The 54,223-nt window shown below is 34.7% G+C and carries 49 protein-coding genes; 20 read left to right on the top strand and 29 right to left on the bottom strand.

Going from position 1 to position 54,223, the window contains the following annotated elements; all coding sequences use genetic code 11:
• Positions 1-186: 186 nt before the first annotated feature.
• Entirely contained in the window at positions 187-573 is a 387-nt protein-coding gene (locus tag AC6CHK_RS15550) for an immunity 22 family protein (RefSeq protein WP_498097697.1), read from the top strand.
• A 155-nt stretch (positions 574-728) separates the two neighbouring features.
• Here AC6CHK_RS15550 and polA read toward each other — a convergent pair whose 3' ends face one another.
• The 22 genes from polA to tssO (AC6CHK_RS15660) all read right to left on the bottom strand — a co-directional run bounded on the left by polA (position 729) and on the right by tssO (AC6CHK_RS15660) (position 29,940).
• A complete protein-coding gene (polA, locus tag AC6CHK_RS15555) occupies positions 729-3,599 on the bottom strand; it encodes a DNA polymerase I (RefSeq protein WP_498097699.1) in 2,871 nt (956 codons plus the stop codon).
• 90 nt (positions 3,600-3,689) lie between these two features.
• Positions 3,690-4,079 (bottom strand): hypothetical protein, encoded by a 390-nt coding sequence (locus AC6CHK_RS15560; RefSeq protein ID WP_498097701.1) that lies wholly within the window; start codon positions 4,077-4,079, stop codon positions 3,690-3,692.
• A gap of 13 nt (positions 4,080-4,092) precedes the next feature.
• Complete coding sequence (locus AC6CHK_RS15565; protein ID WP_498097703.1) at positions 4,093-4,548, bottom strand: tetratricopeptide repeat protein; 456 nt, start codon at positions 4,546-4,548, stop codon at positions 4,093-4,095.
• A 2-nt stretch (positions 4,549-4,550) separates the two neighbouring features.
• Positions 4,551-5,186 carry a hypothetical protein gene (locus AC6CHK_RS15570; protein WP_498097705.1) on the bottom strand — a complete coding sequence of 212 codons (636 nt, stop codon included), beginning with the start codon at positions 5,184-5,186 and terminating at the stop codon, positions 4,551-4,553.
• Between the two features lie 4 nt (positions 5,187-5,190).
• Positions 5,191-6,537, bottom strand: a complete 1,347-nt coding sequence (locus AC6CHK_RS15575; RefSeq protein ID WP_498097707.1) for a PAAR-like protein — start codon at positions 6,535-6,537, stop codon at positions 5,191-5,193.
• Positions 6,538-6,541: 4 nt separating this feature from the next.
• The gene (locus tag AC6CHK_RS15580; RefSeq protein ID WP_498097709.1) at positions 6,542-7,588 is read right to left on the bottom strand and encodes a hypothetical protein; all 1,047 of its coding nucleotides are present in this window, start codon (positions 7,586-7,588) and stop codon (positions 6,542-6,544) included.
• Positions 7,589-7,605: 17 nt separating this feature from the next.
• The gene (locus tag AC6CHK_RS15585; RefSeq protein ID WP_498097711.1) at positions 7,606-9,747 is read right to left on the bottom strand and encodes a type VI secretion system Vgr family protein; all 2,142 of its coding nucleotides are present in this window, start codon (positions 9,745-9,747) and stop codon (positions 7,606-7,608) included.
• 235 nt (positions 9,748-9,982) lie between these two features.
• Positions 9,983-10,387 (bottom strand): type VI secretion system tube protein TssD, encoded by a 405-nt coding sequence (tssD, locus tag AC6CHK_RS15590; RefSeq protein WP_498097713.1) that lies wholly within the window; start codon positions 10,385-10,387, stop codon positions 9,983-9,985.
• 206 nt (positions 10,388-10,593) lie between these two features.
• The gene (locus AC6CHK_RS15595) at positions 10,594-11,157 is read right to left on the bottom strand and encodes a hypothetical protein (RefSeq protein ID WP_498097715.1); all 564 of its coding nucleotides are present in this window, start codon (positions 11,155-11,157) and stop codon (positions 10,594-10,596) included.
• Between the two features lie 369 nt (positions 11,158-11,526).
• Positions 11,527-13,194, bottom strand: coding sequence for a lipase family protein (locus AC6CHK_RS15600; RefSeq protein WP_498097717.1), 1,668 nt, complete (start codon positions 13,192-13,194; stop codon positions 11,527-11,529).
• A gap of 6 nt (positions 13,195-13,200) precedes the next feature.
• Entirely contained in the window at positions 13,201-15,159 is a 1,959-nt protein-coding gene (locus AC6CHK_RS15605; RefSeq protein ID WP_498097719.1) for a type VI secretion system Vgr family protein, read from the bottom strand.
• Between the two features lie 320 nt (positions 15,160-15,479).
• A complete protein-coding gene (gene tssD / locus AC6CHK_RS15610) occupies positions 15,480-15,884 on the bottom strand; it encodes a type VI secretion system tube protein TssD (RefSeq protein ID WP_498097721.1) in 405 nt (134 codons plus the stop codon).
• A gap of 199 nt (positions 15,885-16,083) precedes the next feature.
• Complete coding sequence (locus AC6CHK_RS15615) at positions 16,084-16,950, bottom strand: lytic transglycosylase domain-containing protein (protein WP_498097723.1); 867 nt, start codon at positions 16,948-16,950, stop codon at positions 16,084-16,086.
• An 82-nt stretch (positions 16,951-17,032) separates the two neighbouring features.
• A complete protein-coding gene (locus AC6CHK_RS15620; RefSeq protein ID WP_498097725.1) occupies positions 17,033-19,531 on the bottom strand; it encodes an ATP-dependent Clp protease ATP-binding subunit in 2,499 nt (832 codons plus the stop codon).
• 178 nt (positions 19,532-19,709) lie between these two features.
• Positions 19,710-20,624, bottom strand: coding sequence for a hypothetical protein (locus tag AC6CHK_RS15625; protein WP_498097727.1), 915 nt, complete (start codon positions 20,622-20,624; stop codon positions 19,710-19,712).
• Positions 20,608-23,553: a glycoside hydrolase family protein gene (locus AC6CHK_RS15630; RefSeq protein ID WP_498097729.1), complete on the bottom strand. Its 2,946-nt coding sequence runs from the start codon at positions 23,551-23,553 to the stop codon at positions 20,608-20,610. Before AC6CHK_RS15630 ends, AC6CHK_RS15625 begins: the two co-directional genes overlap by 17 nt.
• A gap of 23 nt (positions 23,554-23,576) precedes the next feature.
• Positions 23,577-24,059: a DUF4280 domain-containing protein gene (locus AC6CHK_RS15635; RefSeq protein ID WP_498097731.1), complete on the bottom strand. Its 483-nt coding sequence runs from the start codon at positions 24,057-24,059 to the stop codon at positions 23,577-23,579.
• Positions 24,060-24,244: 185 nt separating this feature from the next.
• Complete coding sequence (locus tag AC6CHK_RS15640) at positions 24,245-25,216, bottom strand: hypothetical protein (RefSeq protein ID WP_498097733.1); 972 nt, start codon at positions 25,214-25,216, stop codon at positions 24,245-24,247.
• 255 nt (positions 25,217-25,471) lie between these two features.
• Positions 25,472-27,871 carry a type VI secretion system protein TssR domain-containing protein gene (gene tssR / locus AC6CHK_RS15645; RefSeq protein ID WP_498097735.1) on the bottom strand — a complete coding sequence of 800 codons (2,400 nt, stop codon included), beginning with the start codon at positions 27,869-27,871 and terminating at the stop codon, positions 25,472-25,474.
• A 53-nt stretch (positions 27,872-27,924) separates the two neighbouring features.
• On the bottom strand, positions 27,925-28,836 hold the full coding sequence (locus AC6CHK_RS15650; RefSeq protein WP_498097737.1) for a PKD domain-containing protein: 912 nt from the start codon (positions 28,834-28,836) through the stop codon (positions 27,925-27,927).
• A gap of 46 nt (positions 28,837-28,882) precedes the next feature.
• The gene (gene tssO / locus AC6CHK_RS15655; protein ID WP_498097739.1) at positions 28,883-29,392 is read right to left on the bottom strand and encodes a type VI secretion system TssO; all 510 of its coding nucleotides are present in this window, start codon (positions 29,390-29,392) and stop codon (positions 28,883-28,885) included.
• Positions 29,393-29,409: 17 nt separating this feature from the next.
• Positions 29,410-29,940, bottom strand: coding sequence for a type VI secretion system TssO (tssO, locus tag AC6CHK_RS15660; RefSeq protein ID WP_498097741.1), 531 nt, complete (start codon positions 29,938-29,940; stop codon positions 29,410-29,412).
• A gap of 178 nt (positions 29,941-30,118) precedes the next feature.
• On the opposite strand from tssO (AC6CHK_RS15660), the gene AC6CHK_RS15665 reads away from it, so the two are divergent.
• The 8 genes from AC6CHK_RS15665 to AC6CHK_RS15700 all read left to right on the top strand — a co-directional run bounded on the left by AC6CHK_RS15665 (position 30,119) and on the right by AC6CHK_RS15700 (position 37,029).
• A complete protein-coding gene (locus tag AC6CHK_RS15665) occupies positions 30,119-30,790 on the top strand; it encodes a LuxR C-terminal-related transcriptional regulator (protein ID WP_498097743.1) in 672 nt (223 codons plus the stop codon).
• A gap of 139 nt (positions 30,791-30,929) precedes the next feature.
• The gene (locus AC6CHK_RS15670; RefSeq protein WP_034674127.1) at positions 30,930-31,220 is read left to right on the top strand and encodes an HU family DNA-binding protein; all 291 of its coding nucleotides are present in this window, start codon (positions 30,930-30,932) and stop codon (positions 31,218-31,220) included.
• Positions 31,221-31,564: 344 nt separating this feature from the next.
• The gene (locus tag AC6CHK_RS15675) at positions 31,565-33,124 is read left to right on the top strand and encodes an Rne/Rng family ribonuclease (protein ID WP_498097745.1); all 1,560 of its coding nucleotides are present in this window, start codon (positions 31,565-31,567) and stop codon (positions 33,122-33,124) included.
• A gap of 130 nt (positions 33,125-33,254) precedes the next feature.
• Positions 33,255-33,701, top strand: coding sequence for an ankyrin repeat domain-containing protein (locus tag AC6CHK_RS15680; RefSeq protein WP_498097747.1), 447 nt, complete (start codon positions 33,255-33,257; stop codon positions 33,699-33,701).
• Between the two features lie 75 nt (positions 33,702-33,776).
• Positions 33,777-34,406, top strand: coding sequence for an NUDIX hydrolase (locus tag AC6CHK_RS15685; RefSeq protein WP_498097749.1), 630 nt, complete (start codon positions 33,777-33,779; stop codon positions 34,404-34,406).
• Positions 34,407-34,434: 28 nt separating this feature from the next.
• Positions 34,435-35,241, top strand: a complete 807-nt coding sequence (locus tag AC6CHK_RS15690; RefSeq protein WP_498097751.1) for a lysophospholipid acyltransferase family protein — start codon at positions 34,435-34,437, stop codon at positions 35,239-35,241.
• 7 nt (positions 35,242-35,248) lie between these two features.
• Positions 35,249-35,689 (top strand): hypothetical protein, encoded by a 441-nt coding sequence (locus tag AC6CHK_RS15695; protein WP_498097753.1) that lies wholly within the window; start codon positions 35,249-35,251, stop codon positions 35,687-35,689.
• A gap of 2 nt (positions 35,690-35,691) precedes the next feature.
• Positions 35,692-37,029 carry a UDP-N-acetylmuramate--L-alanine ligase gene (locus AC6CHK_RS15700; RefSeq protein WP_498097755.1) on the top strand — a complete coding sequence of 446 codons (1,338 nt, stop codon included), beginning with the start codon at positions 35,692-35,694 and terminating at the stop codon, positions 37,027-37,029.
• Positions 37,030-37,067: 38 nt separating this feature from the next.
• On the opposite strand, the gene AC6CHK_RS15705 is transcribed toward AC6CHK_RS15700, so the two are convergent.
• The 3 genes from AC6CHK_RS15705 to AC6CHK_RS15715 form a co-directional block, all read right to left on the bottom strand.
• Positions 37,068-38,123 carry an NAD(P)H-dependent flavin oxidoreductase gene (locus tag AC6CHK_RS15705; protein WP_498097757.1) on the bottom strand — a complete coding sequence of 352 codons (1,056 nt, stop codon included), beginning with the start codon at positions 38,121-38,123 and terminating at the stop codon, positions 37,068-37,070.
• 66 nt (positions 38,124-38,189) lie between these two features.
• Positions 38,190-39,062 (bottom strand): aldo/keto reductase, encoded by an 873-nt coding sequence (locus tag AC6CHK_RS15710; RefSeq protein ID WP_498097759.1) that lies wholly within the window; start codon positions 39,060-39,062, stop codon positions 38,190-38,192.
• Positions 39,063-39,128: 66 nt separating this feature from the next.
• The gene (locus tag AC6CHK_RS15715) at positions 39,129-40,037 is read right to left on the bottom strand and encodes a LysR family transcriptional regulator (protein ID WP_498097761.1); all 909 of its coding nucleotides are present in this window, start codon (positions 40,035-40,037) and stop codon (positions 39,129-39,131) included.
• Positions 40,038-40,246: 209 nt separating this feature from the next.
• Between AC6CHK_RS15715 and AC6CHK_RS15720 the strand changes: the two genes are divergently transcribed.
• The 3 genes from AC6CHK_RS15720 (at position 40,247) to AC6CHK_RS15730 (ending at position 42,041) form a co-directional block, all read left to right on the top strand.
• Entirely contained in the window at positions 40,247-40,864 is a 618-nt protein-coding gene (locus tag AC6CHK_RS15720; RefSeq protein WP_498097763.1) for an NAD(P)H-dependent oxidoreductase, read from the top strand.
• Entirely contained in the window at positions 40,861-41,148 is a 288-nt protein-coding gene (locus AC6CHK_RS15725; RefSeq protein ID WP_498097765.1) for a putative quinol monooxygenase, read from the top strand. The genes AC6CHK_RS15720 and AC6CHK_RS15725 overlap by 4 nt, the downstream gene beginning before the upstream one ends.
• A gap of 143 nt (positions 41,149-41,291) precedes the next feature.
• Positions 41,292-42,041, top strand: coding sequence for a type 1 glutamine amidotransferase domain-containing protein (locus tag AC6CHK_RS15730; protein WP_498097767.1), 750 nt, complete (start codon positions 41,292-41,294; stop codon positions 42,039-42,041).
• A gap of 72 nt (positions 42,042-42,113) precedes the next feature.
• Here AC6CHK_RS15730 and AC6CHK_RS15735 read toward each other — a convergent pair whose 3' ends face one another.
• Positions 42,114-42,557 carry a carboxymuconolactone decarboxylase family protein gene (locus tag AC6CHK_RS15735; protein ID WP_498097769.1) on the bottom strand — a complete coding sequence of 148 codons (444 nt, stop codon included), beginning with the start codon at positions 42,555-42,557 and terminating at the stop codon, positions 42,114-42,116.
• Positions 42,558-42,622: 65 nt separating this feature from the next.
• The gene (locus tag AC6CHK_RS15740) at positions 42,623-43,195 is read right to left on the bottom strand and encodes a Crp/Fnr family transcriptional regulator (RefSeq protein ID WP_498097771.1); all 573 of its coding nucleotides are present in this window, start codon (positions 43,193-43,195) and stop codon (positions 42,623-42,625) included.
• 64 nt (positions 43,196-43,259) lie between these two features.
• Here AC6CHK_RS15740 and AC6CHK_RS15745 point away from each other — a divergent pair, with 64 nt between their 5' ends.
• Positions 43,260-43,625 carry a DUF1304 domain-containing protein gene (locus AC6CHK_RS15745; RefSeq protein ID WP_498097773.1) on the top strand — a complete coding sequence of 122 codons (366 nt, stop codon included), beginning with the start codon at positions 43,260-43,262 and terminating at the stop codon, positions 43,623-43,625.
• A 110-nt stretch (positions 43,626-43,735) separates the two neighbouring features.
• Here AC6CHK_RS15745 and AC6CHK_RS15750 read toward each other — a convergent pair whose 3' ends face one another.
• Both AC6CHK_RS15750 and AC6CHK_RS15755 read right to left on the bottom strand, forming a co-directional pair.
• Positions 43,736-44,203 carry a thioredoxin family protein gene (locus AC6CHK_RS15750; RefSeq protein ID WP_498097775.1) on the bottom strand — a complete coding sequence of 156 codons (468 nt, stop codon included), beginning with the start codon at positions 44,201-44,203 and terminating at the stop codon, positions 43,736-43,738.
• A complete protein-coding gene (locus tag AC6CHK_RS15755; RefSeq protein WP_498097777.1) occupies positions 44,200-46,272 on the bottom strand; it encodes a TonB-dependent receptor plug domain-containing protein in 2,073 nt (690 codons plus the stop codon). The genes AC6CHK_RS15750 and AC6CHK_RS15755 overlap by 4 nt, the downstream gene beginning before the upstream one ends.
• Before the next feature lie 121 nt (positions 46,273-46,393).
• On the opposite strand from AC6CHK_RS15755, the gene AC6CHK_RS15760 reads away from it, so the two are divergent.
• The 7 genes from AC6CHK_RS15760 to AC6CHK_RS15790 all read left to right on the top strand — a co-directional run bounded on the left by AC6CHK_RS15760 (position 46,394) and on the right by AC6CHK_RS15790 (position 54,131).
• Entirely contained in the window at positions 46,394-47,581 is a 1,188-nt protein-coding gene (locus AC6CHK_RS15760; protein ID WP_498097779.1) for a homogentisate 1,2-dioxygenase, read from the top strand.
• A gap of 175 nt (positions 47,582-47,756) precedes the next feature.
• Positions 47,757-49,031, top strand: coding sequence for an acetyl-CoA hydrolase/transferase family protein (locus AC6CHK_RS15765; RefSeq protein ID WP_498097781.1), 1,275 nt, complete (start codon positions 47,757-47,759; stop codon positions 49,029-49,031).
• A gap of 103 nt (positions 49,032-49,134) precedes the next feature.
• A complete protein-coding gene (locus AC6CHK_RS15770; RefSeq protein ID WP_498097783.1) occupies positions 49,135-49,911 on the top strand; it encodes a hypothetical protein in 777 nt (258 codons plus the stop codon).
• Between the two features lie 236 nt (positions 49,912-50,147).
• Positions 50,148-51,278, top strand: a complete 1,131-nt coding sequence (gene hppD, locus AC6CHK_RS15775) for a 4-hydroxyphenylpyruvate dioxygenase (protein WP_498097785.1) — start codon at positions 50,148-50,150, stop codon at positions 51,276-51,278.
• Between the two features lie 71 nt (positions 51,279-51,349).
• Positions 51,350-51,808 (top strand): hypothetical protein, encoded by a 459-nt coding sequence (locus AC6CHK_RS15780; protein ID WP_498097787.1) that lies wholly within the window; start codon positions 51,350-51,352, stop codon positions 51,806-51,808.
• A 53-nt stretch (positions 51,809-51,861) separates the two neighbouring features.
• Positions 51,862-53,109 carry a fumarylacetoacetase gene (gene fahA, locus AC6CHK_RS15785; protein WP_498097789.1) on the top strand — a complete coding sequence of 416 codons (1,248 nt, stop codon included), beginning with the start codon at positions 51,862-51,864 and terminating at the stop codon, positions 53,107-53,109.
• 200 nt (positions 53,110-53,309) lie between these two features.
• The gene (locus AC6CHK_RS15790; protein ID WP_498097791.1) at positions 53,310-54,131 is read left to right on the top strand and encodes a flavin reductase family protein; all 822 of its coding nucleotides are present in this window, start codon (positions 53,310-53,312) and stop codon (positions 54,129-54,131) included.
• Positions 54,132-54,223 lie beyond the last annotated feature (92 nt).

The raw sequence follows: 54,223 nt of genomic DNA on the forward strand, positions 1-54,223 counted from the left end.
AAATAAAAAGAAATATATCGAGAACTTTAATCAATAATTTCTCGACGTTTCACTTTGTTTTGCTACTCAAATTGACGAATTCAAGATCGACTTAACTTCTTTTTTCAATGAAATTACAACCTACAATACACTCAAAACTTTCAGCACAAAAAGTATTGTTATACCTTTGATCTTTGAATATAATATATGAATAAGCAGATTTTAGATTTTTGGGCAGGAAATTTTAAAACAGAAGATGATTTTTACGAATTTGTAGAGGACAACGACAATTATTATCTCGAGGAAGAAGATGATAATAACTATATTTCAAAATTTGCAGAATCACAAAAAACCGTTTGGTTCGATTATGATTTTGCAGAATATGGTTTTGAAGAAAGTATTCAGCATTTCTCAGAATACTCTTTCGCAGAGCAATGGTTGCCTATTCTATTCAACAGAATCAACGAAATGAACCTTAAATTTGAAATCAATTCTTTAATATTTGTAAGTCAAGGACAAATTCCACAACCAAAATCTGTGGAAAGCGATGATTTATCTTTGGTTTATTTAGGCGGAATTGAATTTGAATATTGATCGATTCTTTAATAAATATTAAATTATCACACCATTATTTGATTCATAAAAGATGCTTCGACTACGCTCAGCATGACATTCCCAATACTACGTTTATTTTTCACAGTATTGATTTATTTTGAGCAAAGTCGAAGTATCTTCTAAAATATAATTTTTTAATGCGCTTCCAGCCAGTTTTTCCCAACTCCAACCTCAACCAATAGCGGAACCTGCGTTTCGATGGCACCTTCCATTTCTTTTTTGATGAGTTTTGTAGCGGCTTCTACTTCATCGTCCGGAGATTCAAACAATAATTCGTCATGTACCTGAAGCAGCATTTTGGTTTTAAGATTTTGAGATTCCAGTTCTTTATCAATTTTAATCATTGCCATTTTTACAACATCGGCAGCACTTCCCTGAACAGGCGCATTCACGGCGTTTCTTTCCGCATGCCCTCTCACTACAAAGTTTCCTGAATTAACATCTTTTAAATGACGTTTTCTTCCTAAAATAGTTTCCACATAACCTAGTTCACGGGCTTTACGCACCTGTTCGGCCATATATTCTTTCAGTTTCGGATATGTTTCAAAATAGGCTTCGATCATTTGTTTGGCTTCGGTTCTTGACAAACCGGTCTGTTCTGCCAAAGCGAAAGCTCCTTGTCCGTAAATAATCCCGAAGTTGACGGTTTTTGCTTGTCCACGCTGTGTTTTTGAAACTTCTTCTAAAGGAATTTTAAATAATTTCGCAGCGGTGGAAGCATGAATATCTTCTCCATTCTGAAAAGCTTTAATCATATTTTCTTCACCGGAAATCTCGGCAATTAAACGCAATTCAATTTGTGAATAATCGGCGGAAATAATCTTTTTTCCTTCACCAGAAACAAAAGCACCACGGATTTGCTGGCCCCTCAAAGTACGAATCGGAATATTCTGCAAATTCGGATTTACACTTGCCAAACGGCCTGTTGCAGCCGTTGTTTGTGAGAAATTGGTATGAACACGATTATCATCTTTATCAATCTGAGACGGCAAAGCATCCACATAAGTCGATTTTAATTTTTGATATGTTCTGTATTCAAGAATATGCTTGATGATTTCGTGCTTTGAAGCAAGTTTTTGAAGAACATCTTCAGAAGTTGCGTATTGCCCTGTCTTGGTTTTTTTAGCTTTCGGATCAAGCTGCATTTTATCAAACAAAATATCTCCCAACTGCTTTGGTGAGTTCATATTAAACTCTTCGCCGGAAATTTCAAAAATCTTGGATTCAAGTTGTCTTAAATCATTTTCAAGATCGATGCTTTCCTGAGCAAGCCACTTTTTGTCTAAAGAAATTCCTTCCAATTCCATTTTGGCTAAAACTTCCATAAGCGGCATTTCTATTTTGTAGAAAAGATCTTCAAGGCTTTCTTTCTTCAATTGCGGCGCAAACAATTCATACAACTGAAAAGTTACGTCTGCATCTTCCGCAGCATAATCCGTTTGAGTCCTTAAATCTGCATCCCTGAAATTGCCTTGTTTTTTACCTTTTTTACCAATAATTGTTTCTATCGAAACAGGTTTATAATTAAGATAAACTTCTGAAAGATAATCCATTCCGTGTCTTCCGTCCGGATTCAAAAGGTAATGAGCGATCATTGTGTCGAACATGGATCCTTTTACGGTAATGTTATATTGTTTGAGGATTTTATAATCGAATTTTAAGTTATGAGCAACTTTCAGCAAATCTTCTTTTTCAAAAAACGGCCTGAAAATCTCAAGCGTCTGCAAAACTTCGCCCTGATCTTCCGACAAAGGAACATAATAGGCCAAGCCTTTTTTGTATGAAAAACTCATCCCGACCAACTCGGCTTCCAACTCGTTCAGGGAAGTGGTTTCTGTATCAAAACACACCACTTTTTGCTTTAATAAATTCTGAACTAAAATTTTCTGGGCTTTAGGATTATCAACAAATTGATATAAATGATCATTCTGCTCAATCGTTTCTTTTGTGGAAGTTGCCTGATCCAATTCTTCGAAATTAGCAAAAAGATCGAGCTGCCCGACATTTCTCGCTACTTTCTGTTGCGGTGTTTCGGGTATTTGAGACGCTTCAACTTCGGTGATTGTGACTCCGTCTTTTGAAACAACCGTTGTTGTAACCACTACAGTTTCTGCGGAAGCAAAAGCACGGTAAAGGTTTTCGTATAATCTTCTGAACTCGATTTCGTCGAAAACTTCCTTAACTTTTTCAAAATCAGGCGTTTCGAGATCATATTGTTCCTGATGAAATTCTATCGGAGCATCACAAATAATCGTTGCCAACTTTTTAGATAAAATTCCGCGTTCTGCCGAAGCTTCCACTTTTTCTTTAAGCTTACCTTTTAATTTGTCGGTATTGGCTAAAAGATTTTCAATACTTCCGAATTCTTTCAGGAATTTCATGGCCGTTTTTTCTCCAACTCCTTCAAGACCCGGAATATTGTCAACCGCATCGCCCATCATTGCAAGGAAATCGATCACCTGTTTTGGATCTTCAATTTCGTACTTTGCTTTGACTTCTTCAACGCCTAAAATCTCAATATCTCCGCCTTTTAAACCGGGTTTATAGATTTTAATTTTATCCGTAACCAATTGCGCAAAATCTTTATCCGGCGTTACCATAAACGTCGTGTAACCTTCTTTTTCGGCTTTGCAGGCAATGGTTCCGATCACGTCATCGGCTTCATAGCCTTCAACTCCTAAAATAGGCACATGCATAGCTTCCAAGATTCTGTGAATGTAAGGAATTGCTGCTTTGATGGCTTCGGGCGTTTCACTTCGATTGGCTTTATAAGCTGCAAAATCATCTGTTCTCACACTTGCCTGCCCGACATCAAAAACGACTGCCAAATGTGTAGGTCTTTCTCTCCTGATCAGCTCGATCAAAGAATTTGTAAAACCAAAAATCGCAGAAGTATCTAATCCTTTACTGGTAAGCCTCGGATTTCTGATCAATGCATAATATCCCCTGAAGATCATCGCATAAGCATCAACCAGAAACAGTCTTTTATCTTGAGTTGCGTCCATATTTTGTATAATGAACAAATATAAGAAAATAGGAATATTTCTGTTCCGGTTTTTGGGATTTAAATTTAGAAATATCGGCGCGTAAAATATTTAATTTTTCACCGGAATAAGCTCAAGCCGATCTTCATTAATCTTGAAATTATAAGTTCCGATAAAGGTTTTTGGTTCTTTGCATTCGCTTGACATATCTGCTGTACCTTCAGACATTTCTACTTGATTATCTCCGTAAACACTGTACATTCCCATCATATGAAAACACGAATTTCCTGTGTGATACCTTTTGTCACCTTCAAATTGAAGGAAAAAGAATTGAGGCTGTTCTTCCGGAAAATTAATTGATTTTGCTTTTTTGAAAACGGCACTTCCATCTGAATTCACTTTTTCTACCTGCCAAGTTGTTTTTGCAAGCGAATTGGTTTGAGCTTGTATGGCTGTAAGGGAAAATGCTGTTAAAATGAATATAAAAAGGAGTTTTTTCATATTTGAAATTTTATTATATTTCAGTTTTGTTTTGCTTAAGTGAATCAAGAATTCTGAAATTATAATTTGTGTCATATCCTGATTTCCTAGCTTTTTCCAAATAAAATTCTGCTTTATTTAAATCTCCGGAATACATATAACTCATCCCTAATGAGACTAAAAGCTTATTATAATCTTCTGTGCCTTCTTTATATTTTAAATCATACGCTTTTTGTAAATGCTGAATAGCATTGGTATAATCGCCAGTCTTTAAATATGATGACCCTAATGCTACCCACACATCAGGATGTTTTTCTTTGTCGACATGATTGAGATGAAAAATAGCCAGTTCAAATTGACTTTTTTCATACGCATCCCAACCCTCGTTATATGATTTCGTATCAGCAGAAATAAAGAAATTACTTTTAATAATGACAATTAAAAAACCAAGAGCAATAATGCCGATAATAATCTGGAGAACTTTTTTCATATTTAAACAATTAAATTAATTATAAGAAGAACAAAAAAGAAAATCATATAACCACCGATTTTACTTTCTAATTTTTTATTGTTATTTTTTTCTAAATGTATTTTAAACACATTTTTTATTATAAAAATTATAAGATATGGTAAAATAAGCAAAATAAATGCTGCTAAGATTGAGTAATTATATTTCCAAATATCTAATATGAGCAAGAGTTTGCCGGATTTTGAAGGTATTTTTCTCAATCCAAAAAACGGTATTGGTTTTATTTCATTAAGTTTATTTCCTAAAATATCTTGTCTGTGTTTTATTTGATTATTTTTAATTTTAATATCATCTTTTTCGCGAAGGTAAAATGATATATTTTGCAGAGTAGCATTCTTATCTATTCCCCACATCCATGTATTAATACCTTCTAAAATACCTGGATATTTACGACTGATTCTTACATTGTCTTTTATAAAATTATAGGTAACAGTGGTACTTCTTCTGCTTGAATACACCGTACTTTGATTTTCAGCATTTTCCCAATTTTGCTGCTTTAGATTTGCAAAATCACAAATGCTAATTGTTATTGAATATATAAAATAGAGTAAACAAAGAAATAAAGAAATTAAAAAAAGTTTAGATTCATTTATCTTCATAAAATTAATCTTTTCCTGCCAATACTGTTATTTTAGCTCTAGCTGCAGCTTCTTCGTTTTGTAACGCCTGTATTAGATCTTCGGATTGTCCTTTTAGAACAAAATTACTCACGCCTTTGTAAGCATCCTGTAATAATCCCATTACCAAACCTCCTCCTTTTGGACCTTCAGTCCTTGAGAATGTAGGAAGTCCTTTTTGATCTAAATAAGTATTTCTCATCGCACTTCCCACAGTAGACGGAACATCTGATCTTGTTAACGGAGAATATTGAGAATTTGTAGTTGTTGATGTTCTTTCCACTTCCTGATACCTTCCTCCAAAATCCTGATCAACGACATTTGTTCCCTGCGTATTGGTAGGATTTCTTCCTTCAATGGCGCCTTGTACCCTTCCTGATTCATTATAAGTCGTAGGACCATGTTCTTCAATATCATCAAGTCTGACGGCAGAGGATCTTTCTGTTGTACTGTATTGAGAGGTTCTGTCACCAATGGTCTCTCTACCAGGTCCATTTGCTCCTCCTACGTCATTTGTATGTTCATAAATAGCTTTGTCTCCATCGCCGTTTGCTAATCTTTGATTTTCAACAAGCTTTTCAGGATCAGATTCAAAGCCGTCGACATAGTTTTTTAATGTTGTACCATTTCCTGTAGGAACTTGAGAATAAAGCCATCCTTTTCCCTGATCAACCCCAAAACCTATTCCATAAGCAATACCTGTAGTTAATGTAACACCTCCTAGATAATTCATTCCGGCTCCCCATCCGAAGGTAGCTATTGTAGCTTTTGCAGTAACAGCCGTAGTGCCGATCGCAGCTAAAGCCGGGTATAAAATATATGATAATGCTATCACACCCACTACATTGAAAGCCGTTTTACCAATGGTAAGATCTGTAAATTCATCAGCTGCTTTTTCAGAATAAAGGATCATGACATTCCCTCCCAACATACAAGGAATTTGAGAATTTTCTAATAATGGATGCTTTCCTACCGTAAGAACATTCGTATCAAAAGGCGTCCAATTTTTTAATAACATTCCACAAATGGACGGTATCATTGAAACACCTGCTCCAACGGCGGCTCCTGCAGCGGCAACCGCTGCTACAGCCAATGCTCCTCCTGTTAAAATAGAGCCTGCAACAAGAGCAATGCCTATAACGGCTCCTGCAATAGCACCAATCAGCATCATTTTCCCGCAAACAAAATTTCCTCCGGGACGATCGTCAATTGTTGCTTTCAGATATCCTCCTGCAATAGTTACAGTGCTTTGACTCGTAACTTTAATCTGCTGTTTTTTCATTCCGTTGGAACACACTAGCCATGCTCCGTCAGGTACATATAACTTTGCCATAATTTTAGTTTTTTTTCAATTCTATGGTATGTTCCAAAACGTGACTGTAATTAGGACCAGTTTGTTCTTTAATTTTAGAATTACATAAAATTAATTTTCCCGTTTCTATATTAAAATTATATTCTACTGCCCAAGTAAGCGAGTAATTGTAATTTTCCTGTAAAAAGGGTTTTAATTTTTCATCATAAATATTTCTTAAATGATTATTTTGAGATGTATCGGCTTCTGAGTATAGTTTAATTTTTACTATATTATTTTCTTTTTCTACTTTCTTTTTTGTTGTAATATTTACTTTTTCATTACTGAAAATCTGGGATAAATATATTTGTTTTTCATGCTCTTCAAACGTATCTGATATTTTATGTTCCTGGTAAGCATTTATAAAAAAAAGATTATATAAAGTATTATTTTTAATTAAAGGAAGGCTTTCTGAAAAATCTTTATCGCCGCTTTCAATCATATGCTGTTCTTCCAATGTGTTTCCCAATTGAGGGATAAGGTCTCTTTTAAGATCAATCCATTGATCATTTATTTGCTGCTGATTAGCAATCTCTTCAACATTTCCTTTAGCTGATAATTTTAAAACCAATTTCTCCAGAGGTTTATTAAATTTTTGCATGTATTCCGCCAATGCACGGTATATAGATTTTATATATTTTACCGTATGAGATTCCTGGTCGAGATAGGCAAAAAAATGGTTTTCATTTTTCTCTTTTTTATAATTCCAGACAATTTCAGTTTCAGATTCTATCATACTGTTACCAGAAACCTGCATATCAATTTTTTGAGTTATTAAATACTTTGAAGGCTCAATTTCTTTTTGTAAAATAATTGTATTGGAAGCCTGTTTCTTTTCTTTAATAGCTTTAAGATTTTCGATAGAATCCGAAATGATGATATAATCAGACCATTGAGGCAAATCACTATTTTTAATCTGCTCGTGCAATTTGGAATTACTGTTATGATAATTGATTAATTCACTAATATTTAAGCCTAATTCCTTGGCTATTGATTCTAAAGAATCTTCATTTTTTATAAAATACTTTTCCAAGCTTTAAACAATTATAATTAATTTTCAATTACTTTATCTCCTGTAATAGTTGTATTTCCTTTAAAAACAGCTTTTGCACTTCCTGAACCTTTTATTGTAGAAGATGTTTTTCCTAAAACCTCAATTTCATTACTTGATATGACAATTTTGCTTCCTGTGATTTCAATATAACTATCGCCAACTTTTAAAGTAACTTTTGTCGCTCCATTCAGATCGATTACGCCATCCTTTCCCATGGTGAGAACGCTTTGTCCTTTTCCTACGTCAGTACAGTGTTTTGCACCGGCTTTTACGGTATTATTTTGTCCGACGGTAACGGTTTTATCGTTGTTGGCATTCGTTGTAGCATTTCCGGCACCATCAAATTTCATATTCGCACCGCCCTGATCGGTAAGAAAAACTGAGCCTTCGCCGTCATTTAATTCCAATTTATTTCCGCTTCGGCTGCTTAAGCTTTTGATATTATTTCCTGAGCCTCCGCCTGCGCCGATTGCACCATGAAACATTCCTCCCATCACAAAAGGACGATCGGGATGCTGATGCACAAAATTAACAATCACCTGATCTCCAACTTCGGGAACCGCCATAAAACCTCGGTTTTTATTGACTTTATCACTGCTTCCGGCGTCAGGAGTCATTACTCTGATAAATTCTGTAGTCGATGATCCGTTTTGCCAGTCAAACTGCACCTGAACTCTTCCCTGATTTAAAGGATCTGTATTGGAAATCACTTTTCCAAACTGTGAATCTGCTTTCGGAGTTTCAAATTCAGGACGCGGAATATAGCCGCAATCTGCAGCTATTGCCTCAAAAGTTCCTGTATAATAACCTCTTGCATCTACTTCATGCGTCACTTCGGTCATCATTAGTTTTGTAAAATAGGAAGTTTGATTGGTATCTGATTTTCGCATTTCGATATCCGCTGCACATCCTGGATATAAGAACGGAACCGTTGTAGTGCCTGAAGTAATAAAAACATTTGACGCTTTGCTGCCGGCGGTACCTTTTTGAGACGCGTAAATATCCATAAACGACGAAGCTTTTATCGGAGCAACCCGTAAAGAAGGTGTCGTAAAGGTTTTTTCTGATATTTCATAAGCCCTTTTAGCAATATCTGAAGTATGATTTATTTTTGAGCTTCCGGTCGTGAGTTTTTCATTTTTACTGCTGTTGTAGCCGTAAAAAGTTGGATTTACGTGTTGTGCTTTCATTTTAATTTTAACATCATTCACGCTGCTTCCATAAGTTAATTTTACAGGCTGCTCCTGAGGCGGAAGCTTCCCGAAATGAAGAACTTCGCCGTCATAAAAAAACTGCTCGCCATATGCTTCTGCAATTCTTGCCAGATAATTGTAATGAGTTTCCTCATATTGTGAGCTGTAAGACACATTTCCATGTTTTGCATCGACTCTGTAATCAAATTTGCTTCCTCCAAGCCCTTCTTTTATCACATGATCTGCGATACTGTTTAAGCTTATTTCCTGTGCGCCTCCAAAACTCTGAATGTGTGGCGCGGCATCCAAAAGCACAGTCGGACTGGAACCCGACAAAACGATATTTCCCAGACTGCCTTTTTCCTGACTGAAACCTACTTCTGTGATAACGCCAACAAAATTCCTTTCGGGGCCGTCAATTACATCTTTATATTTAAAAATTACAGTAATTCTTTTTCCTAAGAAATTTTGAGCTTCTTCTAAATTATGATTTTCGGCATTTCCTAAGGTATCATGCGCAAGAATCAAACTAAAATTATGATGTTTAAGCGCACTTTGATTCAGTTTAAAATGCTTAAAATGCTGAATAATTTTTCCTTCAATAATAATCTCAAGCTTCACAACTCTATTAATTCCTAAAATCTGACTTGTAGGAATAGCCGTCGCATTATGTATTTTTGAGGTAGGTTGTTTTGCCCATGTTTTTCCCTGCGTGGTAATAGGATTGTTTTGCTGAAAATTCTGATTCATAAACATTACCGAAGAACTTTCAACAGTTTTCGAATATGCCTGAACCCGATTCAGGCCCGAACCTATTTTCTGAATTTTTTCACCTGCCTTGTCGGCTACTTTTGCAGCTGCTTCTTCTTGTAAACCCTGAACATTTAAAGAATTTTTCAAATTTTTAGAGTTTGGCAGTTTTGTAGATTTATTATCCTGAAACATAGCATTTTATTTAATATTTGTGAAGTGAACCTTCTTACTTATCTGATAGCAGATATTGCACCAAAAATCATAATTTTTTAGAAAAAAAATTAAATTTCCGTAATATCTGCATATTATCATCAAAAATATAGTTGATTAAAATATTTACTTTAACAATGACCGAACAAGAAAACAGAATAGCCTACTTTAAAGCACGCTATTCTGTAACAAGTTTATTTCACTAAGATGAAAAGGTTTATGCTCCCGGCCAAACACCTTCAAAAGCAGCATTTCCGTAGTTGATTTTCTCTGCACTTACGATAAAGCTTATCAGCATAGAATTTTGATCAACAGCGTCAAAGTCTACTTCATGCTGAATAACGTATCCGTTTTCCCAGTTTAAGGTAATCAAAGTACCTTCTTCGTGTGATTTGTTGAAAGTAATTTCTCCGGTTGTCGGCTTGTATTTACCATTTAACAAACTTTCCAGAATCTCAGATTTCTCCGTAGCTTCGATTGTAAGTTTGATAATCGCATTGGAAGGATCTGATGCTACACGTCCTGAAACGTCTGTAGATCTTGATACGCTGTAGTTCAGCTTTAGTAATTTTTGTCCTTCGCTTCCGTTGAATTTTAAGATTCCTCTTGAATTGTCTGCCATAATGTAAATTTTAATCAGTTAAATATTTTGTGATTGATGTTATTTTCTAAAGCGAAGATAGAGCCAAAGATTGGTTGCAAAAAGTATTTCCATCCTTAATTGATATTTTGTAGTAATACTACGATTCTGTGTAGTACTTCTACGATAATTGTTTTATAATTGAAAATACCTCAATCATTCTATTCTTATCTTGACTTTGCTTATTCTTATTTTTCATTATATAAAGCCAAACATTTTGCTTCATAATCAAAACATAAAGAATCGCTGAATGTTTCAAGATATGTTTTCGGAAAAATCATTGTCGTTTTGATAGTTGGTATTTTTTGTAATTTACCATTCGCAACCTTATAAAAATCTCCTGTATATTGATTTGTAAGAAGATTAACGCTTGATTTTCCTTTAGCTTTCTCTCCATAATCATAGCTCAAAATATCATCAATTCGCCTCATTTGTACAAGCTGCATTTTCTTTGATTTCAGGTCGTATTCAAAAACACATCTGAAGCCGGATCTGTCAAAGTCATTCCAAAATTCAAAGCCTTTTTTTGTTGAAACCAACGTGTTTCCAAAATTGAGTTTCCAGATTTTTCCGCTTTGTATTTTTTTATATTTTTGGGTAGATAATAAACAAACTAAGGTTTTAGAATCACTGTCAATACGAACCGTATCTTTTTTTGAATCACCGTCAAAATCTTTAACAATCTTCTGAACAGACTGCCCAAAACCCGAAATAGATAAGCTTATAAAGAGTAAAAAAGTTATTTTTTTCATATAAATTAATTGTACAGATTACAGCTCCATTAATGACTTTAGAAATGAATGAGGACTATCTGTATGATAAAATACTATGTTTAAAGTAAGATGGTAAACGAAAACAATAAAAAGAATAATTAAAATAACAATCAAAAAAGTTCGCAAACCTTTATCCCTTACTTTTCTTATACACAGATTAATTAATAAAAATATAAATGTAGTAAAGAATCCGCCGACTAATCCTACTTGTGTAACGATCGTTGAAAGATTCTTCAAGTCACGTTCTCTGTAATAATGCAATGAAATATACCAATAAGACGTTGCTATTGTTGCTAAAATAAAGATGAGAAGACTTATTATTATTAGCTTTTTATTATTTCTCATAGATTATTTTTTCATATATCCCGGATTTTTGCCGGAGCTGAAGGAGCTTTTTAATCCCGCCTCTACTTGAGGCCAAAACTGAGTATGGCTCAAACTATGCGATGCCATTGACAGATAAGGAATCGTTCCTGGCCTTTTTATTAAATCTTTGATATCTTCTTCATCCTTGGCGGTTACAAGATCGGCATAATATTGCTCAACTAATGTATGATATCTTTCAAAATTTCCTCTTAAAATTTTAAGCTCTTTATCCAGATTTCCTGTTAAAATATATTCTGCATTGTTGATATTGTCGATGTATTTTTCCAGCTCAGCAGGTTTAATGAACTGGCTCAACAGTCTCATCAAAACTTCTTCCAAATTATTGTTGTGTACAGCAGCCGATGCTCCTGCAATGAAGTTTTTGCACTGTGTTCTTTTATTTCTGCTGTGATACGGATCTTTATCAAAAATCGGGACATGCAAAATAGGTAAACCTTTAGTTTGTTTTGACGGATTCCATGAGGTAACTTCTATCGAATCTGTAATTCCGGCATTTGCTCTAAACAGTTTTGCCAGTAATTTTAAAATATAGCTGTCTTTAACACCACTTTTAATGTCAAAAAGAATATTTAAAACTTTCATTCCTTGAGTAAGGTTTAAGTTTTTTACCCAGGTTATTTTATCATAATTCTCTCCGTTTGTATAATTTTTATGTACATCATAAGTCCATTGCAAAAAATGATTTAAAAGACTGATAAACGAATTTTTTTCCGCCGTTAAATTGGCATTATCAAGTTTTATAGAATTGATATAACTAATAAATTCTGACGCGATGATATTGATTCCTAAAAACGCTTTTGCCATCTCCGCCCATGCTGCAACCGCTTTATTCTTAGTGGGAAAACCTTTAAGATATTTTGCAATAGCTTCTGTATTTACACCTTTCAAGATTTTTATTCCTTTGTCAAATTTATCCATTTGGAAAGCTTTTATTAATCCTTCCAAATTCACCAGACTGAAATCAGCAATCAATTGCTGTGTCAAATCATATTCATTATGAACATTAATGATCTGACATTTCTTATGAAGTTTAGAATGATTAAGCTGATGCTTATGCTGAAAAAACGGAGTAGATAAATACGTGATACTTTTTACTTTCCAAGCTTTGGGATATTTGGAATCTGTTGCGATAAGCTCTGTAAACTGATTAATCACATTTCCTCCATGCGAATGTCCTATCAGATGAATATGAACCTCCTGATTCTTCCAAAATTTGTAAACTCTTAACAATAAATCCAATAACCTGGTTGCAGCAAGATTTCTTTCTTTTGTATCATTGTCTCCAGACCAGCTGAAGAAGCTTCCTTCAATATGGAGGTTGAGAAACTGCGGTTTTAATTCCTTTATTTTGTTCCAGAAATTATCTTTGCTTGCTTGCCAGTAATCTGTATTGGCCTGATGTTTTAGTCCGGTTGTATTCACCGGATCGGTCGTTCCGGCCACAAACATGACAACATCATAAACCCTGTCATTTTTTGGCGGAGCTCCCTGTTTTCCGTATGTTACACCACTACTTTTGCCTTGCTGAATAACCTGGCTTCCGACATTTTCAATAACATCTTTTGCGTAAGAAAGGTTACTGCCTCCGGTTGTTTCTATGATATCTCCACCTACGAATGTCTGTTTCATAATTCATCAATGGTTTTTAGATTTCTCTCCGGAATTATTTTGTACTTCTTTATCAGAGTGTTGCTCATGATTCCCTGAACTTTGGGTAGTAATTTTTCCGTTGCTTGTTCTTATACGGTCTTTTTCGGTGTGTGATTCTTTATTTCCTGTAATAAATTCCATCATTTTGCCTGTAACATTGGTTATAAAATCTGTTCCAACAGAAAGCATATTCAATAAGCCGACGGTAGAAGTTCTATTCATTCCTGCGCTTTCAAAAATATTCATTCCTACCGTATTATTCTGGTTCATGCCAACGGTAGTATTCATGCTTTCAATTACATTGATATTCATGTTTTTACAGTTCAAAGTCATTGTTTCAGGTGCCGTGATATTAATATTACTTCCTGTCGTATCAAGATGAATTTCATTGCCGGATTTATCGGTGATGATAATGCTTTCATCTTCCGTGAAAACCACACGGTGCCCACTTCTGGTCTGGATAGATTTTACACGGTTGTCCATACCTCCACCCAGTCCCACTTGTCCGTGAAACATACCTCCCATCACAAACGGTCGGTCGGGATGATTATGAACAAAATTAACCATTACCTGGTCACCAACTTCAGGAATCGCCACATAACCTCTGTTTTGCGTGATCTGATCCGTACCTCCCGCATCCGGACTCATCATCCGAATAAAATGTGTGGTATCATTATTTTGCCAGTCAAATCTTACCTGGACCCTGCCTTGACCTTCAGGATCGGCATTGGAAATAACCGTTGCCAGTTGAGGCTCAGCTTTTGGAAGCGTAAATTCAGGTTTGGGTAAAAAACCCGTGTCTGATGCGATACCTTCAAAGCTTCCTGTGTAATGACCGATCGTATCAATCTCATGCTCGGATTCCGTAATCATGATTCTGGTGAAATACGATGTTTCATTCGTATCCGGCTTGCGCATTTCGATGTCTACCGCACAGCCCGGATGTAAAAAAGGTACCGTCGTTGAGCCTGAAACATTAAACACATTCACCGCCTCACTTCCTGCCGTACTTTTCTGGGAATATTCTACATCGAGATGAGTGGATGCCTTGATCGGTGCCACTCTTAAAGATGGGGTTTTATAAATCTTATCGTTGTGCTCGTAAGCTGTTTTTGCCAGATCTCCGACATGCTGGATCGGCGTGGCTCCTGAGGTCAACTTTTCATGTCTGCTGCTGTTGTAGCCGTAAAATTGAGGCTTGGTATGAACGGCTTTCAGCTCTACTTTTATATCGTTTGCACTGCTTCCGTACGTCAGTCTGATCGGCTTATTCTGTGGTGGAAGCTTTCCAAAGTGTAAAACTTCACCATCATAATAAAACTGTTCGCCATACGCCTCTGCCATTCTTGACAGATAATTGTAATGCGTTTCGTCATACTGGCTGCTGTAAATAATTTGAGAATGATCATTCGTATCGATCCTGATATCAAAACGGCTTTTATCCAAACCTTGTTTTATCACTTCTTCAGCAATGATACCCATATTCACAGGCTGGCTGCCTCCAAAGCTTTGAATATGCGGTGCTCCGTCCAACAAAATAGTAGGACTGTAACCCGTAAGCACAATATTGCCCAAGCTCATTTTTTCCTGGCTGAAGCCAACTCCTGTAATGACGCCGACAAAGGTGCGTTCGGGACTCTTTTCAATATCTTTATAGGAAATAACAGCCGTTAAGCGTTTGCCTAAAAACTTATTAGCCTCCTCCAAAGTATGCGTCTGACGATCGCCTAGCGTATCGTGAGCCAGCGTTAAGCTAAACTCATGGTGGCGACGGGTACTTTGCTTAAGCTTAAAATGCTTGTAATACCTGATCACTTTACCTTCTATGACCAAAGATAATTTTACCAAACGGTTGATACCGGTATGATGATTCTCTGAAACACCTTCCGCGTTCTGAGACGGACGGAAAGAGCTCAACGATGAAGTCTCTGGATTTGTTGTCATAATTTGTAATTGTGGTGTGGTTTAAAGTTATTAATTTTTAAGCACTTTAAAGGATTTTGAATTTTAAATTTTAGACTTAAATGACAAATCTAATCTGAATTGCTTTTTATCTCGAAAAAGCAGATAATTAAAGTAGCAAAATTAGCCTGCCAGATTAATGTTTACATTAAATTTAATAGATATATTCAAGCTTAAAAAAGACATTAAAAATTAATCAAAAAAATATTTTCAGGAAATTAAAACCTGAAATTCAGGCAAAAAAGACCGTCTTTCTTGGGACAGTCTTTGGTATATCTTCATATATAAATGATGGATCGGGTTTAGCTTGTTGGCCAAAGACCTTCGAAAGCTGCATTCCCATAATTGATCTTTTCTGCACTTACCACAAAGCTGATCAGCATAGAGTTTTCATCTACCGCGTCAAAGTCTACTTCGTGCTGAATCACGTATCCGTTTTCCCAGTTTAGGGTAATCAAAGTACCTTCTTCGTGTGATTTGTTGAAAGTAACTTCTCCGCTTGTCGGCTTGTATTTGCCGTTCAGTAAGCTTTCCAGAATATCAGACTTTTCTGTCGCTTCGACCGTTAATTTAATAATTGCATTTGAAGGATCAGATGCAACACGTCCTGAAACGTCTGTAGATCTTGATACGCTGTAGTTCAGCTTTAATAATTTTTGGCCTTCGCCGCCGTTGAATTTTAAGATTCCTCTTGAATTTGCTGCCATGATAAATAAATTTTAATCGTTATAATTTGATGATTTGTAATTCTATACTCAAAGATAACAACACCAAAAATATTACTCAAAAATTTTAAACATTTTCTATGATTTTGTAGTAATTCTACGATTTAATGTAGTAATTGTACGATATGAAAACTTATTTGCATTTAAAAACATAAATACATTATACTTTACAATACTGCAATTATCTGAGAATTGAATTACTTCCTTCTTTCACAGAACGCGAAAGTATTTTATTTTTCTTTAATAAAAAGTCGGGCATCAGATCTGTCGGAAGATAAAAAGGGCTTTCGCCGTTATTTTGGAGTTCTTCTTCAATTCCGGGATTCCAAACTAAAATTTCTTTAAGATCAACTTTAAGTTCTTCAGCAATAATCTGTAAATTGAATCCGGCATTAATTTCGGTTTCGGATAATGATGAGCCTTCTTTTTCTCCTGTTCTTGCATCAAAAACAGCCTTCAGTCTTGAAGAATTATAATTTACCAAAACAGCATTCAGTTCTCCGGTGGCGTAGCATGCATTCAAATATTTTTTTACATGATTTATTGTTTCCGCAGGTAAATATTTGGAAAAAACATGATATTGTGTCGAGTTTGCAGCATTCATTGCTTTGGCAATATTACCTTCTCCGCAATTGTAAGCCGCCACCACCGTAATCCAATTGTTGTATTTTTTATAAAGATTGGCAAGCGAAACAGCAGCTACTTTTGTGCTTCTGTACAGATCCGAACGGCGATCTTCTGTAAGCCCATATTGGTTGGCATGAGCTGTCATAAACTGCCAAACACCAACCGCTCCGGCGTGTGAAGTGATATTTCTGTCGAAGTGAGATTCTATCAGCGCTAGGTTTCTTAAATGTTTAGGCAAACCTTTTTTTACTAAAGAATATTCTATAAACGCAACGATTTCTTTATTTGAATTAATGATGCTGTTATATTTTCTCACACTGCCTTCTGACGTATCCGAAGCCGAAAGAAACTGAGCATCCGCAAAGTCAAAAGAGGCAAAAAATACGGCTGCAAATATTATTTTGCTGAAATACGTTTTCATTTTAAATGAATCTTAAAAATTATAATTTTTGAAAAACCAAAAACTCAACTATTAAAGCATTCGGCTTGATTTCAATTACCATTTATTCGACTTTCCAGATAAGCTTTTCTTCGGATTGATTCCAGTCTACGATGATCGTTTGCCCGGATTTCACCTCTTCTCTTACAATCATTTTAGAAATCGGCCTTGCAAGCTGAGCTCTTATCACTCCGGAAATCTGTCTTGCTCCGTATTTGCTGCTAAAACCGCCTAATGCGAGATTTTTTACTGCTTCATCTGTGATCGAAAGTGTCATTCCCAAACGGTGAAGCGATTTGTGAAGTGATTTTAGCTGAATATTGAAAATTCTTTCTGCAATAGATTCTGTGATCGGCGCAAAAGGAATGATTTCCGTAATTCTTGCCAAAAATTCAGGCCTGAAACGTCCGGAATTTGACATAATCTGCATTAAAGAATTTGACTGCGGAATTCTTCCTTCTTCAAACTGTTTTACAATTTCTTCACTTCCGATATTTGATGTAAATAAAATTATAGCATTGCTAAAATCTCCTTCCTTACCCAACTTGTCATGCACTTTACCTTCATCCATGATTTGTAAAAAGACATCAAAAACAGAATGATGCGCTTTCTCAATTTCATCAAATAAAACAACGGTGTAAGGCTGCTGACGAATTTTGTTTACCAGCATTCCTCCTTCTTCGTAACCAACATATCCGGGAGGCGCACCGTATAATAAAGCTGCAGAATGTTCTTCTTTAAATTCGGACATATCAAAACGAACCATTGCTTTTTCGTCATTAAAAAGCAATTCGGCCATTGATTTTGCCAGTTCGGTTTTTCCTGTTCCGGTTGGGCCAAGAAGGAAAAATGAACCAATTGGCTGTCCGGGTTTATTTAATCCGCTTCGGTTTTCAACAATTGCATCGGAAAGTACTTTTAAAGCATGATCCTGACCAACGACTCTGTTCATCAAAAGAGATTCCATGTTCAAAAGTTTCTCTTTTTCCTGTGCCTGAATTTTACCAATCGGAATATTGGTTTTTGCTGCCATTACCGCTGCCAATTCAAGTCGGTCAACTTTTTCTCTTTTTTTCGCAGCATGCTGCAAAAGTTCTGTAAAAGTATCGTCAATTGTTTTTTTAATGTGCTCAACAGACATAGAATTGTCTATCTGAGGCTGCTCACTTAATGAACCCCACAAAATCGGGCTGATTTTATCTCTCAACAAATTGTAATTCCAGATCAATTCGTCTGCCTGATCTTTTTCACTTAAATATTCTTCCTTTAAAATGTTTTCATAGCTTTCTTTCCAGCTTTCAAGCTCTTTTTCCGAAAGCTCATCAAGCATTTTTATTGCGGCCATTGTTCTGTCTAGCAAATCAATCGCTGCATCGGGTAATTTTTTACCTTTTGAATATCTTTTTGCCAATCGTACACATTCGGGAAGTGATGTTTTTTCTACTTCTATATTGTGATGTTTTTTGTAACCTTCCAAAAGGACATCAATCATTTTCACGCAAGTCTGCTCGTCGGGCTCATTAACGGTAAGTACTTCAAAACGTCGGTTGAAAGCTTGTTCCGGCTCAATAATCTTTCTGTATTCTTCCTGTGTTGTGGCTCCGATTACGGTAATTTCGCCTCTCGCCAGTTCAGGTTTCAGAAGATTGGCTACATTTCCGATGCTTCCTTTCGGGTCTAAAAGCGTATGAATTTCATCAATAAACAAAATAGCTTTTTCTATTTTTTTGCATTCATTGATTATTTTTTTGAGACGGTCTTCAATTTCACCTTTATAAGAAGTCCCCGCGAGTAAAGCTCCCGTATCAAGCTCCAAAAGAGTTGCGTTTTTAAGCATTTCAGGTACGTTTCCTTTGGTAATTTCGGTGGCAAAACCTTCAACTAAAGCTGTTTTACCAACTCCGGGTTCACCAATAATAATTACATTTGGTTTGCTTCTTCGGCAAAGGATTTCAACAAGAGTTCGAAGTTCTTTATCTCTTCCGATAATATTTTCGAGGCTTCCCTGTCTGGCCTGCAAAGTTCTGTCTACACAATAATTTTTAATGGAAGGAAAGGAAGAATCTGAAAAATCTGATCCGTTATTTGAAAATAATGATGAAATTCCACTGTCTTCAGATGTTGCAAAAGGTGTATCTTTTCGGTATAAATTAAATATTTCATGCTCTCTGAGCGGCAAAGATTTAAGCTGCTGTAAAGTAAATGCCACCTGCGGTTTTACAAGAGCGGTCAAAATACAGATCGGAGTAATCTCGTCTAAGCCCAGTTTTAATCTAATATCATCGGCTTCTTCCAAAATCTGATCTACAAATTGGCCTTCGCCAACTTCATCGGGAAGATGAGTCGTTTTTGGATAATCTTCAATGCGCACATCTGCCCATTCGTAAAAATATCCCGGATCTTTATCTATATTTTTCAGAAATTCGTTGAGCCCGATATCTTTATGCATTAAAGCCTGTAAAATATGCGGCCCGTCATAAGTAGCATTGTAATTCTCTTTTGCTATCGACTGCGCTATGTGAAAAAGCTGTTTAACTGTTTCGTTGGTTACAAGTACTCCCATTTTTGATATTAATATGTATGTTATTTTGGTGTAACTAAAATAATGATTTTATCCTTATGTAAAATGAATTTATTAAACATTATTTTTATTTTGCAATCAACGTTGAGAAATTTTTATTATTAGATTATTAAAAGTATTTTTTAATTCTATTTATCTGTCATAAACAATGTCCTAAATTTTAACCATCGTAATCTCCACAACTTGTTTTTTGAAATTTTTCAGGCTGGGAAGTATAAAAAGTTTTCAAATCATTACCTACAAAATCATTCGGAAACTTACCTTTCAATACTTTCATTTGATAGATTTTTCCATCTTCTAATTTTTGAAAACTAAGTTCCAAATCATCATTTGACACAATCATTTTATTATCAACAACTTCTAATTTATCAATCTTAAAAAGGTATTTGTTTTTTATATCTTTAAAAGGTTTTTCTTTATCACAATAATTAAAAATTATTAATTCCTTAGATTCTTTATTTAAATATATTGACGGTGAATTGCAGTTACAAAGAGTTGAAAAATCTAATCCATATTTTTTATAAATATCCTGTTCTTTTGAATTAACATCTGATAATCCTGTAAGCTGAACATTAAATAACGGAGTAAAATCTTGTTGATTTTTACTTTTTTTCTGTGCTGATGCGTTGGTTTCTTTTAAAATGAAAATGAAAAAATAACCATCACGGGAAACAATTACATATTTGTCGTCTAGCAGCACCAATTTTTCAAATGGAAAATCGTCTTTAGTTTTAATTATTTTAATATTATTATTTTGCTTCAGATTCAGGTTTTCATTTAAACATTTCCATTTTTCTTCGTCAAAAACTGAAGTAGCATCAGACTTTATTTCATCCTTTTTATCAATTGTAATAATTTTATCATTGTATAAATCATCAGCTTCCTGTTGCGAAAAATACCCTACTTGGCTGTTGCAAAATCCGAAACTTTTATAAAATACAAAATTTCGAATTTGCTTCTCGATATTTTTATGATTCTCAGGCTCAATTTCCTGTGATGGTTTTGAACTTTGCTGGCATGAAAGTGATATAAATACCAACAAAGGAATTATAAAATACTTAATGTGTTGAATCATAAACATTGTTTTTAAATATATTTGTTTCTTGAGATCTTCTTGTTACTAAGCCGGGAGCAACAACACCTCCTGCCATTCTCCAGTTTTTAAATTCATTGGCTGCACCTTCATAATCTTCGGCATTTAATTTTCTCAATAATGTAGATTCAGAACCAACTGCGGCTTCAACATTAAAAGCTAAACTTACTAAAGCATCAAACTCATGTTGATATAAATTTACAGTAACTTTAGACTTTACTAGATTCGATATCCTTTGTACATCTATAGATAATAAGGCATTAGCCTGTGCGTCAGTTAAACCATTGACAAATTCTGTAGGCAACGTTATATTGCTGCAACTTTGCTTTCCGGCAATGAGATGTCCATAACCGATTGTACAAAATCCATAATCATCATCAAAAGCAACGTGCATTCCATTTTCTTTTATCTCTTTTTCATAACCTTTTAAAAAGTCTAACCCGTTTTGTGAAAAAGTTAATGTATTAGGATCTACTCTATCACCAGCAGTACCGCTTTCAAATGTATTTCGATATCCTTCTTGCAAAATTTCTAAGGAATCAACTAAATCTGTTCTTCTTAAAAATGGTACATCATCAGTCGTCAAAGGTGTTGTTAAATCAAAACCTTTTTCACCGGTATAATGTTCAAAATGCAACATGTAAACCGTTTGTCCACTAATAACCGTTATACCTACTAAATGACCAGTAACTCCTAGTTGGTCTCCTTGAGCCACAGGATCTCCTTTTTTAAGGCTTATACTATTCGGCGCTAATTCTCCGTATCTGATAATAAATTTTCTGCCGTCATTCGTTTCATGCAAAACAGTCACTTGATCTGTTTGAGCATAAAAGCTTTTAACTTCTAAAACTTCACCTTTGCAAATAGCAACAACCGGTGTTTCGGGATTAGTATAAAGGTCTCTTCCGGCATGTTTTCTAGTTCCGCCTCCTCTGTTTGAGTTGAAAGTGGCCTGATTTGCTCCTTGTGATCCTGCCCAGTAATAACTTTCCCATTTATAATCCGGATCGTTTTCCGGCTTAACACGTAAAGGAAATATAATTTCTTTTGATTTTCCAATCTCAAAATATGCACCTTCTTTCTTCAAAAACTCTTCTTTATAAGACGCCAGATCTCCGTCACAAGAGACATCAAGCCAAAGCATTTCAGTTACTTTTTTGTAAAGTGGGAAAATGATGGTTTCTCCTTTTGTATAGATTTTACTTTCTAATTTCCCTTCTACATCTTCTGCATATGCTGTTTTACCGTCTTCTATTTTAGGATTTCCTAATTTTCCTTTTTTAGCATTCTCAAGAATAATTCCCGCAAGTTCTTTTTTATTGCTGTCATTTATCGTTGTTCCATTTTCATTGCTGAATGTGTAGGTATACTCGCCTTCTTCTTTTCCTTTTGCAATCTTTTCTTTCCATTGCGCCAATTCTTCATCAGATTTGGGGCGAAGCTGAATCGGGATTTTTACAATATCATCTTTGAATGTTCCTGTGAATTCCGACTTTTCATTTCTTTCCTCTTCTTTTAGAGGTTCGCTTTGTTCCATTTGTGCTTCGGTAAGTTCCAAAACAGGAAATGCTGCATCAGCAGAACCTTTAATAATACCGTCTTTTTCTTTTATGATAATTTTAGCTTCTTTACCTTCAAGCAAATAAGAAGTTGTTACCAAATATACTTTATCTTCTAACGGCGCACTGGTTATTTTTTTAAATTCTTCACCAAGCTTAAAGGTTGTTATTGTAATTTTATCTCCGTTATTATAGACCTCTTTTGTTAATTTTTCTTTAATGGCTTCTACAGTTGTATATTCTTTCTTTTCTGTAAGCGCCTTTACTGCAGGCTTATCAAAGATAATTTTAGCAATTTTTTCTTTTTCGGCATCGGTTGATGTTTTATTTCCATTACTTTTCACTTCATATTCCAATGTTCCGGCTTCTTCTCCAGTCTTTTTGGTATATTCTTTCTTTGCAAAATAAGCATCAATAAGCCCTTCTACTTTTTGTTCGTTGACTGTAGTAGCTGTTCTTCCACTTCCCTCAACCGGATTTGGGGCAGGCTGATTTTCAACTCTTAGTGGCTCTTGTATTTCGTTGTTTCCTGTTGCAGGTTGACTTCCGTTATTTGGGGTTTGTGGACGTGGCTGCGGTCTTGATGAGACTGGAGGCTGGTTATTTGTTGAACTTGGTTGAGATGATGTCGGTGTAGAATTCCCTGTTGACGGTTGTTGGGGCACTTCTTTATCTTCCACATTTTGCTGCACAGAATATTTTGTTGTTGCTCCGTCTCCTCTTACTAAAAGATAAAACTCGTGCTCTCCTCCTTCAAAAAGGCTTTTATTAGCTTGAACTGCCCAACTGGGGTTCAGCATTATATCAAAAACAACTTTACCCGTGTTGAAATCTACAACATATTCTCTTTCACCCCAAAGATTGGTGTTGTCTTCCGGATCATGCCCCGAATCGCTCATTGTATCTCTTTCCCAAAGACTTACATGTAAAGTCTCGGCAAACATATTGATAGTTTCGATGACTACTTTTAATGTCTGTCCGTATTTTGGAGTTTGTGTAAGTCTGTTGCCGTTTACATCCAGAAATGAGATTCTGCTGATACTTCTTTCGCCGGCTTGCGGACGGATTTCTATTGCGGTTGACATTTCAGGTTGATAAAGATAACCTACGAGTTTGAACCTTTTATTAATTGCAGACCATTTAAAAGTAAAGCCCTGCTCTCCTTTTACTAAAAAGTTTACTTTATCAAAACCACCGTTACTATTTTCTTTATAAAGCTGCCAATTTACATTCGCAGGATTTCTTTCACTTTGTGATGTTCCCGAATGCCATTCTGCAACGTGATAAGTGAGTTTTGTGCCAACTTTCGGAGCAGTTTCTCCAATTATTCTTGCTACGCCTTTCTTTGCCATACCTTTTTTAATTAAAAAATATTCTAATAGACGTCAATCTGATTTTCATCAAATCTTTCTTTAAACTCTTCCGAATCCACCAAAGGATTGGCATGCTGAACGGTTTTAGGCTCCGCATTCTTTACATTACTCTTTCCCATCTGTGCTTTTTGCCCGTGATCCATTACCGTAATTTTGCCTCCCGTACTGCACATTAATTCCGAAATCTCAGTAACGCACTTTTTATCCATTACTTTTACTTTTTCATAAGTTTTTGTCCATTTTCCGGCTGCTGCAAATGCACAAGGATTTCCGTTTTTCAAAGAACAATTTCCAAAAGGCGTTGCAGCAGGATTAAACATCACATCGTCTTCGGTTACTGCCAAATAATCTGCCTGACCTTCTTTATCATTCCAAAAATGCTTCTGGTGGCTGGTTACCTTAAAGGCGGGAAACTTGCTTCCTTTATCGCACATTGCTTTTCCGCATTGAACAACAAAATGTTTGCTTTCGTGGGGTGTGCTCATTTTTTATGGTTTTAAAATTAGGTTTCGGCTCTCAATTAAAGCTCCGTTTCTATCAAAGATACTGAGGGTGAGCGAATAATCATCTTCGTTTTTAATGAAAAGTGAAAATTGTAGTAGAACTGCGACTCGGCAAAAAGCATTTCCTGAATTTTAAGTATTCTTGCTTTTCTTAATCAGCTTTCCTTCTATACTTTCTTTATATTTATTTTTGTTTCTTGTTCCAACAGGCGAAACTTTTGTTGAAAAATAACATTACATTCTTCAATTAAAAAAGTTTGTGAATTAAATAAGTATTGACCTTCATAATGTCTGAATTTTTCATCTTCCGGAAACGGTACTTTTCCCAAATTTTGTAAAATTTTCAGTTTTTCTTCTGTATTTCCTTCTACTTTTTGCTCTATTTCCCATTCTTCTTTTTCTGTAAAGGCAAGCTTGATAATTGATTTTCCATGGTCAAATTTTTTTCTGATTGGCGCAAAATAAGTTTTGATAAAAAGATCTTTTTTCATTTTTTTATCGAAAAGAGCATCATTTTTTATGACATATTCAAAATTTTCCAGATAAGAATCTGCAATTTCCCCAATGAAATAATCAGAAATTTCTTTTTTAATTTTATCAAAATTCTCTTTAATTTCTTTTTTCACCTCAACTTTTACGACGACGCCATTTTCGTTCAGGAATATCAATAAAGGACTGATTTTTTCAAAAGACTTTAAGGCTAAATCAGACAACATTCCTTCATGAGTTCCTTGGAATTTACTTCTCGAATATTCTACGATGTGCAATCCATCTTGGGTTTCTGTGTATTTTAAGTGGGCATCATAAATAATTTTTACAATTTCTTTTTTATTGTTGGCATTAATTGAGCTTTCCAAAATAATTGTTTTGAAACTTCCGCCAATTGACTCTGGAAAGAACTTTATTTTTGGATTGTATTGAGGTTTTGAGAGCTCCTCAAAAACTTCAATGTTCACCTTTTCTACCAAATCCTTTCCGGGAATATGTAATTTTTTCCAGGGAATCAATTTGTCTTTTATCAGATCTTCTTTTGCACATTTCGAGTTGTGAAACTGCAAAATAAATTCCGGCTTTTCCAAATTTATTTCTCTGGCTATACTTTCCAAAGTATCATCGGGTAAAATTATTCTGTTAAACATTAATTTTTTAAATTCTATACAAAAGAAAACTTCAGTGTCTGATATTTCAATTCCTGTTTTTAAACAGTTTTGTTGCAATCTTAATTTGCGGTTCCTTAATTTATTTTATACTGATTTTTTGTGCGACAAAGTGTTTGTCATCATGAGATTGATCTGACATAGTTTGTGATATTTTGGTACTCAAATATAATAAAAACCGAACTAAGAATAAAAAAAACGGAAGGTAATTTCCGTTTTAATTTATTGTATAACTATTTAATGTTGAGTATATTCCGGCACTTCGACCGGTAACATGGTCGGCATAAAATATTCGTTGAGCCAGTAAAATTCCTGTCCGTTTTGTTTTATTTTTACAGCAGGATTATTTCTGTGGATCAGCATTCTTTCTGCAAGATCTTTGTAATGTTTAAAATACGTTCTCGCCTGCTCATTGGTAATAATTTTAGACTTTTTCCAGCCTTTAAGCTTATAGTTTGACATTAATTCTTCTTCGGAATTATCAAAACCTGTGCTTACTCCTACCGCGTAAGACATTGGCTGCTCATACAACTCACCTTTATCCAGGAATTTCACTGTCGGATTGTATTTTTTTAAAAGTTTAATATATTCTTTTAAAGCTCTTGCCTGCTTGAAATCAGCTCTTTCTGCTCCTGTTTTATTATAAACTTCGGTATAAAAAGCTTTAAGATTATCGTATTCTGTTTCTGAAATTAAGATTCCTTTTTCCATTCCGGATTTTAAATCTTTTAAATCTTTAGGAATGTAGCCTTTCACCAAAAATGGATTTCCATAATTGATTAATTGTGCTGCAATACCAAAAGGAACAGGGTTTGTCAATCCCGGATACATATATTTATATTTGAAATCGACGTGAGTTCTGCCAGCTCCTACCGATGAATGGAATTTCTCGTTGAGCGAATTATCAATCATTATATTGTCTGCAGTTACCTGAACAATCAAACTGTCTACGGCTTTTTTCAAAAATCCAGGAGTTCCAATATCTCCTTTTTTAGGAAAAATAACAAATCCGGGAGCCATACTTTGTTTTGGGAAGTCTAGCGAATAGAACCCTGCATCACCTTCAATCAGATTGAAATTATTCTTGATCAAAACATCACTTTGATTGATGATTTTCTGTTTTTTGAGTTCAGCAACGTTTTTAGCAGTATTGGTCACAATGTTTTCTGCCATCAAAACAAAATCATTGTATGTGTCCGCAGACCTGGCACTGGTCTGGAACATGATCAATTTTGCCTGCGCCTGCGTCAAAGAGTTGATTACACCATACATATTTCCACTTCTATTGGCAGAAGTACCTATAGTGATCACAATATTGGTCTCGTCCGGAACTTCAGACAGCAAGTTTCCAGCTGCAATCAGACCTTCATTAACTGGCTGGTTTCCTCCTGTACTCTGGCAGTTCATTTCGTTAATCTTATCATCAATAAATGCCGTTATTTTGCTGTAATCTTTACTTAATGGCGACGGTACTACATTTTCTCCACAAGGATTATTTTTGTAAAGTACCACGCCATATTTAATTGAATTAAAATAAGACGGTTTTTCAAATTTCAACTGAAGATCCTGAAGCAATGACTTTACTATAGGCGTATAAGGAGCATTTGCGGCACTCACGTCCAAAACAAAAACAATATTTGCTTTTTTGTTTTTTTCAATAATTTCTCTATAACGATCGAAGTAAATCTCGTCACCTAAAACATTGGAAACATAATTTTTGCTGTAATCTAAAACATTTGTAAAATATTTCGTTTTGGTATCCCCAGCAATGGTATCATTTAGGGATAAATTGACCGGAAAAATATTCTCAAGTGGTGTTCTTTTATCAACATCAGTAAGGAAAATTGCTGTTCTTTTATCTGCATCAGTACCTCCTGGCGATCCTTCATGAATTCCCAATGCAGTTTCTTTGATACCGGTTGGATTTTTCATTTTTACTGCTGAACGTTCGCCCCAAGGAGAAATCACATCAGAGCTCACCCAGCCATAAATACCAGTGCTGATACTATCCATATCAACAGATGGTTTTTTACCTACCAAAAATCTTTTATTGTTTTCTGCCATTTTATAAACGTACACCATCTGTCCGTTTGGAATCTTCACCTTCGCATTTTCTATTAAGCTAGGAGAATTAAAAACCATGATTGAATCATTTTTGTAATATCTCTCAGCGCTTTTGATAACTTCAGGATGATTTGGCACAACTGCTACTCTTACAGGATATCCGGTTTTTTCGTTTCTTAAAGAATTATTCCAGAGAAGAAGATCCGATTCCGGAATCCAGCCGTATGTTTTCACAGATTTTGAAGACACTTTTTTCATTAAAGCATCAGGAATATATTCTGCTACTTTTACCATTCCGTCTCTGTTTTTGAGAACCATCAAAGGCTCTAAAAATTTAACTTCCTTATATGATTTTTCATCACTTTTATCAAGATAAGCGGTATTTCTTGACCTGTCTGAAATAGCAATCCACGGAACTGATTTTTTGGAAAAACCATCAATAACCGGCGAATTATCGATTTGCCCATATTGTTTGGGTTCAGGAGTTTTTTTTGAGGGTAACTTTACCTGGCAGCCGGTAAGCAATACCGACAAGCCTATATAATAAGCAGCTAAAGGTAATTTATTCTTCATCTTATTTTACTTTATGATTGGTGTTGTGTCCGGATGAATGTTTGGACGATAATTTATTTGCTTTGGTTGATGTCGACTTTTGTCACGCAAGTCTGAGTATCATTAAAATTCAATTTTACTGTTTGAATGACAACATTTTTATCAAACTGCAATCCTGCGCAATACAGATAAAAATTGTTTACTTTACTGTCTTTCACATCCACGATTGCATTTTCGTTATTGCATAAATACTTGTTCAGCAAATAATTGTAATGCATATTAAAACTATTGCCGTTGGCTATCTGCTGCAAATGATATTTAAAATCATTATCCATTTTCTCGTACGTGTCATCTACTTTAAGCTCTTCATCATCCAGATTATCATATCCCGGACGTATTGTTATACTATGCAAAACAGGCGGTTCGTTTTTATCAGTATATAATGTCACAACATAATTACCGGGTTTCTGATAAGAGTAGGTTGCCATTTTTTCTTTAGAATCTATCCTTCCGGACTCTCCAAACTTCCAGCTAAATTGTGTAGCATCAGAAATTGCTCTGAACTGAACAGTTTCAAACTGATTGGCCTGTGTTTGCGCATCAATAGTGGTAGCGATTTCTAAACTGTCTTTAGGCCTGGTAATATTTCTTGCCGAAACCAGAATCGGAAAAGATTTTGAATATTTATTATCAATAATAAGAGTTACATTATAATAACCCGGCTTATTGTAAAAGTGAAATCCTTTGTTCTGTTCTGATGTGGTACCGTCTCCAAAATCCCACTTTTTTTGTTTTGCGAACGGAGTTTGGTCCTTAAAATTAAGAGTATCACCTACCCTTATAGATGCCGGATATACAACTCCTACAATATCATCAGAAGAATGAATAACTTTTTTTTGAAGCCACAATGCAACCAGTGCAGCAATAAGCAATGTAGCGATAACACCAATGATGATGTTTTTCCTGTTCTTTTGAAAATAATTCATAGTTAATTTTTGTGATGTTTTGTGATGTGTTTTATTTACATAAATATTAATTCATTTTTCGTTGCAGCAGGTTTTGCTTTTTTTCTCTATAGCCTATTGTACATTCTTCATACTGTTTTTCAAACTTTTTTATGTCTTCGGATATTTTGGAAACATTTTTTTTATCATAAAAATGCATCATATAAAACATAGCGATCTGCGGATATCCTTCTTTCCTTAAATCATTGGTATTGAGATTCTGAAAAGCACTGTTGATATCATTAATATTGTATTTGATATCATTTTCTTCCACAGGCTGCGGCATTTCGGCGGTAAGGTTTTCGATCTTGCTGAAAGTAGAATCTACAATCACCTGCATTACTTTCTGACGCTCATCAAACTTCGCTTTCTGATCTAAAGTCTCCAACGATATAAATTCTGAAGAAGATGAAAAAGGAGATGCAAAATTGTTTAGAAAAAGTATACTGAAAAAAATCAATGCCGTAATAAGCATCAATATCAGATAAACAAACTGATATCGTTTTTCGTTCTTTGATAATGTAACTTGTCCCTGCATAATATTTCTGTTTTAGGTTACCTTCTTCTTCCTGTAAATTTTCTTGTAGGATCTACTCTCCACTGGTTGTTGATATGATCGACTTTACCCATGCACTGGTTCAGATTGCGTATGGCGATCTGTTGTTTATTGGTTACTTCGATAATTTTACTTTTTAAGGAGAGCATAGGCCCGATTTTATTTAAGAGAACAGCGTAATGCTTGAGATTTTTCGCACTGTCTTCACGCATTAAGCTTTTCGCATCGCGCACATTATCAAAAATTTGATTTCTGAGAAAAATATCATTATCTACATCATTTCTGTCCAATAAAGACATCTTGTAGTAAATACTGTCAACCTGAATTTTCAGCGTAGCACTTCGGCGGAGCAAGTCCCTGTAATCTTCAACTTCCTTTTCTATTCCTTTTCGCTGAATATCATAACTCTTGAAAAAGAAAAAAACTGAGCAAAAGGAAATTAAAGATAATACGACGAAAGACAGGATAAATTTCCAAATACCTATTCTGACGTCGGATTTATTCAATTTTTTCTCCCTATTTGTAGACATAATTGTGATTTGGTTTGGGTTGTGAAAATATGAAAAAAAATACTTACGCACAAAATTAAATTTACACTTATAATACTTTACAATTATTTAATTATAAGTTTAATTTTCCATTTCGAAAGATTTTCATACTTTAGTGAACAAAATTTTATTTTAGCCATACCAAATCACAAAAAATAAAATGAGTAAAATATTGACCAATATGGTTAGGTTTTCTATAGCCGACAGCGATTTTTATTTTAAAAAAATAATGATTAAAACGCTGCTGGAAAACCCTTTTAATATGCTCCTTAATGACTGCAACAATGGGCACGAGCTCATCAACAGGATCTACCGAAGACAGGAGGATGTTTTTATTATAGAACTTTTCATGCCGGTTTTGAGCGGAATAGAAGCTATAAAGTTTATCCGGAAAAACAACACAGAAACGCCAATCATTACCTATTCCGGTACTTATCAGGAAGATATGGCCGATATTTTAGCAAAAATTCCTAATATCTATTATTGTCAAAAAAACAGTAATATTATTAAAGATATCATTAAAGGCAGGATAACTTCACAAGATTTTGATTATCAACAATATTCCGAAAACTGGAAACAGCAGCCATTGGCCGTACAGGAATATATGAACAGACAAAAAAAGAGCCAGGAAGGGCTTTCGCCAACAGAAATACAGCTCATGAAATTCTGCTATGAAGGCTTCAGTAACAAGGAGATAGGAGAAAAACTGAATCTTAGCCCACGAACGATTGACACCTACATCAACAGGCTTACTGAAAAGCTTGGCTTAAAGACAAAACTTCACCTGATCCGCTTCTGCGTAGAAAACGGATACTATAATTCCAGCATGTAAAAAGCGGTTTTTGTGTCATAATATTACACTAATCACAAAATTGTCAGCCGTTTACCCGAAATATTTTCGCTACTAATTTGTTACTATTCAATTTTTTTGACTAAATTTGCACACCTAAAATTTAAAATTTAAAAAGGAAATGACAAAGGCAGAATTGGTAAACACCATCTCAAATAAGTTGGGAACAGAAAAGAATGAAACACAGAAAGTTGTAGAAGCTTTTATGCAGGAAATCAGAACTTCTATGTATAATGGAGACAATGTTTACTTAAGAGGTTTTGGATCTTTCATCGTTAAAACTAGAGCAGCAAAAACTGGAAGAAACATTTCTAAAAACACTGCAATCGAAATCCCTGCACACAACATTCCTGCTTTTAAGCCATCAAAATCTTTTGTGGAAAAAGTGAAAACTAAAGTTGCAGTAAAATAAAAAATAATAGAATATTAACTAGTTAACAAAAAAAATTAACATTATGCCAAGCGGAAAGAAAAGAAAAAGACACAAGGTTGCAACTCACAAAAGAAAGAAAAGAAGAAGAGCGAACAGACATAAGAAAAAATAATTTTCCCTCGGATTTTTAATATATTAATATAGTTGGTGTATTTAATTTTTTATATGCACCGACTATATTTTTGTTTGTCAGGATAAGATCGCTAATAATCAGATCCATTTAATTATTGAAATTTTAAGAATTTAACATTATATTTATTAAATTTAAAATTTATTACTTAAATGAATACTGATAATCTTATTAAAAAATATCTTATAACAAAATGAAGAAAGAACTAATAGTTTCGCATGAAGATGATCTCACAAAGATTGCTTTGTTGGAGGACGGAAGACTATGTGAACTTCATGAGGAGGAAGACAAAAATGATTTTGTAGTCGGAGATTTGTTTATAGGAAAAGTAAAGAAACTGGCGCCAAACCTTAATGCAGCATTCGTAAATATCGGATACGATAAAGATGCGTTTCTGCATTATCAGGATCTTGGGCCACAATATCTTACCTATAAAAAATTCCTGAAAGACACGGTTTCTAAAAAACAAAATACATCCAGCTTAAAAAATTTCGAAATACAACCCGAAATCGACAAGCACGGAACAGTAGAAAAAATCATCACAAAAGATGATACGGTAATTTTGCAGATTACCAAAGAGCCGATCTCTACAAAAGGGCCTAGAATATCTACTCAAATCTCTCTTACAGGACGTTTTTTGGTATTAATTCCTTTCGATAACAAAGTTTCGATATCAAAAAAAATAAGCAGCTCCGAAGAGAAAGTAAGACTTCGTACACTGATAGACAGCATCAAGCCTGAAGGTTTCGGCGTCATTATCAGAACCGTAGCTGAAGGAAAGAAAGTTGCCGACCTGCACAATGATATGAATCAGCTGATTCAGAAGTGGGAAAGCACTTTCAAGAATATTCAGAAAAATAAAGTCCCATCAAAGGTATTGAGTGAAGATGATAAGGCATCGTCTATTTTAAGAGATAATTTTAACCAGGATTTTGTAAATATCATTTGCGACGACGAGCAAATGGTTGAAGAAATGAAAATCTATCTCGAAGTTATAGCTCCCGAACGCAAAAATATCGTTCAGTTTTATAACTCACACATTCCCCTCCTCGAATATTATAACGTTGAAAAGCAGCTTAAACAAAGCTTCGGAAAACACGTAAATATTCCAAGTTCAAAAGGTGCTTATCTTGTGATAGAACACACAGAAGCACTGCACGTAATAGACGTGAACTCCGGAAACAACATTACTGTAGGAAATACTGCCAACAAAGAACACGCGCTCAACGTAAACAAAATGGCAGCCACAGAAATAGCAAGACAGCTTCGTCTTCGTGATATGGGCGGTATCATCGTCGTAGATTTTATCGACATGACCAATGCCGATCACAGAAGAGATCTTTATGAGCATCTAAGAGTAGAAATGAGCCGTGACAAAGCACGACACAAAATTCTACCGCCAAGTAAATTTGGGTTGATACAGATTACCAGACAAAGAAACCGTCCGGAAAAACAAATCGACACCAAAGAAGAAAACCCAAACAAGCACGGAGAAATTGTAGCTCCGATCGTGATTGTAGAAAAAATGGGTGACACCATCAGAACCATTATGCAGAAGGAAAAAGGAAAACTTTATCTGCATGTGCATCCTTTCGTAGAAGCTTATCTTACCAAAGGAATCAACAGCATACAAGTGAAATGGTTTATGAAATACAAAAAATGGGTAACCATTGTCCCGCGGGATTCATTTAAATATTTGGAATACAAAATTTATAATTCTAAAAAAGAAGAATTAATAGGATTTTCCAATTAAAACAAAAACAAAAACAAAAAGCCTTCAGATCATCTGGAGGCTTTTTTCTGTCAAATTTTAGCCTTATTCAGGAGCAATATTTTTATTGGTCTTAAATTAAATATATATTTGTGTATAAAAAACATTTAAAATGAAAAAATTACTATTTATCTTCACTTTATTGGTTTCTACTTTGGCTTTTTCGCAAATAATAACAGACAAAATGAAACATGCTTTCAAAACAGATGATGCAGAATTATTAGTTGACGAATTAAAGAATCAAAAACTAAGCATTGATGATTGTTTTGAGCTGGAAGAAAAAACTTATTCTTTATTGGACATCGCCATAAAAATGGATAAGCAAAAGGTATTTTCAAAACTCATTGACCAAAAAGCTGATCTTAATAAAATTTGTGAAGATAAATCTCCGCTGATGTTTGCCGCAAAATATGGTAAATCGGCTATGGTAAAACAACTTATCGAAGCCGGAGCAAATGCTGATCTGAGAAACAACAAAGGTGCAAATGCATTTTATTACGCTCAAAAATATAAGCAAAAAGAAATAGAAGACTATTTAAATTCAAGAATTCAAAAATAAAATCTGGTTAAAAAATTATATTTAATTAACATGGCTCTTCTTTCTTTCTCAAAGATATATTACTAAATTTGAGGTATGGGAAGTTTTGGAAAAGATTTATTAAGAAAAATCAAAGAAGTACAGTTACCGGGAGTCAATGCGCACGGTGTTTTTTCCCCGCCTTACCGTGCTATTTTCAGTCATGATCAGATTATTGAAAAAAATCCAAAATTTGCGGCCGTTAATATCGTTTTATACTTAAAAGACAATGAATGGTATTTTCCGCTGATACAAAGAACTGAAAACGAAAGAGACAGACACAGCGGCCAGATCTCCTTACCCGGCGGAAAACGCGAAGAATTGGACAGAGATTTTGCAGAAACAGCCATTCGGGAAACATCAGAAGAAATAGGCATCGAGAAACATTATGTGAGAATCATCAGAGAAATGTCTCCTATTTATATTCCGCCAAGCAATTTTTATGTGTATCCGTATATTTCTTACACGAAAAAAAATCCCGAATTTATTTTGCAGGAAACCGAAGCTGTTGAGGTGATCGAATTTCCCATCACTTCATTTTTAAACCTTCCGGATTCTCCTGAAATAATGGCACTTTCCGGTGCCGGAGGCAAAGAAGTTCCGGTCATCAATTTCAACGGATATATTATCTGGGGAGCTACGGCGATGATTTTAAGCGAATTCAGCCAATTGATTAAAAAAATGTAACTTTGCAACTATTATGTTTAATTGAAAGATGGCGAAGAAAAACATTTTTACGGACTCATTTGGAACTCCGTATTTTTTAAAAAGGATTATAATTTTCATCTTGGGAATTGTTTCTTACAGAAGGTTCAATGGTTTCAACAAACTTAAAATCACAGGAACAGAAAATCTTGTAGACCTTCCGGATTCTAATGTGCTTTTCGTATCCAATCACCAAACCTATTTTGCTGATGTAGCAGCAATGTATCACGCTTTCTGCGCTGTAAACAACGGATATTTAAACACCATTAAAAATCCTATTTACCTTCTCAATCCGAGAGTAGATTTTTATTATGTTGCAGCCGAAGAAACGATGAATAAAGGAATTCTTCCTAAAATTTTTAAAATTGCAGGCGCTGTTACCGTAAAAAGAACATGGAGAGCCGAAGGTAAAAATGTCAACAGAATGGTCGATTTGGGAGAAGTTGACAATATCATGAAAGCTTTGGATAATGGCTGGGTTGCTACTTTTCCGCAGGGAACGACTGCTGCTTTTGCGCAAGGAAGAAGAGGAACCGCTAAATTGGTGAAAAATCAGCGTCCAATTGTAATACCAATAAAAATAAACGGTTTTAGAAGAGCATTTGATAAAAAAGGACTTCGTGTGAAAGTAACCGGCGTGAAACCTACAATGGAATTCAAACCACCGCTTGACATTGATTATGACAAGGAAAATGCACATGAAATTTTGCTTAAAATCATGACTGCCATTGAGCAGACTGAAGATTTTAATTTGCTGCACACTTATGACGAAGAATTAAAAGCAAAGAAATCGGAGCAATCTAAACCTCAAAACTAAAGTAATTATGAAAAAATTAATAGGAATATTATTTGCGATCATGATCACTGTTTCATGTAACAGCCAAAAAGCATATTCGGATTTTGATATCAGTTATTCAAAAAGCGGCGGCTATGCCCCGATCTACGAAAACCTTCTTATAAAAGGAAATACCGCAAATTACTCTTTCGAAGTCCAGGAAAAAAAAATCAAAACAAGTTTTAAACTGACCGATGAAGAAATTCAAAATTTAGATCATGTGCTGAGCCAGAACAATTTCAGACAAATATCCGAAGATCACAAAAAGATATATGACCGCGTTTCTGTTTCGATCAATGTAAAAAACGGAGCCAATAGCGGAAATAAAACGGATGCCAGCCTTATTATGCCTCAACACAAAGCCAATTGGGATAATATCGTAAACGCATTCCAGGAAATCATCAGTAAAAACGTAAAAAACACTAAATAAATTTGAAGACCCATTTTATTGCCATCGGAGGAAGTGCCATGCACAACCTTGCTATTGCGTTGAAAGACAAAGGATATGAAGTTTCAGGTTCGGATGATGCTATTTTTGAACCTTCAAAATCAAGAATGGAAAAAAAAGGAATTCTTCCCGAAGAATTGGGTTGGTTTCCGGAAAAAATAACTTCCGATATTGATGCCGTAATTCTAGGAATGCATGCACATCAAGATAATCCTGAATTAGCAAAAGCAAAAGAATTAGGTTTAAAAATTTATTCATATCCTGAATTTCTTTACGAGCAATCGAAAGAAAAGACTCGTGTGGTAATTGCCGGTTCTCACGGTAAAACAACGATCACTTCAATGATTCTTCATGTTTTGAATTTTCATCAGAAAGATGTGGATTATATGGTGGGAGCTCAATTGGAAGGTTTTGATTGTATGGTAAAACTCACAAAAGACAATGATTTTATGGTTTTGGAAGGTGATGAATACCTTTCCTCTCCTATTGATCTTCGCTCCAAGTTTTTGCTGTATCAGCCGAATATTGCCTTAATGAGCGGAATCGCATGGGATCATATCAATGTTTTTAAAACCTTTGATGATTATATTGAACAGTTCAGAAGATTTGTTGCTAGCATCACTCCGGGCGGAGTTTTAGTTTATAATGAAGAAGATCCCGAAGTCGTAAAAGTGGTTGAAAGCGCTGAAAACTATTTCAGAAAAATCCCTTACAAAACGCCTGAATATGAAATCAGCAACGGAAAAGTGCTGTTAAAAACTGAAATGGGCGATATTCCACTTTCTGTTTTTGGCGCTCACAATCTGTTGAATCTGGAAGGCGCAAGACATATTTGTCACACATTGGGAATCATGGATGAAGACTTTTATGAAGCCATCATGAGTTTTAAAGGAGCCTCAAAACGCCTTGAAAAAGTAGAAAGACAAGATAACGGAACACTTTACAAAGATTTTGCACACGCTCCAAGTAAAGTAAAAGCAGTTATAAAAGCTTTTTGCGAACAATTTAAAAAAGAAAAAAAATACGGTTTTCTGGAGCTTCATACCTATTCGAGCTTAAATCCTGTTTTTTTAGAACAATACGATCATGCGATGGATGGTTTGGAAGAAGCCATTGTTTTCTATTCCGAAGATGCTTTGAAAATCAAAAGAATGGAGCCAATTTCGCCTGACTTAATTAAAGAAAAATTTAAAAACGCAAACCTGAAAGTTTTCACCAACGCAGATGAACTTCACGCTTATTGGGAAACTTTAGACAAAACCAACGGAGTTTTTCTGATGATGAGTTCGGGGAATTTTGGCGGTCTGGATTTGACGAAATAAAAAAATAACTCCTTTCAATTGAAAGGAGTTTTGCTTTATTATTCGGAATCTAAAATTAATTTTTTTAAAATATCTTCTGTAGAAAGTTCACTATAATTGTGGATCGATTGCCCTGCCCAAATACTCACAAACTCTGCATTCTGTAAACTTTTTGAAGCACGGCGCAATTCATTAGTCAATTTATTTTGATAAGGATAAGGCAAAATATATTCTGAATTGTTAATTTTTTCAATAAATATATTATTAATTCCTCTTGCATAACGTCCCGAAAATGTATTCGTTAAAACAATATCTTTTTCTTTGATATTTTTAAGTTTTTCTTTTTCAAAAGGCTGCAAAGCACTTTCCTTGGAAGCAAGCAACATACTTCCCACCTGAAAACCTTGTGCTCCTAAATTTTTGGAAGCCTGCAAAGTTTTAGCATTATAAATCCCGCCAGCATAAATCAACGGAACTTTTACATGATCATAAACCCGCGAAAACAAAGATAAACCGCCAATTTGTGGAATATTTTCAGCATCAAAAGTTCCTCTGTGGCCTCCCGCTTCAATACCTTGTACACAAATAATATCGATTCCTGATCTTTCTAAAAGTAAAGCTTCTTCAACCGAGGTGCAGGTTCCGATAAGCGTCACTCCTTTTTCTTTTAATTTATGAATGCTTTGGTCATCAAGATTTCCAAATGTAAAGCTTAGAATTTCACAATTTTCATCGATGATCGCATCAATTTGTTCATAATAACTATTTATTTGAATATCTTTTAGATCCGGAAGGTTGACTTTAATATTATTATTATCAGCAAAATTCTCAATAAACTTTTTTGTTTTTATATATTTCTGCTCTAAAGAACTTGTAATTTCCGGAATATGATGAACAAAAATATTGACAGCAAAAGGTTGATCTGTAAGTTTTTTTGTTTCTTTGATCAACTCAATGGATTTATCCACAGAAAGATCTGCCAAAGCCAAAGATCCCAAGCAGCCTGCATTGTTTGCTGCAGCTACCATTTCTGGCGTGCTCACTCCAAACATCGGAGCCTGAATGATGGGATATTTTACATGCAATCTGCTTAAAATAGTATCGTCAAAAAGCATAATTTTACTTGTTTAAATTAACAAAAAGAAGCAAAGATTTTGCTTCTCAAGTTCGTCAAACCTTTATTAAATATCTGCCACAGCATTCAACATTTTTTCTTCCCAAGCCGGATCTTTCGGATCAAAGAACAATCTTTTTCCCGTATCTAAAGAACGGACGATACTCATTTCTTCTTCCGATAATTTAAAATCAAAAACATTGAAATTTTCTTCAATTCTGGAAGGTGTTACAGATTTTGGAATCACACAGAATCCTTCCTGCAAATGCCATCTTAAGATCACCTGAGCAACCGTTTTGTTGTGTTTTTGTGCAATATTTCTTAAGTCATTATTTTCCAAAAGTCCTGCATTTCCATTTCCAAGCGGACTCCAGGGTTGAGTGATGATATTATTTTCTCTGTTGTAAACCTGAAGCTCTTTTTGCTGAAAAATCGGATGCAGTTCAATTTGATTAATAACCGGCAAAACTGTTGAATTTTGCTTCAGTTCTTCCAACTTTTCAACCGTAAAATTACAAACACCGATTGCCTTTATTTTACCTTCCTGATACAATCCTTCCATTGCTTTCCAGGCGCCTGGAAAATTCCCGTAAGGCCAATGAATAAGGTACATATCCAGATAATCCATCTGCAATCTGTCTAATGTTCTTTGGAAAGCGCTTTTCGCTTTTTCATAACTTGCATCCTGAACCCAAAGCTTTGAAGTCACAAATAATTCTTCTCTTATTCCACTATTTTTCACGGCATTTCCAACCGCAGTTTCGTTTTGATAAATTGCAGCGGTGTCAATCATTCTGTATCCCGTTTCGATGGCTTTGGTTACGGCATTTTCGCACTCTTTTAAGTTTTCCATTTGCCAAACTCCGAATCCTAAAGCGGGGATATCAATCCCGTTATTTAATGTTATGACAGGTTGCCCTGAATATTTTTTCTGTTCCATGTTTTTTATTTTGCGAGTATTTATATTAAACAAATTTCCAATAAAATTTTGAATTTTGACTAATTTTTAACCTTCTTCTTTGCTCATCATTTTTCTGAATAATCCTTTAATATGATCAATTTCAGATTGATAATTGGTTTTTTTTCTGCATCCGAAATACAACGTGTTTTCGAGCTTTTTCTCGCCTTCCCAAATTAATTTTATGTCACCGCTTTCAATTTCATTTTTACATAAAAAATCCGGAACTACCGCCAAACCTGTTCCGCCTTTCAGACAACGAATGATAGAATTTAAATTTGGAACAATATAATTCGGTCGGAAATTCGGCTTGTGTTCGAAATTCAAAATCCAGAACTGAAAAAGATGTTCCATATCGCCTGTCGTTCCGTACCATTTTTCCTGTTTCAGCCATTCTTCGGCAAATTCGATGCCTTTAGAATTTAAAGTTTCATTAAAACTTTCATTATCAACATTTTTACCACCCACCAGAATAATTTGTTCAGAAGAAAAAGCTTCATGCAGAATATTTGGCGACGTTCCTTTTTTAGGTGTGATTATTAAGTCTAAAATTCCTTTATCCAATTGATCCAGCATTTCAGGATATTCGCCAAAACTGATAATTAAATTGAAAGGTAAAGTAGAAACATATTGCTCCAAAGTGGTCTGAAAAGTTTCAAAACACATTCCCACACTTATGGTTGGCGTATGTTTTTCTGTAGATTTCTGAAAGTTTTTTTCAACGTCTTCCAATTTCGTTAGTGGATCCGAAATAGCATTAAATAAGACTTTTCCTCTTTCCGTCGGAATCATTTTTCTGCCGGTTCTGTCAAATAATTTATATCCGACATAAGCTTCCAAAGAACCCAAATGCAGGCTCACGCCGGGTTGCGAAATAAATAAAGAATCTGCCGCTCCGGTCAGCGTTCCGGTTTTATAAATCGCTTTAAAAGTTCGATACCATTCTAAATTGACCATAATTATTTTTATAAAGTAAATTGTGAATTTTAATACCATGAATTACAGATATTCTTTCAGCATAAAAAATTGACAAGCAAAAGCGAATTGACAATTCACAATTCATTTTTTAAATATCATAATTCTGATACAAAGGTATTAATTATATTATTTTAATTATACAAAAATCGAACTTAACTTTGCAAAGTAAAATTTAATATCATAAACAAATGAAAAAAGTATTCATAATAAATGGTGGACAAAACTTCGGACATTCCGGCGGAAAATACAACCAGACAATTGCAGAAAACACTTTAAAAGTATTGCAACAATTTGAAAATATAGAAGTTAAAATCACAAATATAAATGACGGTTACGATACAAATGAAGAAGTTCAGAAATTTGTCTGGGCAGATTATATCATTTATCACACGCCGATTTGGTGGTTTCAGCTTCCGAACGGATTAAAAAAATATATTGATGAAGTTTTCACAGCTGGTCACGCAAAAGGAATTTACATGAACGACGGAAGAACTTCGGATAATCCAAAAATCAATTACGGAACCGGCGGAATGCTTGGCGGAAGAAAATATATGGTAACTACAAGCTGGAATGCACCTGAAACTGCTTTTACGCTTCCGGGAGAATTTTTCAACGAGACAAGTGTAGATAACGGACCGCTTTTTGGTTTTCACAGAATGAATGCTTTTGTATCTTTAGAAAAAATGGAAAGCTTTCATTTTCATGATGTTGAAAAAAATGCAAATATCGAACGTGACATGAAAATTTATAAGGAACATCTTGAAAACGTTTTTAAGAAAGAACTTAAACCACAATTAGCGTCATGAAAATATATCTTACAGCAATTATAAAAGCCAAAGAAGAGTACAGAAATGAAGTTTTAGACATCCTTCAAAATATGGTAACTGAAACCAGAAAAGAAGAAGATTGCGAATTGTATACGCTTCATCAGGGAATTGAAGATAAAAATCAATTTGTTTTCTACGAAATCTGGAAAAGGGAAGAAGGTTTGACAAAACATAATCAACAACCATATATTCAAGCTTTTGGAGCTTTAGCTGATGAAAAATTGCAGGAAAAACCTCAAATTTATTTAACCGAAATTATTTAACATTAAACCATTAAGAAAATTTAAGGTATAAGATTCATTAAGGGAAATCAATAGATTTTTTAAGGTACACCGCTTAAAGCGCTGCTAAATCTAATACTCTAAACTCCTTACATAAGCCTTAATGGTTAGAAAAATTAATAAATATGAAAAAATTAGTATTATTAATTCTTGTATTATTTACAATAGGATCTACACAATCGCAAACCAAAAAATCAAAAAATATGAACCAGAAAATTTTATTCGTTGTGACAAGTCATGACAAAAAAGGTGATACAGGCGAAAATACCGGATATTATCTTGGTGAAGTTTCGCATCCTTGGGAAGTTTTGCACAAAGCAGGTTATGAAATCGATTTTGTAAGTCCAAAAGGCGGAAATCCTCCAGTTGACGGATTTGACCTGAAAGATCCAACAAACAAAGAATTTTGGGAAAGCAAAGACAAAGACAAAATTGATCGTTCTTTGCAGCCTTCACAAGTAAATACTGATGATTATTCAGCTATATTTTACGCCGGAGGTCATGGCGCCATGTGGGATTTCGCAGATAATACGGAATTGGCCAATATTGCTTCAAAAATCTATGAAAACGGTGGAATTGTAGCTGCAGTTTGTCACGGTCCTGCCGGTTTGGTCAATATTAAATTAAATAATGGAAAATATTTAGTTGACGGAAAAAAAATCAATGCTTTCACCAATGAAGAAGAATCTGAAGTGAAACTTACCAATGTTGTTCCTTTTCTTCTTGAAGATAAATTGAAAGAAAGAGGCGCAAAATTTGAAAAATCCGGGCTTTGGCAAAATCATGTAGTTACAGATCAAAGAGTGATTACAGGACAAAATCCACAATCTGCAAAAAGTGTTGGTGAAGCAATTTTAAAAGAACTGAAAAAATAATCTTATTTATTTAACTACTAAAAGAAAGAGCTTTCAATTATCGAAAGCTCTTTTTTAATAATCATTTCAGATTTATTTCATGATTGGCAAATGTGTACTTATTGCAATTCTGTTCCATGAATTGATTGTTACAATTGCCATAATAATTTCTGCAATCTGCTTTTCGTCAAAGAGTTGCTTTGCTTTATAATAAGTCTCTTCGGTCAATCCTTTTTGGTTGATTAAAGTGATTTCTTCCGTCATTGCCAAAATTATTTGCTCTTCTTCGGTGTACAATTCCAAAGCTTCTCGCCAGGCATTTAAAAGATAAATTCTTTGCGGAGTTTCACCATATTTTACAGCATCTTTGGTGTGCATACTGAGACAGAAAGCACAACCGTTGATTTGTGAAGCCCTGATTTTAATCAATTCTTTTTGAGTGTGGTTTAATGAAGTATTCTGAAGATATTCTTCCAGTCCCATCATTGCCTTGTAGGCTGCTGTGTCTGTGTTTGCGATGTTAATTCTTGAACTCATACTATTTTATTTTAAATTTCTAATGCAAAGATCTTATTTATAAAACGTAAAAATCTTAAGCTGGTTTAAGAACGTAATTTTGCTCTGATTTCACTTAAATATTCCGGTGTGAAACCTAAAAAAGAGGCAATTAAATATTGTGGAATCCGCTGAATAAACCAAGGATATTGTGTACTGAAATGTATATATAATTCTTCTCTCGACAATTCATATAAATAACGGATTCTTCTTTCCGAAGCCGCATAAGCTCTTTGATAAATCATTCTGAAATAGCGTTCCATTGCAGGATGTTTTTTCAGTAATTCTTCCTGCGCCTGCAAATCAATCATCAAAATTGTAGATTTTTCGACCGCCTGAATATTAAAATCTGATTTTATCTGTCTCTCGTATGCAAAAGTATCCGTAATCCACCAGTTTTCGATGGCAAATTCTGTAGTTTGCTCTATTCCTTTTTCGTTCACAAAAAACTTTCTCAAACAGCCTTTTAGAACGAAAAACATAGATTTGCAAACTTCGCCGTTAAGCATCAAATCCTGTTTTTTCTTTACATCCAAAACCTGAAAAAAAGAAAATACAGAAACAAATTCATCATCATTTAAGGTGATAAACTTATCTAAATGTGCTTTGAAAATTTCCATTTTAAAATTATGTAACCAAACTTAGCTTTATTTTTTTAGTTTTACAATGACAAAACAATAAATCATGGAAATCGTCGCAAAAATAATTATCGCATTGGTCGCAATAGAACACATCTACATTCTCTGGATGGAAATGTTTGCATGGGAAACCAAAGGAAAAGAAGTTTTCAAATCTGCTTTGCCCGCAGAAATGTTTAAGCCCACAAAAGGTTTAGCTGCAAACCAAGGACTTTATAATGGTTTTCTTGCTGCGGGACTGATTTGGTCGCTGTTCATCGAAGATCCGAAATGGCAAACAAATATTGCTTTATTTTTTCTGATTTGTGTGGCGGTTGCCGGAATTTATGGTGCAATTTCTGCGACGAAAAAAATATTTTTTGTTCAGGCTTTGCCGGCAATTTTGGGGATTGTGGCTGTTTTGTTGAAGTAAAGTTTATTCATAATTTTTTATGCCTATTTTAAATTTGTCATTCTGACGAAGGAAGAATCTATTTACTGTAATAAAAATTTTATTCTTAATGAACTACTTTACGTTAAAAACTACAAGGCTAAAATCTCCAGCAATTTCTCTTTCATTTCCTCAGGCTTAAATTTTCCTTCATGATAATAAATCAGATTTTGATTCTCATCCAAAAAAATCCACAAAGGATAAATCGGTTGATTTTTATTTTTTGATAAAGCTAAAGCCAACTCGTGAATTCCTGAATTTCCATTCGGCAAATAATTGAATTCTTTTCCCTGAAAAATAATTTTTTCTTTCGTTTTCTCCGCTTCAAAATTGATGAAATAAAAGTCTTCGTTGATCATTTCAATCAAATCTTTGTCTTTTTTTAATTGAAAAGATTCGATTTTACAGACAGAACACCAATCTGTATACAGATGAATAATAATTGGTTTTGATTTTTCTTTCTGCAGTTTTTCAAGCTCAGAAAAAGTGATATTTTTCATCTGTGAAAGACAAAAGAAAGGCAATAAAAACAGAATTAAAAAAAATAATAACCTTTTCATTTTAAATTATATTTCACACCCAAAAACCCTCTGATTCTCTGCATTGGAGCATAACCGTAAGTTGTATCAAATGTATAATGATTCGGATTATTGATCGGATCATCTACATTTTTATCGAAAGGATCAAAAGGCCGCATCAACGGATCATTCGGAGTAAAATTGAAGAGATTTTTCACGCCGCAATACACTTCAAATCCGGATTTAAAGCTTTTAGAAACCTGAATATTAGCCAAAGAATAAAACGGAGAATATTCCGGTCGGTAATCATTCGGTAAAACAGGAAGGCGCATCGCCCCGTAAAATTGCCCTGTAAAATCTATTGTCAAATTACTCGGAAACTTATAAGTCAAACTGTAAGTTCCACTCCATTTTGGAGCATGAAGCTGCTGAACTTTTTCATTTTCACCATCAAACTTTTGATACACGTCAAGATAAGTGACACCGAGAATAATATTTAAAGGAAAATTAAAAGAAAAATCAATATTCATGGAAGCGCCTCTTGAAATTCCGTAGCCTTGAAGATTGTTGTAAATAATTTTATCCGGTTCAGTATCAAAATCACCTACAATTTTGTTGCTGAAATAGGTGTAGAATGCGGAAGCATCCAAAGTAATCAAACGATCACCTGCAGGGATTTTCCAGATATAATTTAAGTTTCCGTTGATTGATCTTTCAGGCTTTAAATCTGATTTAATCAAAACTTCACGCGATCCTGTCAAAGCGGCATGATCTTCAGTAAATAAATTCACAACACGGAAACCTGTTCCGAAATTGAATCGTAAAGCATGATACGGATTCGGCGAAAATTTCCAGGCAAAACGCGGTGAATGTACAGAATGATGAATTTTATCGTAATCAAATCTATACCCCAAAAGCAAAGTGTTTTTTTCGTTAATTTCCCACTGATCCTGAATAAATGCTCCAAAAATCGGAGACTTCATCGGTTCATTGATTGATCCGTCTGCAGATAAAGTTCCCGGCGTATTATCGTCATAAAACGTTTTTTTAAAAGTAGCTCCTACAACTAAATCATGCTTGCCAAACTTTTTATCCCAATACGTTTGTGCAAAAGCAACTTTCTGTGTCGCTTCAAAAGGATTTGTTCCGTAAAAAGAATTTTGGTCATGAAAATTATAAGAAAATTGAGTAATAATATTCTCCTTAATCGGCCATTGATACATCCCAAAAGCCTCCACCCGATTGGTATAAATGCTTTCACCGTAGATTTCATTGCTTCCCCGATAAGACTTATCCCATTGCATTTCTCCTCCAAAACGGTCTTCATACAAATATCTTAAAGCAAAACTTGCCAACCGGTTTTCCTTTCTCTGAAAATTCCATTTATTAAAAACTGAAATCCTGCTTTGCAACGCTCCGTCTGTGAAATTGTCCTTATTTTCATCAATTTTTTCATTAAAGCTGAAATAATTTAAACTTAATAAAGAAGCGACATTTTTACCAAAATTAAATTTAGTTGACAGGTCAACATTATTTTCGCTCCAGCTTGTTGTCATTACATCAAGACTTAATTTTGGAGCGGTCAAAGCATTTTTAGTGATAATATTGATGACTCCGCCCATCGCTTCTGAACCATAAATTGATGAAGCCGGACCTTTTACCACTTCGATTCTGTCTATCAGGCTATTCGGAATCCCACTTAAACCATAAACGGTGGAAAGCGAACTTACAATTGGCATTCCGTCGATCAAAATCATGGTGTAAGGTCCTTCCAGACCGTTGATGTGAATATCTCCCGTATTGCAAACCGAACAATTAAGTTGAGGTTTTACGCCGTTGACCATTGCGATTGCCTCAAAAATATTCGGAGTCGGGTTTTTCTGGAAAAATTTTTGACTGTAAATTTCTACGGCAACAGGACTTTTTGACCGGCTGATCGGCTTTATCGTTCCTGTAATCACCACATCATCAATATCTTTTATTTTAATTTCTTTTTTGTTTAAAACCTTAATTGAATCAAGTTTTTTTGTTTGATTTAAATTCAGGCTATCTTTTTCCTGTGAAAAACAGAAGCTCGAAACAAAGAATACAGAAAATAATATTCGCATCATGAAATTAAAATTGTTAGACAAAACTAACAATTATTTTTGGATTAAGAAACTTTGCAGAAAATATTGTTAAAAACTATTCATTAAAAATTATTAATTTTGAAGAACTACATATAAAAGTAAAATGAGATATCATCAGTCGGGAAACATCCCACAGAAAAGACATACTATTTTTAAGTCTCCGGAAGATAAATTCTATTATGAGCAGCTTTTCGGAACGGAAGGTTTTCATGGAATTTCATCTTTGCTTTACCATATTCACCGTCCGACTCAGATAAAATCGATCGGCGAAGCAAAAGACGTTACTCCAAAAATCGCAGTCGATAAAAATGTGACGCCAAGAATGTTTAAAGGAATGAATGTAACTCCTGAAGACGATTTTATGGACAGCCGAAAAATCCTTTTGATGAACAACGATCTGAAAATGGGATTGGCCAAGCCAAGAAAATCAATGGATTATTTCTACAAAAATGCAGAATGCGACGAGCTTCTGTTCGTTCATGAAGGAAACGGAATCTTGAAAACTTTTGTAGGAGATCTTGAATTTTCCGTTGGTGATTATCTGATTATTCCGAGAGGCACAATTTATCAGGTTGAATTAGAATCTGAAAACACAGTGTTTTTTGTTTTAGAAAGTCATTCGCCGTTGTATACTCCAAAAAGATACAGAAATGAATTTGGGCAGCTTTTGGAACATTCTCCATTTTGTGAAAGAGATATTATCGCTCCGTCATTCAAGGAACCAAAAGACAAAAAAGGAGAGTTTTTAATAAAAGTAAAAAAAGAAAACCAGATTACGGACTTTATTTACGCAACGCATCCGTTTGATGTTGTTGGTTGGGACGGTTATTTTTATCCTTATAAATTTAATATCAAAAATTTCGAGCCTATTACGGGTAGAATTCACCAACCGCCACCGGTTCATCAGAATTTTGAAGGACACAATTTTGTGGTTTGTTCATTCTGCGCAAGAATGTACGATTATCATCCGCAGGCAATTCCGGCACCTTATAATCATTCCAATATTGATTCTGATGAAGTTTTATTTTATACGGAAGGAGATTTTATGAGTCGTAATCATATTGATCTGATGGATTTTACGCTTCATCCCGGAGGTATCGTTCACGGGCCACATCCGGGTGCGATGGAAAGAAGTATTGGTAAAAAATTCACCGAAGAATATGCGGTAATGGTTGATCCTTTCCGTCCGTTGAAAATCACTGAAGAAGCAATGAAAGTGGAAGATCCTTCCTACAAAACTTCTTGGCTGGAAAGTGAAGATCATAGTTTGGAAGACCGTTCTCAAGAATAAATTAATTATTTAAATATAAAACGAAAAGACCGAATGCAAGACATTTGGTCTTTTTTTTGATAAAAATCATCTGTAATGATGTGCCAAACATGACAAATGTTTCCTGACTTCTACAATGAATGCTGTATCTTTAAATCAAAGAAAATGCTAATTATTTATCTATAAAAATTTCAATATGTATAATTATATAAGTGCAGAAGAAGCTATTTATACAATCAAAAGCGGAAACCGCGTTTTTTTTCACGGAAGCGCATGTACGCCGAATTATTTAATTGATGAATTGGCAAGACAGTCGCATCGTCTCGAAAATGTAGAAATGGTTTCTATCACCCAACAAGGAAATGTAGAAATTGCAAAACCTCAATATAAAGACAATTTCTTTGTAAATTCTTTATTCGTTTCCACGCCCGTACGTGACGCTGTAAATTCTGAAAGAGGAGATTTTGTTCCTGTATTTTTAAGTGAAATTCCTATTTTATTCAGAAATAATATTTTACCGTTGGATGTTGCTTTAATTACAGTTTCGCCACCCGACAAACACGGTTTTTGTACATTGGGAACTTCGGTAGATGTCGCAAGAGCAGCGGTAGATACAGCAAAATTAATTGTAGCAATCGTGAACCCTTTAATGCCAAGAACACATGGTGACGGAATGATCCATATCAGCAGAATCAATAAGCTGGTTTGGCATGAAGAAGAGCTCCCGACTGTAGATTATGGCTCAAAAGTAGGTCCTGAAGAAATGCTTGTCGGAAAAAATGTTGCAGAACTTATCGAAGACAAATCAACATTGCAGATGGGAATCGGAACTATTCCGGATGCAGTTTTAAAATGCCTTACAAATCATAAGGATTTAGGAATTCATACCGAAATGTTAAGTGACGGAGTGATTGATTTGATTCAAAATGATGTCATTAATAATAAATATAAAGGCTATAACGACAATAAAACGATTACAAGCTTCTGTTTCGGAACAAGAAAATTGTATGATTACGTTGATGACAATACTGTTTTTTCATTTGATGATGTGAGCACCGTCAACTTTCCGATCAATATAATGAGAAATAAAAAAATGGTGGCCATAAATTCTGCTATTGAAATTGACCTTACGGGGCAAGTTTGTGCAGACTCGATTGGAACCATGCAATACAGCGGAATTGGTGGCCAGATGGATTTTATGAGAGGCGCCGCTTTAAGTGAAGGTGGAAAACCTATCATTGCCATTACTTCAAGGACCAAAAAAGGAGTTTCCAGGATTGTTCCTTTTCTAAAACAAGGCGCAGGCGTTGTTACAACCCGGGGCCATATTCATTACGTCGTTACAGAATACGGAACGGCCTATTTATATGGCAAAAACCTTCGTCAGAGAGCACAGGAACTGATAAGTATTGCTCATCCTGACGACAGAGAAATGCTGGAAAAAGCTGCGCGTGAAAGGTTTAAAATTTAAAAAATAAACGTAAAACAAAAATTTAGTTCAAAGTCTAATCAATTAAGGGATTCCGTCACGTTTTTTGGCAATGTTTTTGCTAAATTAGTTTAAATATTACACATTGAAAACTATTTATAATTCCATAAAAAATGAAGTCGTCAAACATTCAAAAGTTAAAGATTCAGTTTTAGGAAAAGTTGACGAATGGAAAAGAAGCCACTATATTATTCTTTCAGAAATTATAAAAGAAGAGCTGGCATCGTCCGAAGAGCTTAAAGATGATAAAAAGTTTGAACTGGGAAATACTATTTCGCATATTACATTACAGCGTTTTTTTGAGAATGATTATCAGGATAAAACACATAATGATCTTCGATTCTTGAAAACTTTAGACAAAATATGTATTTTTTTGGGGTTTAAAGATCTCAATTCTTACATTCACCATTTAAGAGAAAATACGATCAATGGTCAAACTGCTGAAGAAGGTGTATTTTCTACAGATATCGTGTACAAGTATTGTGCTGCTGTGTTTGAGCTGTATAAAAAATTCCCGATCTTGGAATTAGAGTTATTTAAGGAGCTTGTTTTTGATAAGTCGCCTTTTTTGGAAAGAGCATCAACTTTCAGTAAAGAACTTTGTGAAAGGAAACTTGAATTGGTCACTAAAAACAACCGTTCAAACTATGAAGTTTTTGATGTCAATATTGTTACTGATGAGCCCGATAAAAAAGTTCTTGAAGCTCATGAATTTTGGAATCTTTTATTTAAAGTTGGTGACACCGGTGAAGAACATTTTGTTAATCAACTGAATACACAAATTTACTTTATCCGAAAAGTTGACAATGCCTGGAAAATCTGGGACAATTATAATCCTGATGCAGGAAGATTAAACAAGTAAAATAAAAAAGCCGTAATTAAGTATTACGGCTTTCCTCGGTTAATAATCTTTTTTCAACATCTAGTTTCTCATACAAATATAGAAAACGCATTAAATAAACAATAAACTTAAGTATACTTAAATAAACTTTTCTTTACGTTGAGAATAATGAAATCGTTTGCACAACAATTATATGCTTCAATATTTCATGGAATTTTGTAATTTGCAACCTATTAAATAAAAGTAAAAATAGAAATATGTCAACACTTACATTTGCCGAAAAAATTGCTCAGGCAGAGAATTTTTTGCCTATCAATGGTACTGATTACATTGAGTTTTATGTAGGAAATGCAAAACAGGCTGCCCACTTTTATAAAACCGCTTTCGGTTTTCAGTCTGTAGCATACGCCGGTCCTGAAACAGGAGTAAGAGACCGCGTATCTTACGTTCTTCAACAAGGAAAAATAAGATTGATTTTAACTACAGGACTTAAATCTGATTCACCTATCAGCGAACACGTAAAAAAACACGGTGATGGAGTAAAAGTTTTGGCACTTTGGGTAGATGATGCTTACCAAGCTTTCGAAGAAACCACAAAAAGAGGCGGAAAACCTTATTTGGAGCCTGTCACTTTAACGGATGAGCATGGTGAAGTAAAAATGTCCGGTATCTATACTTACGGAGAAACTGTACATATGTTTGTTGAAAGAAAAAATTATACAGGTCCTTTCATGCCGGGCTTCGAAAAGTGGGAAAGCGCTTATCAGCCAGAAGATGCAGGTTTATTATATGTAGATCACTGCGTAGGAAATGTGGGCTGGGACAGAATGATCCCAACGGTAGAATGGTACGAGAAAGTAATGGGATTTGTAAACATTCTTTCTTTTGACGACAAACAGATCAACACAGAATATTCTGCCTTGATGTCTAAAGTAATGTCAAACGGAAACGGATTTGCAAAATTCCCGATCAATGAGCCTGCGGAAGGTAAAAAGAAATCTCAGGTAGAAGAATATCTTGATTTCTATGAAGGTGAAGGTGTTCAGCACATTGCGGTTGCTACAAGAGATATCATCCATACGGTAACCGAGCTTAAGAAGCGTGGTGTAGAGTTTCTTTCTGCTCCGCCTGAAGCATATTACGACATGGTTCCTGAAAGAGTGGGCCATATTGATGAGGATTTAAAGAAACTTCAGGATCTTGGCATATTAATTGACCATGATGAAGAAGGTTATTTATTGCAGATTTTCACAAAACCTGTAGAAGACCGCCCTACTCTTTTCTTCGAAATCATTGAAAGACACGGTGCGCAAAGTTTTGGCGCCGGTAATTTCAAAGCATTATTCGAAGCTTTGGAAAGAGAGCAGGAAAAAAGAGGAAATCTTTAATTTTAGAATATAATACAGAGTTTTGTCAGGATGCAGAATCTTGACAAAACTTTTTTATAAAGCACCATTTCATGAAAAAAATATTAATTTGTACTTTAATTTTTGCAGGTTTAGCGCTTGAAGCTCAAAACTATGCAACACTGAACAAAATCCTCGACAGGTTAGAAGAAAGAAAAGGCATCAACCAAAATCTTGAAAGCGTAAATATTGATAATAAAAAGTTTATTCTGATCAAAGATTTTGATGATCACACAGAAAGAAGCTTTATCATTTTTAAAGATAAAGACCTTACTTACGTTGAAATGTTTGATGACAAAGCAACCGGAGAAACCAGCTCAAATGTCTTTTCAGGAGATATTATCCGAAAGAAAAACATTATTTCTATGAGAGCAGACAAGCTTGAAGGCAATAAAATCCCAATTCCGGTCGCCAAAACATTACTTTTGACCAAGCAGGACGGAATATTATACCTCATCGATATCAATACCAGAAACCGGTGGATTGATGAAGAATCTTATTCTAAAAAATAAATATTAAATTTAAAAAACCTCTTTTTTAAATTAAACCCCTTAATTGCAACATTATGAAATCATTTGTAGAATATTCCTCAAATTCAGACTTTTCAATACACAATATTCCGTTTGGCGTAGCGGTTTTCAATAAAGAATTTATTGCATGCTGCACAAGAATCGGCGATCAGGTAATTGATTTAGCAACTTTATACGATCTTGCTTATTTTGAAGAAATTGAAGGGCTGGACGATAATGTTTTTGAAGCATATACTTTAAATGAATTTATCGAATTAGGAAAACCAATCACAAACGCTGTTCGTCTCAAAATTCAGGAATTATTACTGGAAGGTTCAATCTTATCTAAAGACCAGAAAACTATTGAAGATGCTTTTTACGATTTGGATAAAGTGAAAATGATGATGCCTGTACACATTCCAAATTACACAGATTTTTACAGCAGCATCGAGCACGCGACCAATGTTGGAAAAATGTTCCGCGATCCAGCAAATGCATTATTGCCAAACTGGAAACATTTGCCTGTAGGCTATCACGGAAGAGCTTCATCAATCGTTGTTTCAGGAACAGATATCAACCGTCCGAAAGGTCAAATGAAGCCAGCCGATGCAGAAAAACCTATTTTCGGACCTTGCAATCAATTGGATTTTGAATTGGAAATGGCTTTCATCATCAACAAAAACACCGAAATGGGCGAAAGCATCTCTACAAAAGAAGCTGAAGATGCTATTTTCGGAATGGTCGTTTTCAACGACTGGTCAGCAAGAGACATTCAGGCTTGGGAATACGTTCCGCTTGGACCATTTTTGGCGAAAAACTTCGGCTCATCAGTTTCTCCTTGGGTTGTAACTCTGGAAGCTTTAGAACCATTCAGAACGGCTTCTCCAACGCAAGATCCTGAAGTTTTAGATTATTTAAAGTTTGAAGGAGATAAAAATTATGATATCAATTTACAGGTTTATTTACAGCCTGAAAATAGTGAAGAAAATTTAATTTCTGAAAGCAATTATAAATTCATGTATTGGAACATGACCCAGCAATTGGCACATCACACGATAAATGGCTGCAATGTTGAAGTTGGTGATATGTATGCAAGCGGAACCATTTCGGGAAGCGATCCAAAATCTTTCGGATCAATGCTTGAATTGACTTGGAGAGGTCAAAATCCAATTAAATTAAACAACGGACAAGAAAGAAAATTCATTGAAGATAACGATACCGTTACGATGAAGGCATGGGCTGAAAAAGATGGCGTAAGAGTTGGTTTTGGTGAAGTTTCAGGGAAAATTATTCCTACAAAATAAAATTTAAATTCTTTAATCAAGCATAGATGCTTCGACTCCGCTCAGCATGACATCCCCAATATTAGCTGTCTAATTTAGCAGTAAATTTGTAGCGATGTCATGCTGAGCCTGTCGAAGCATCTTAATATTGTAATAATTTCTACTCAAAAATCATAATTTAAATACATAAATTAACTTAAGTGTTTAAAAAGAAAAAAAACATGAAAACAGTAATCCCATCCGAAATAACTTCTGTACAATTACAAACCATTATGCAAACCGCTGTTTCACCACGTCCGATTGCATTGGCTTCTACGGTTGACAAAGAAGGAAACAGCAATTTGTCGCCTTTTAGTTTTTTCAATATGTTCAGTACGGTTCCGCCGATTTTAATTTTTTCGCCTTCAAGAAGAGTTCGCGACAATACAACTAAACATACTTTGGAAAACGTACATGAAGTTCCGGAGGTAGTTATTGGAACGGTTAATTTCCCGATTGTGCAGCAAATTTCTTTAGCTTCGACCGAATATGAAGGCGGCATTAATGAATTTATCAAATCTGGACTGACAATGAAAGATGCCGATTTGATAAAACCAAAATTAATTGAAGAATGCCCTGTAAACTTTGAATGTAAAGTTTTAGAAATAAAGTCTTTAGGAGATCAAGGCGGAGCGGGGAACTTAGTAATTTGTGAAGTTCAGAAAATCCATATTAGAGAAGAATATCTGAATGAAGAAGGAAATTTGGATCAAACAAAACTGGATATAGTCGCTCGTTTGGGCGGAAACTGGTATTCGAGAAATAATGAAAATAATCTTTTTGAAGTTCCAAAACCTTTGGTAACAAAAGGAATTGGTTTCGATCTTCTTCCTGATGCTGTAAAATACAGCAAAATCTTTACAGGAAACGATTTAGGAATGCTTGCCAATGTAGAAGTTTTGCCTTCTGAAAATTGTCATGAAGATGAAAACATTCATCAAAACGTTCAAAAATTATTATTGGAAAGTAAAATTGATGAGGCTTGGAAATTATTAATTAAATAGGTTAAAATGCTTCGTCGCTTCGAGTAGATTTTGGAAAAATAGTATCGAGAAGTTTGTTCTAATATCAAAAAGTTCTCGATACAAATTCTTTC

Source organism: Chryseobacterium sp. GQ58 (genome assembly GCF_059758895.1).

Bases quoted from the DNA above. Each gene is read 5' to 3' on its own strand.
- AC6CHK_RS15550 (WP_498097697.1), top strand. From the start codon at position 187: ATGAATAAGCAGATTTTAGATTTTTGGGCAGGAAATTTTAAAACAGAA.
- polA (WP_498097699.1), bottom strand. From the start codon at position 3,599: ATGGACGCAACTCAAGATAAAAGACTGTTTCTGGTTGATGCTTATGCG.
- AC6CHK_RS15560 (WP_498097701.1), bottom strand. From the start codon at position 4,079: ATGAAAAAACTCCTTTTTATATTCATTTTAACAGCATTTTCCCTTACA.
- AC6CHK_RS15565 (WP_498097703.1), bottom strand. From the start codon at position 4,548: ATGAAAAAAGTTCTCCAGATTATTATCGGCATTATTGCTCTTGGTTTT.
- AC6CHK_RS15570 (WP_498097705.1), bottom strand. From the start codon at position 5,186: ATGAAGATAAATGAATCTAAACTTTTTTTAATTTCTTTATTTCTTTGT.
- AC6CHK_RS15575 (WP_498097707.1), bottom strand. From the start codon at position 6,537: ATGGCAAAGTTATATGTACCTGACGGAGCATGGCTAGTGTGTTCCAAC.
- AC6CHK_RS15585 (WP_498097711.1), bottom strand. From the start codon at position 9,747: ATGTTTCAGGATAATAAATCTACAAAACTGCCAAACTCTAAAAATTTG.
- tssD (WP_498097713.1), bottom strand. From the start codon at position 10,387: ATGGCAGACAATTCAAGAGGAATCTTAAAATTCAACGGAAGCGAAGGA.
- AC6CHK_RS15595 (WP_498097715.1), bottom strand. From the start codon at position 11,157: ATGAAAAAAATAACTTTTTTACTCTTTATAAGCTTATCTATTTCGGGT.
- AC6CHK_RS15600 (WP_498097717.1), bottom strand. From the start codon at position 13,194: ATGAAACAGACATTCGTAGGTGGAGATATCATAGAAACAACCGGAGGC.
- AC6CHK_RS15605 (WP_498097719.1), bottom strand. From the start codon at position 15,159: ATGACAACAAATCCAGAGACTTCATCGTTGAGCTCTTTCCGTCCGTCT.
- tssD (WP_498097721.1), bottom strand. From the start codon at position 15,884: ATGGCAGCAAATTCAAGAGGAATCTTAAAATTCAACGGCGGCGAAGGC.
- AC6CHK_RS15615 (WP_498097723.1), bottom strand. From the start codon at position 16,950: ATGAAAACGTATTTCAGCAAAATAATATTTGCAGCCGTATTTTTTGCC.
- AC6CHK_RS15620 (WP_498097725.1), bottom strand. From the start codon at position 19,531: ATGGGAGTACTTGTAACCAACGAAACAGTTAAACAGCTTTTTCACATA.
- AC6CHK_RS15625 (WP_498097727.1), bottom strand. From the start codon at position 20,624: ATGATTCAACACATTAAGTATTTTATAATTCCTTTGTTGGTATTTATA.
- AC6CHK_RS15630 (WP_498097729.1), bottom strand. From the start codon at position 23,553: ATGGCAAAGAAAGGCGTAGCAAGAATAATTGGAGAAACTGCTCCGAAA.
- AC6CHK_RS15635 (WP_498097731.1), bottom strand. From the start codon at position 24,059: ATGAGCACACCCCACGAAAGCAAACATTTTGTTGTTCAATGCGGAAAA.
- AC6CHK_RS15640 (WP_498097733.1), bottom strand. From the start codon at position 25,216: ATGTTTAACAGAATAATTTTACCCGATGATACTTTGGAAAGTATAGCC.
- tssR (WP_498097735.1), bottom strand. From the start codon at position 27,871: ATGAAGAATAAATTACCTTTAGCTGCTTATTATATAGGCTTGTCGGTA.
- AC6CHK_RS15650 (WP_498097737.1), bottom strand. From the start codon at position 28,836: ATGAATTATTTTCAAAAGAACAGGAAAAACATCATCATTGGTGTTATC.
- tssO (WP_498097739.1), bottom strand. From the start codon at position 29,392: ATGCAGGGACAAGTTACATTATCAAAGAACGAAAAACGATATCAGTTT.
- tssO (WP_498097741.1), bottom strand. From the start codon at position 29,940: ATGTCTACAAATAGGGAGAAAAAATTGAATAAATCCGACGTCAGAATA.
- AC6CHK_RS15665 (WP_498097743.1), top strand. From the start codon at position 30,119: ATGAGTAAAATATTGACCAATATGGTTAGGTTTTCTATAGCCGACAGC.
- AC6CHK_RS15670 (WP_034674127.1), top strand. From the start codon at position 30,930: ATGACAAAGGCAGAATTGGTAAACACCATCTCAAATAAGTTGGGAACA.
- AC6CHK_RS15675 (WP_498097745.1), top strand. From the start codon at position 31,565: ATGAAGAAAGAACTAATAGTTTCGCATGAAGATGATCTCACAAAGATT.
- AC6CHK_RS15680 (WP_498097747.1), top strand. From the start codon at position 33,255: ATGAAAAAATTACTATTTATCTTCACTTTATTGGTTTCTACTTTGGCT.
- AC6CHK_RS15685 (WP_498097749.1), top strand. From the start codon at position 33,777: ATGGGAAGTTTTGGAAAAGATTTATTAAGAAAAATCAAAGAAGTACAG.
- AC6CHK_RS15690 (WP_498097751.1), top strand. From the start codon at position 34,435: ATGGCGAAGAAAAACATTTTTACGGACTCATTTGGAACTCCGTATTTT.
- AC6CHK_RS15695 (WP_498097753.1), top strand. From the start codon at position 35,249: ATGAAAAAATTAATAGGAATATTATTTGCGATCATGATCACTGTTTCA.
- AC6CHK_RS15705 (WP_498097757.1), bottom strand. From the start codon at position 38,123: ATGCTTTTTGACGATACTATTTTAAGCAGATTGCATGTAAAATATCCC.
- AC6CHK_RS15710 (WP_498097759.1), bottom strand. From the start codon at position 39,062: ATGGAACAGAAAAAATATTCAGGGCAACCTGTCATAACATTAAATAAC.
- AC6CHK_RS15715 (WP_498097761.1), bottom strand. From the start codon at position 40,037: ATGGTCAATTTAGAATGGTATCGAACTTTTAAAGCGATTTATAAAACC.
- AC6CHK_RS15720 (WP_498097763.1), top strand. From the start codon at position 40,247: ATGAAAAAAGTATTCATAATAAATGGTGGACAAAACTTCGGACATTCC.
- AC6CHK_RS15725 (WP_498097765.1), top strand. From the start codon at position 40,861: ATGAAAATATATCTTACAGCAATTATAAAAGCCAAAGAAGAGTACAGA.
- AC6CHK_RS15730 (WP_498097767.1), top strand. From the start codon at position 41,292: ATGAAAAAATTAGTATTATTAATTCTTGTATTATTTACAATAGGATCT.
- AC6CHK_RS15735 (WP_498097769.1), bottom strand. From the start codon at position 42,557: ATGAGTTCAAGAATTAACATCGCAAACACAGACACAGCAGCCTACAAG.
- AC6CHK_RS15740 (WP_498097771.1), bottom strand. From the start codon at position 43,195: ATGGAAATTTTCAAAGCACATTTAGATAAGTTTATCACCTTAAATGAT.
- AC6CHK_RS15745 (WP_498097773.1), top strand. From the start codon at position 43,260: ATGGAAATCGTCGCAAAAATAATTATCGCATTGGTCGCAATAGAACAC.
- AC6CHK_RS15750 (WP_498097775.1), bottom strand. From the start codon at position 44,203: ATGAAAAGGTTATTATTTTTTTTAATTCTGTTTTTATTGCCTTTCTTT.
- AC6CHK_RS15755 (WP_498097777.1), bottom strand. From the start codon at position 46,272: ATGATGCGAATATTATTTTCTGTATTCTTTGTTTCGAGCTTCTGTTTT.
- AC6CHK_RS15760 (WP_498097779.1), top strand. From the start codon at position 46,394: ATGAGATATCATCAGTCGGGAAACATCCCACAGAAAAGACATACTATT.
- AC6CHK_RS15765 (WP_498097781.1), top strand. From the start codon at position 47,757: ATGTATAATTATATAAGTGCAGAAGAAGCTATTTATACAATCAAAAGC.
- hppD (WP_498097785.1), top strand. From the start codon at position 50,148: ATGTCAACACTTACATTTGCCGAAAAAATTGCTCAGGCAGAGAATTTT.
- AC6CHK_RS15780 (WP_498097787.1), top strand. From the start codon at position 51,350: ATGAAAAAAATATTAATTTGTACTTTAATTTTTGCAGGTTTAGCGCTT.
- fahA (WP_498097789.1), top strand. From the start codon at position 51,862: ATGAAATCATTTGTAGAATATTCCTCAAATTCAGACTTTTCAATACAC.
- AC6CHK_RS15790 (WP_498097791.1), top strand. From the start codon at position 53,310: ATGAAAACAGTAATCCCATCCGAAATAACTTCTGTACAATTACAAACC.